The 55,691-nt window shown below is 73.0% G+C and carries 59 protein-coding genes, 1 tRNA gene and 2 pseudogenes (2 of these 62 running past the window's edge); 20 read left to right on the top strand and 42 right to left on the bottom strand.

Annotation, left to right across the window (positions count from 1 at the left end; genetic code table 11):
• Window positions 1-814 carry the 3' portion of an IS1380 family transposase gene (locus tag XF36_RS06165; protein WP_060710764.1) on the top strand. The gene continues 611 nt to the left of window position 1, outside the view, so only the last 814 of its 1,425 coding nucleotides appear in the window; its start codon lies off the left edge, out of view; the stop codon is at window positions 812-814.
• 160 nt (window positions 815-974) lie between these two features.
• Here XF36_RS06165 and XF36_RS06160 read toward each other — a convergent pair whose 3' ends face one another.
• The 4 genes from XF36_RS06160 to XF36_RS06145 are packed head-to-tail and all read right to left on the bottom strand — an operon-like array spanning window position 975 to window position 4,223.
• Window positions 975-1,997, bottom strand: coding sequence for a transketolase C-terminal domain-containing protein (locus XF36_RS06160; protein WP_060714459.1), 1,023 nt, complete (start codon window positions 1,995-1,997; stop codon window positions 975-977).
• Window positions 1,990-2,916 (bottom strand): thiamine pyrophosphate-dependent dehydrogenase E1 component subunit alpha, encoded by a 927-nt coding sequence (locus tag XF36_RS06155; RefSeq protein WP_060711250.1) that lies wholly within the window; start codon window positions 2,914-2,916, stop codon window positions 1,990-1,992. Before XF36_RS06155 ends, XF36_RS06160 begins: the two co-directional genes overlap by 8 nt.
• A gap of 1 nt (window position 2,917) precedes the next feature.
• Window positions 2,918-3,127 (bottom strand): acyl carrier protein, encoded by a 210-nt coding sequence (locus tag XF36_RS06150; RefSeq protein WP_168169463.1) that lies wholly within the window; start codon window positions 3,125-3,127, stop codon window positions 2,918-2,920.
• Window positions 3,128-3,146: 19 nt separating this feature from the next.
• On the bottom strand, window positions 3,147-4,223 hold the full coding sequence (locus XF36_RS06145) for a hypothetical protein (protein ID WP_060711248.1): 1,077 nt from the start codon (window positions 4,221-4,223) through the stop codon (window positions 3,147-3,149).
• A gap of 186 nt (window positions 4,224-4,409) precedes the next feature.
• Here XF36_RS06145 and XF36_RS06140 point away from each other — a divergent pair, with 186 nt between their 5' ends.
• Window positions 4,410-4,700 (top strand): transposase, encoded by a 291-nt coding sequence (locus tag XF36_RS06140; protein WP_060710840.1) that lies wholly within the window; start codon window positions 4,410-4,412, stop codon window positions 4,698-4,700.
• The gene (locus XF36_RS06135) at window positions 4,697-5,605 is read left to right on the top strand and encodes an IS3 family transposase (RefSeq protein ID WP_060711247.1); all 909 of its coding nucleotides are present in this window, start codon (window positions 4,697-4,699) and stop codon (window positions 5,603-5,605) included. Before XF36_RS06140 ends, XF36_RS06135 begins: the two co-directional genes overlap by 4 nt.
• A gap of 202 nt (window positions 5,606-5,807) precedes the next feature.
• Here the strand turns inward: XF36_RS06135 and mobF are convergent, their stop codons facing one another.
• The 11 genes and pseudogenes from mobF to XF36_RS06080 all read right to left on the bottom strand — a co-directional run bounded on the left by mobF (window position 5,808) and on the right by XF36_RS06080 (window position 17,148).
• The gene (mobF, locus tag XF36_RS06130; protein WP_060711246.1) at window positions 5,808-10,118 is read right to left on the bottom strand and encodes a MobF family relaxase; all 4,311 of its coding nucleotides are present in this window, start codon (window positions 10,116-10,118) and stop codon (window positions 5,808-5,810) included.
• 202 nt (window positions 10,119-10,320) lie between these two features.
• Window positions 10,321-11,187 (bottom strand): hypothetical protein, encoded by an 867-nt coding sequence (locus XF36_RS06125; protein ID WP_060711245.1) that lies wholly within the window; start codon window positions 11,185-11,187, stop codon window positions 10,321-10,323.
• The gene (locus XF36_RS06120) at window positions 11,184-11,843 is read right to left on the bottom strand and encodes a hypothetical protein (RefSeq protein ID WP_238589146.1); all 660 of its coding nucleotides are present in this window, start codon (window positions 11,841-11,843) and stop codon (window positions 11,184-11,186) included. Before XF36_RS06120 ends, XF36_RS06125 begins: the two co-directional genes overlap by 4 nt.
• Window positions 11,840-12,691, bottom strand: a complete 852-nt coding sequence (locus XF36_RS06115; protein ID WP_145981274.1) for a hypothetical protein — start codon at window positions 12,689-12,691, stop codon at window positions 11,840-11,842. The genes XF36_RS06120 and XF36_RS06115 overlap by 4 nt, the downstream gene beginning before the upstream one ends.
• Window positions 12,688-14,652 carry a type IV secretory system conjugative DNA transfer family protein gene (locus XF36_RS06110; RefSeq protein WP_238589145.1) on the bottom strand — a complete coding sequence of 655 codons (1,965 nt, stop codon included), beginning with the start codon at window positions 14,650-14,652 and terminating at the stop codon, window positions 12,688-12,690. Before XF36_RS06110 ends, XF36_RS06115 begins: the two co-directional genes overlap by 4 nt.
• A complete protein-coding gene (locus XF36_RS06105) occupies window positions 14,628-15,161 on the bottom strand; it encodes a hypothetical protein (RefSeq protein ID WP_145981273.1) in 534 nt (177 codons plus the stop codon). The genes XF36_RS06110 and XF36_RS06105 overlap by 25 nt, the downstream gene beginning before the upstream one ends.
• Window positions 15,162-15,355: 194 nt before the next feature.
• A pseudogene (locus tag XF36_RS33760) lies at window positions 15,356-15,592 on the bottom strand (WhiB family transcriptional regulator); the annotation flags it as partial.
• A gap of 137 nt (window positions 15,593-15,729) precedes the next feature.
• Window positions 15,730-16,116 carry a hypothetical protein gene (locus XF36_RS06095; RefSeq protein WP_145981272.1) on the bottom strand — a complete coding sequence of 129 codons (387 nt, stop codon included), beginning with the start codon at window positions 16,114-16,116 and terminating at the stop codon, window positions 15,730-15,732.
• Window positions 16,113-16,415 carry a hypothetical protein gene (locus XF36_RS06090; RefSeq protein WP_145981271.1) on the bottom strand — a complete coding sequence of 101 codons (303 nt, stop codon included), beginning with the start codon at window positions 16,413-16,415 and terminating at the stop codon, window positions 16,113-16,115. Before XF36_RS06090 ends, XF36_RS06095 begins: the two co-directional genes overlap by 4 nt.
• Window positions 16,416-16,708: 293 nt before the next feature.
• Window positions 16,709-16,942, bottom strand: a complete 234-nt coding sequence (locus tag XF36_RS06085) for a hypothetical protein (RefSeq protein ID WP_060711238.1) — start codon at window positions 16,940-16,942, stop codon at window positions 16,709-16,711.
• A complete protein-coding gene (locus XF36_RS06080; RefSeq protein ID WP_238589144.1) occupies window positions 16,942-17,148 on the bottom strand; it encodes a helix-turn-helix domain-containing protein in 207 nt (68 codons plus the stop codon). Before XF36_RS06080 ends, XF36_RS06085 begins: the two co-directional genes overlap by 1 nt.
• 275 nt (window positions 17,149-17,423) lie before the next feature.
• Here XF36_RS06080 and XF36_RS06075 point away from each other — a divergent pair, with 275 nt between their 5' ends.
• Window positions 17,424-18,545: a hypothetical protein gene (locus XF36_RS06075; RefSeq protein WP_060711236.1), complete on the top strand. Its 1,122-nt coding sequence runs from the start codon at window positions 17,424-17,426 to the stop codon at window positions 18,543-18,545.
• Here XF36_RS06075 and XF36_RS06070 read toward each other — a convergent pair.
• The 9 genes from XF36_RS06070 to XF36_RS06030 form a co-directional block, all read right to left on the bottom strand.
• Window positions 18,531-19,109: an NUDIX hydrolase gene (locus XF36_RS06070; RefSeq protein ID WP_060711235.1), complete on the bottom strand. Its 579-nt coding sequence runs from the start codon at window positions 19,107-19,109 to the stop codon at window positions 18,531-18,533. The two genes, XF36_RS06075 and XF36_RS06070, sit on opposite strands and share 15 nt — an antisense overlap.
• 22 nt (window positions 19,110-19,131) lie before the next feature.
• A complete protein-coding gene (locus XF36_RS06065) occupies window positions 19,132-19,509 on the bottom strand; it encodes a winged helix-turn-helix domain-containing protein (protein WP_238589143.1) in 378 nt (125 codons plus the stop codon).
• 176 nt (window positions 19,510-19,685) lie between these two features.
• Window positions 19,686-20,210 (bottom strand): hypothetical protein, encoded by a 525-nt coding sequence (locus tag XF36_RS06060; protein ID WP_060711233.1) that lies wholly within the window; start codon window positions 20,208-20,210, stop codon window positions 19,686-19,688.
• 3 nt (window positions 20,211-20,213) lie between these two features.
• Window positions 20,214-20,630, bottom strand: coding sequence for a MerR family transcriptional regulator (locus tag XF36_RS06055; protein WP_060711232.1), 417 nt, complete (start codon window positions 20,628-20,630; stop codon window positions 20,214-20,216).
• 4 nt (window positions 20,631-20,634) lie between these two features.
• Window positions 20,635-21,426 carry an alpha/beta fold hydrolase gene (locus XF36_RS06050; RefSeq protein WP_060711231.1) on the bottom strand — a complete coding sequence of 264 codons (792 nt, stop codon included), beginning with the start codon at window positions 21,424-21,426 and terminating at the stop codon, window positions 20,635-20,637.
• Between the two features lie 135 nt (window positions 21,427-21,561).
• Window positions 21,562-23,367 carry a tyrosine-type recombinase/integrase gene (locus tag XF36_RS06045; protein WP_060711230.1) on the bottom strand — a complete coding sequence of 602 codons (1,806 nt, stop codon included), beginning with the start codon at window positions 23,365-23,367 and terminating at the stop codon, window positions 21,562-21,564.
• Between the two features lie 90 nt (window positions 23,368-23,457).
• Window positions 23,458-23,529 (bottom strand) — tRNA-Val (locus tag XF36_RS06040).
• Window positions 23,530-23,542: 13 nt separating this feature from the next.
• A complete protein-coding gene (locus XF36_RS06035; protein WP_304437854.1) occupies window positions 23,543-23,941 on the bottom strand; it encodes a redoxin domain-containing protein in 399 nt (132 codons plus the stop codon).
• A gap of 62 nt (window positions 23,942-24,003) precedes the next feature.
• The gene (locus XF36_RS06030) at window positions 24,004-24,435 is read right to left on the bottom strand and encodes a DUF3052 domain-containing protein (RefSeq protein ID WP_020624178.1); all 432 of its coding nucleotides are present in this window, start codon (window positions 24,433-24,435) and stop codon (window positions 24,004-24,006) included.
• 372 nt (window positions 24,436-24,807) lie between these two features.
• Between XF36_RS06030 and aceE the strand changes: the two genes are divergently transcribed.
• Together aceE and XF36_RS06020 are read left to right on the top strand one after the other, a co-directional pair.
• Window positions 24,808-27,600, top strand: coding sequence for a pyruvate dehydrogenase (acetyl-transferring), homodimeric type (gene aceE, locus XF36_RS06025; RefSeq protein ID WP_060711228.1), 2,793 nt, complete (start codon window positions 24,808-24,810; stop codon window positions 27,598-27,600).
• A gap of 224 nt (window positions 27,601-27,824) precedes the next feature.
• Window positions 27,825-28,028: a cold-shock protein gene (locus XF36_RS06020; protein WP_020624180.1), complete on the top strand. Its 204-nt coding sequence runs from the start codon at window positions 27,825-27,827 to the stop codon at window positions 28,026-28,028.
• A 90-nt stretch (window positions 28,029-28,118) separates the two neighbouring features.
• On the opposite strand, the gene XF36_RS06015 is transcribed toward XF36_RS06020, so the two are convergent.
• On the bottom strand, window positions 28,119-28,865 hold the full coding sequence (locus XF36_RS06015) for a pirin family protein (protein WP_060714458.1): 747 nt from the start codon (window positions 28,863-28,865) through the stop codon (window positions 28,119-28,121).
• Window positions 28,866-28,970: 105 nt separating this feature from the next.
• Between XF36_RS06015 and XF36_RS35480 the strand changes: the two are divergent.
• From XF36_RS35480 to XF36_RS05990, 6 genes and pseudogenes are all read left to right on the top strand, one after another.
• Window positions 28,971-29,600, top strand: a pseudogene (locus XF36_RS35480) (PucR family transcriptional regulator); the annotation flags it as partial.
• Between the two features lie 190 nt (window positions 29,601-29,790).
• The gene (locus tag XF36_RS35475) at window positions 29,791-30,255 is read left to right on the top strand and encodes a PucR family transcriptional regulator (protein WP_414706232.1); all 465 of its coding nucleotides are present in this window, start codon (window positions 29,791-29,793) and stop codon (window positions 30,253-30,255) included.
• A 141-nt stretch (window positions 30,256-30,396) separates the two neighbouring features.
• The gene (locus tag XF36_RS06005) at window positions 30,397-31,320 is read left to right on the top strand and encodes an ACP S-malonyltransferase (protein ID WP_060711227.1); all 924 of its coding nucleotides are present in this window, start codon (window positions 30,397-30,399) and stop codon (window positions 31,318-31,320) included.
• 5 nt (window positions 31,321-31,325) lie between these two features.
• Window positions 31,326-32,306 carry a beta-ketoacyl-ACP synthase III gene (locus XF36_RS06000; protein WP_060711226.1) on the top strand — a complete coding sequence of 327 codons (981 nt, stop codon included), beginning with the start codon at window positions 31,326-31,328 and terminating at the stop codon, window positions 32,304-32,306.
• A 53-nt stretch (window positions 32,307-32,359) separates the two neighbouring features.
• Window positions 32,360-32,602, top strand: a complete 243-nt coding sequence (locus XF36_RS05995) for an acyl carrier protein (RefSeq protein WP_020623056.1) — start codon at window positions 32,360-32,362, stop codon at window positions 32,600-32,602.
• Between the two features lie 43 nt (window positions 32,603-32,645).
• On the top strand, window positions 32,646-33,893 hold the full coding sequence (locus tag XF36_RS05990) for a beta-ketoacyl-[acyl-carrier-protein] synthase family protein (protein ID WP_060711225.1): 1,248 nt from the start codon (window positions 32,646-32,648) through the stop codon (window positions 33,891-33,893).
• Between the two features lie 43 nt (window positions 33,894-33,936).
• Here the strand turns inward: XF36_RS05990 and XF36_RS05985 are convergent, their stop codons facing one another.
• From XF36_RS05985 to XF36_RS05975, 3 genes are all read right to left on the bottom strand, one after another.
• Window positions 33,937-34,482, bottom strand: a complete 546-nt coding sequence (locus XF36_RS05985) for a hypothetical protein (RefSeq protein ID WP_060711224.1) — start codon at window positions 34,480-34,482, stop codon at window positions 33,937-33,939.
• A gap of 44 nt (window positions 34,483-34,526) precedes the next feature.
• Window positions 34,527-35,018 (bottom strand): DUF3145 domain-containing protein, encoded by a 492-nt coding sequence (locus XF36_RS05980; protein ID WP_060711223.1) that lies wholly within the window; start codon window positions 35,016-35,018, stop codon window positions 34,527-34,529.
• A gap of 225 nt (window positions 35,019-35,243) precedes the next feature.
• Entirely contained in the window at window positions 35,244-36,320 is a 1,077-nt protein-coding gene (locus XF36_RS05975) for an MBL fold metallo-hydrolase (protein WP_060711222.1), read from the bottom strand.
• Window positions 36,321-36,542: 222 nt separating this feature from the next.
• Here XF36_RS05975 and XF36_RS05970 point away from each other — a divergent pair, with 222 nt between their 5' ends.
• From XF36_RS05970 to XF36_RS05960, 3 genes are all read left to right on the top strand, one after another.
• A complete protein-coding gene (locus XF36_RS05970; RefSeq protein ID WP_020623051.1) occupies window positions 36,543-36,755 on the top strand; it encodes a helix-turn-helix domain-containing protein in 213 nt (70 codons plus the stop codon).
• Between the two features lie 14 nt (window positions 36,756-36,769).
• A complete protein-coding gene (locus tag XF36_RS05965) occupies window positions 36,770-37,522 on the top strand; it encodes a methyltransferase domain-containing protein (RefSeq protein ID WP_060711221.1) in 753 nt (250 codons plus the stop codon).
• 94 nt (window positions 37,523-37,616) lie between these two features.
• Window positions 37,617-37,814 (top strand): hypothetical protein, encoded by a 198-nt coding sequence (locus tag XF36_RS05960; RefSeq protein ID WP_145981270.1) that lies wholly within the window; start codon window positions 37,617-37,619, stop codon window positions 37,812-37,814.
• Between the two features lie 4 nt (window positions 37,815-37,818).
• On the opposite strand, the gene XF36_RS05955 is transcribed toward XF36_RS05960, so the two are convergent.
• Window positions 37,819-38,289 (bottom strand): NUDIX domain-containing protein, encoded by a 471-nt coding sequence (locus XF36_RS05955; RefSeq protein WP_060711220.1) that lies wholly within the window; start codon window positions 38,287-38,289, stop codon window positions 37,819-37,821.
• A 10-nt stretch (window positions 38,290-38,299) separates the two neighbouring features.
• The gene (locus XF36_RS05950) at window positions 38,300-39,295 is read right to left on the bottom strand and encodes an IS481 family transposase (RefSeq protein ID WP_082375204.1); all 996 of its coding nucleotides are present in this window, start codon (window positions 39,293-39,295) and stop codon (window positions 38,300-38,302) included.
• A gap of 171 nt (window positions 39,296-39,466) precedes the next feature.
• On the opposite strand from XF36_RS05950, the gene XF36_RS35470 reads away from it, so the two are divergent.
• The 3 genes from XF36_RS35470 (at window position 39,467) to XF36_RS05935 (ending at window position 41,429) form a co-directional block, all read left to right on the top strand.
• A complete protein-coding gene (locus XF36_RS35470) occupies window positions 39,467-39,919 on the top strand; it encodes an IS5 family transposase (protein ID WP_060710991.1) in 453 nt (150 codons plus the stop codon).
• Window positions 39,843-40,364 (top strand): IS5 family transposase, encoded by a 522-nt coding sequence (locus XF36_RS35465; protein WP_414706231.1) that lies wholly within the window; start codon window positions 39,843-39,845, stop codon window positions 40,362-40,364. Before XF36_RS35470 ends, XF36_RS35465 begins: the two co-directional genes overlap by 77 nt.
• A gap of 63 nt (window positions 40,365-40,427) precedes the next feature.
• The gene (locus XF36_RS05935) at window positions 40,428-41,429 is read left to right on the top strand and encodes an alpha/beta fold hydrolase (protein ID WP_193394000.1); all 1,002 of its coding nucleotides are present in this window, start codon (window positions 40,428-40,430) and stop codon (window positions 41,427-41,429) included.
• Between the two features lie 12 nt (window positions 41,430-41,441).
• On the opposite strand, the gene XF36_RS05930 is transcribed toward XF36_RS05935, so the two are convergent.
• From XF36_RS05930 to XF36_RS31345, 5 genes are all read right to left on the bottom strand, one after another.
• Entirely contained in the window at window positions 41,442-42,083 is a 642-nt protein-coding gene (locus tag XF36_RS05930; protein WP_060711218.1) for a hypothetical protein, read from the bottom strand.
• Window positions 42,084-42,177: 94 nt separating this feature from the next.
• Window positions 42,178-45,048, bottom strand: coding sequence for a vitamin B12-dependent ribonucleotide reductase (locus XF36_RS05925; RefSeq protein WP_060711217.1), 2,871 nt, complete (start codon window positions 45,046-45,048; stop codon window positions 42,178-42,180).
• Window positions 45,049-45,190: 142 nt separating this feature from the next.
• Entirely contained in the window at window positions 45,191-45,682 is a 492-nt protein-coding gene (gene nrdR, locus XF36_RS05920; RefSeq protein ID WP_020623044.1) for a transcriptional regulator NrdR, read from the bottom strand.
• A gap of 625 nt (window positions 45,683-46,307) precedes the next feature.
• Entirely contained in the window at window positions 46,308-47,024 is a 717-nt protein-coding gene (locus XF36_RS05915; protein ID WP_060711216.1) for a hypothetical protein, read from the bottom strand.
• 163 nt (window positions 47,025-47,187) lie between these two features.
• Window positions 47,188-47,412, bottom strand: coding sequence for a hypothetical protein (locus XF36_RS31345; protein ID WP_145981269.1), 225 nt, complete (start codon window positions 47,410-47,412; stop codon window positions 47,188-47,190).
• A 241-nt stretch (window positions 47,413-47,653) separates the two neighbouring features.
• Between XF36_RS31345 and lexA the strand changes: the two genes are divergently transcribed.
• Complete coding sequence (lexA, locus tag XF36_RS05905) at window positions 47,654-48,412, top strand: transcriptional repressor LexA (RefSeq protein ID WP_060711214.1); 759 nt, start codon at window positions 47,654-47,656, stop codon at window positions 48,410-48,412.
• Window positions 48,413-48,441: 29 nt separating this feature from the next.
• On the opposite strand, the gene XF36_RS05900 is transcribed toward lexA, so the two are convergent.
• Genes XF36_RS05900 through XF36_RS05880 form a run of 5 tightly spaced genes read right to left on the bottom strand, consistent with a single transcriptional unit; the run spans window position 48,442 to window position 53,607 of the window.
• On the bottom strand, window positions 48,442-49,506 hold the full coding sequence (locus tag XF36_RS05900) for a hypothetical protein (protein WP_060711213.1): 1,065 nt from the start codon (window positions 49,504-49,506) through the stop codon (window positions 48,442-48,444).
• A gap of 35 nt (window positions 49,507-49,541) precedes the next feature.
• The gene (gene hflX / locus XF36_RS05895; RefSeq protein WP_051050199.1) at window positions 49,542-51,032 is read right to left on the bottom strand and encodes a GTPase HflX; all 1,491 of its coding nucleotides are present in this window, start codon (window positions 51,030-51,032) and stop codon (window positions 49,542-49,544) included.
• Between the two features lie 54 nt (window positions 51,033-51,086).
• Entirely contained in the window at window positions 51,087-51,956 is an 870-nt protein-coding gene (gene dapF, locus XF36_RS05890; protein ID WP_202968483.1) for a diaminopimelate epimerase, read from the bottom strand.
• A complete protein-coding gene (miaA, locus tag XF36_RS05885; protein ID WP_060714456.1) occupies window positions 51,953-52,912 on the bottom strand; it encodes a tRNA (adenosine(37)-N6)-dimethylallyltransferase MiaA in 960 nt (319 codons plus the stop codon). The genes dapF and miaA overlap by 4 nt, the downstream gene beginning before the upstream one ends.
• Window positions 52,909-53,607: a hypothetical protein gene (locus XF36_RS05880; RefSeq protein ID WP_060711212.1), complete on the bottom strand. Its 699-nt coding sequence runs from the start codon at window positions 53,605-53,607 to the stop codon at window positions 52,909-52,911. Before XF36_RS05880 ends, miaA begins: the two co-directional genes overlap by 4 nt.
• 201 nt (window positions 53,608-53,808) lie before the next feature.
• On the opposite strand from XF36_RS05880, the gene XF36_RS05875 reads away from it, so the two are divergent.
• Complete coding sequence (locus tag XF36_RS05875; RefSeq protein WP_082375762.1) at window positions 53,809-55,200, top strand: DUF349 domain-containing protein; 1,392 nt, start codon at window positions 53,809-53,811, stop codon at window positions 55,198-55,200.
• A 3-nt stretch (window positions 55,201-55,203) separates the two neighbouring features.
• Here XF36_RS05875 and XF36_RS05870 read toward each other — a convergent pair whose 3' ends face one another.
• Both XF36_RS05870 and miaB read right to left on the bottom strand, forming a co-directional pair.
• Entirely contained in the window at window positions 55,204-55,650 is a 447-nt protein-coding gene (locus XF36_RS05870; RefSeq protein WP_060711211.1) for a hypothetical protein, read from the bottom strand.
• On the bottom strand, window positions 55,647-55,691 hold the 3' end of the coding sequence (gene miaB / locus XF36_RS05865) for a tRNA (N6-isopentenyl adenosine(37)-C2)-methylthiotransferase MiaB (protein ID WP_075311123.1). 1,452 nt of this gene lie beyond the right edge of the window; the window shows 45 of its 1,497 coding nt (coding positions 1,453-1,497); its start codon lies beyond the right edge, outside the window — the gene reads right to left on this strand; the stop codon is at window positions 55,647-55,649. The genes XF36_RS05870 and miaB overlap by 4 nt, the downstream gene beginning before the upstream one ends.

The following is a 55,691-nucleotide window of genomic DNA, read 5'->3' as shown; positions in this document are numbered from 1 at the left end:
CGGTGCGAACACCGCCGCGGATCACATCAACGTGCTCGACGACGCGCTCGCCCAGATCCCTGACGCGTTCCGTCACGGGCACCCGATCCTGGTCCGCACCGACACCGCGGGCGCCACGAAAGCCTTCCTCGCCCACATCCGAGCGCAACAAGACACAGCGGTGAGCTGTGAGTTCTCCGTCGGCTGGGCCGTCACCGACCGCGAACGCACCGTGATCAGCCTGGTCCCGAAGACGGTGTGGGCCGAGGCGGTCGACGCTGACGGCGGGCACCGTGACGGCGCCGGGCTGGCCGAGATCACCGGCTTGCTCCCCGCCTCCGCGTTGGTCGACTACCCGGCCGGGACCCGCGTTGTCGTCCGTCGCGAACGGCCGCATCCCGGCGCGCAGCTCGATGCGTTCGAGGAGCGTGACGGCTGGCGCTACACCGCGTTCGCCACCGACACCCGCGTCGGGCAGCTCGCCTTCCTCGACGCCCGCCACCGCGCCCACGCCCGGGTCGAGGACCGGATCCGCTGCGGCAAGGACACCGGCCTCAACCACTTCCCGTCCCGGTCCTTCGCCGTCAACGCGGCGTGGTTGACCGTGGTCATGCTCGCGGTCGACCTGATCACCTGGACCCAGCGCCTGCTTCTCGACGGCGACCTGGCGAAGGTCGAGCCGAAGGCGTTGCGCTACCGGTTGTTGCACACCGCCGCGCGGATCACCCGCGGGCAACGCCGAGTCTGGGTCCGTATCCAACGGTCCTGGCCCTGGGCGGTCGATCTCGCCCGCGCGTTCGCGCGGCTGTGCGCGTTGCCTGTTCCTGCTGGTTGATCTCCGAAGCCCGACACGACGAGCGGCGGGAGCTCCCGGCAGAACGCGCAGGCCGGCCCCTTCGCCATGCCCACCCATCGAACGAACCGGACCGGATCCGCCGCCAGCCGATCACGCGGTCAATCCGCAGCTCCGTGAATCACCAGGGTTAGGATGTCGGTCATCTCAGTGCCTTCCGAACGGCGTCGCGGATGTTGTCCTCTCCGAGGAGGACCTCACGCTCCAGTCCTGTGTCCGCCGGAATCGTGCTGGGCCGGGAGCAGACCGACCACACTGGACCTGGCAGGCAACCCCACAGCCGGTCATGCAGGTGGCTGGCCACTTCAGTGCCCCACGAACCGCCTGCGGTCCCCTCCTCCACGACCACCACCGGCACCCCATCAATGTGCTCGCGCTCCACTACGGCCGCCTCGACCGGATAGAGCTGCGAGGGCACCAGTAGCCGGCAGTCGATCTCGTCCTCGAGCACCAGTTCCCGCATCGCCCGCACCGCCCGCAGTGCTGCCCCTCCGGGGGCGATCAGCAGACAGTCGTAGGAGTCCTCGGGGGCGCCGTCGGCAAGTGCGACCCGCGCCCAGTCGCCGGCCCCATCGAGGGGTTCGACCGCGAACAGTTCGTCGATCGCACCGCTGGTGCACATCGCCGCCGGGTACAACGACTTATCCTCGAAGAACACACAGGGCTCGCCCCGTTCCAGGATCCGAGTCAGCACATCGAGGTTGCCGTGGAACGGGGACATCTCGTGCAACCACAGATGTGGTATGCCGATGAAGTGCTTCTGCAGGCTCTGACTGTGAGTGGGTCCGTAGCCCCGATGCCCGCCGACGAGACACCGCACCACCAGCCGCATTGGGATTGTCCGCCCGTACATCGACACCGACTTGCTGGCGAAGTTGACGAGCTGGTCGAAGCACAGGGTCGCGAAGTCACCGAACATGATCTCGACGACGGCAGCGTCCCCGGCGAGGGCAAGCCCGCTGGCGACCCCGACGAACCCGCTCTCGCTGATCGGAGTCGGCAACACCTGGTCCGGGTAGACATCGCTGAGCCCTCGGGTGATCTTGAACGCGCCGCCGTATGGGTCGGCGATGTCCTCGCCAAGCAGGTATAGGTCGTCCCGCCGGGCGAACAGCTCGTGCAGGGCGTAATTTAGATCCTCGGCGACGCGGGTGGTCCTAGACATGCAGGACTTCCCCGGAAACCCGTGGGCGGGCACGAACGTCTTCGACGATCCCAGCGACCTTCCGCTTCTGCTCGGCATCCCAGTGGTCGAACCACTCGGGCTGGGCGAGCCGGTAGTATGGGGCCCAGTCGGCGGCCCGTAACGCCTCCAGCTCAACCTCTGACCGTCCGTCATCTCCCTTGCTGTGGGGCCCGAGCCGTCGGGTGGCGAACTCGACGACTAGCGGCCGTTGCCGGTCAACCACATCTCGGAACGGGTCCTCGAGCCGCGTGCGGATCCTGAGCACGTCCACGTCGTCGACCATCACGTGCTCGATCCCGAAGCCGGCGGCCCGACCGCACACCGTGCCAGCCATCTGAGTCGAGGTCCGGGTGGACTGCGCGATCCCGTTGTTCTCCACGACCAGCACGACCGGCAGGCCCCACAGAGCCGCCATGTTCAGCGCTTCGTAGACCGAACCCTCGCCCCAAGTCCCGTCCCCGATATAGATGACGACTAGACGCGGGGAGCCGCGGCGCTTGGCGCCGAGCGCGATCCCGCACCCCACCGGTACGCTTTCGCCCTGCACACCAGTGGACAGGAATCGGTCGCGGTAGATGTGCTGACTTCCACCGCGCCCGCCGCATACCGCTCCCCGACGACCCAAGACCTCGGCGAGAAGGCCGACCGGATCTTCGTAATGCGCCAGGTAGTGGCCGTGACCACGGTGGTTGCTGAGCACGAACGCATCGGAGAGGAACGGGCGCAGGGCGACCGGGACATATTCCTGCCCCAAGCAGGTGTGCAAGGTGCCCCCTACAGCGCCTTCTGCGAAGAGATCGAGCAGGGCGTACTCCACGTGCCGAATCAGCAGCAGGAGCTTGAGGTCCTCGTCAGGCACGGTCGCGGCGATCGGTGTTCCGGTCAGCGATGTCGTCATATCAGGCCACGGCCCCCTTCTCTCGCAGGACGGTGTACATCGCCGGCACCGAGGACATGCGCTTCATCTCCGCGACGCTGAAGGACACGTGGAACACCTCCTGGAGTCGTACGATGATTTGGATGTGTCGAGAGCTATCCCAGTTCTCGAGCCGGTCGAGGCCTGTTTCGGCGACGACTTCCCAACGACCGACGCCCAGTACGTCACTCACAACTTCCTCTATGTCCACGTCAGGCCACTCCACCTCGGATTTCGATGTCCGGTGTCGCGTCGATCTCTCCGACGTCCGCCAGGGCAACGGCCAGAATTGCGGGATCTGCTCCGCTCACTAGGACGCCGGGCAGGTTCTCGATCAGCATCCGCAGCGACGCGAATGCGTGGTGGGCGAGATTGCCCGCCGGCGTCAGTTCTGCGGGACGTTCGGGCAGCACGAGCAGTAGCCGGGCCGCGCATTCCGCCCGGTATGCGCGGACGGAACGAGAGAGATCAGTGACAAGCGCGTCCCAGGTCCGCGAGCCAGGCGCAAGACCAGCGTCGGCGTTCGCTAGTGGATCGAGGCCGACGGCCAGCAACCCGAGGCTCGCTCCATTGTGCAATGGTCCGGCACGGTCAGCGAGGAGCTCGAAGATGCGTCCCGGAGGCTGCTTCAGCACGGAGCACTTTGCGAGAGTCGGCGTGTTTGCGACAGCTGCATCTAACGACCCGCAAGTGGTCACGACATCGGCTGAACCGGCCGCGAGCGCCCTACCGTCGATCCAGCTCACGATCCGGTCGGCCAGTACTTCGAAGAACTCGTCAGTATACGGGACGTGTGCGATGCGATCCGAGAACCGATCTCGGACATCGTCGTCACATCCTGGGCTCACCCAGTTGCGAGCCCAGGCGATCTCTACCCCGGAGACTATTGGGGCGGTCCGAGCGATACGCTCGTCAAGCCCGGCCAGATCGGTGGGGTCCGGCGCGTCCGTGGACGGGGGACAGACCACGATCAGTAGTCGGCTCACTCGGTGGTGCCGAATCGCTCGGAGCAACTCCTCCGGTACAGCATCCAGGTCGGCGCGCCTGACCCCGCCCGTACGGTAACGGAACCAGTCCTCCCAACGGATCAGCGCTACGAGGCGCCCGGCCGTCGCGGGCCCGAGCAACTCCCGCACGAGCTGGCCGTAGGGGGCGAAGGAGAGCGTCGTCCACGACCCCGGCCCGGCACAGAGCCTCCGTTCGAGGGGCTCGACCAGTGGGTCGAGGGCGAAAGTCGCGGCTACTCGGACCCCGATCGAGCCGGTCCCGTCTATCCGTCCAGCGTCCACCAAAGCAGCCCCTGCCGTCTAGCTCGTCGCTGTCAGTGGGTGGCAGCCCCAACCCACGACGACCACTGTCCGTCGCGCTGCTACGCGCCTTCTACTGGCGCTCTATCGGCAAGCCCCCGGGGGGAGGTCGTGGCAGGTTGTGCGGTTCCCCCATGATCGGGGAGGCATCAGCTATAAGGGGTAGCGATGCCAGAGGTACGGAAGCGCTACGACCGGGAGTTCCGTGACGGAGCGGTCCGGGTCGTGGAGGAGACGGGCAAGCCGATCGCCCAGGTCGCCCGTGACCTGGGGGTCAACGAGGGCACGCTGGGCAACTGGGTGGCCCGTGCACGAGAGGCCCGCGAGGACACCGAGGGCCTGTCTCGCGGCGGCGTCGAGGAGCTCAAGCGGCTGCGCGCGGAGAACGCCGAGCTGCGGATGGAGCGTGATGTCCTCAAGCGATCCGTGGTCCTGTGGGTCAAGGAGGCGACGAAGTGAGCGTGGCCCGTTTCATCGCCGACCAGAGGACCTTCCACCGGGTGCCGCACACGCTGGCCTGCGCCCTGTTGGGGGTGTCGATCTCCTGGCTGTACAAGTGGCTCGACCGCGCCGCGCGTTCCGACGGTGGTGCCACCGCGACCGAGAAGCGCCGCTGCGCGTGGGACGCCGCCGTGGCCGTGGCGTTCGACGACGCCCAGCGGCTACACGGCTCACCCCGTCTGCACGCCGACCTGTGTGAGGCCGGATGGCGGGTGTCGGAGAAGACCGTGGCGGACTCGATGCGCCGCCAGGGCCTGGTCGCCCGCCGGATCAAGCGGCACAACGGACTGACCCGCCAGGACCGCACGGCGCCGAAGTTCCCGGACCTGCTTCGTCGGGGTTTCACTGCGGCCGAGCCGAACCGCAGATGGGTCGGGGACATGACCGAGATCCCCACCGCGGCCGGGAAGTTGTATCTGGCCACGGTGATCGACCTGTACTCGCGGCGGCTGCTCGGCGCGGCCACGGGGCTGCACCCGAACCCCGAGCTGGCGTGTGCGGCGATCCGGATGGCGGTGGCGGCCCGCGGCGGGGCGGACCGAATCGCCGGGGTGATCTTCCACACCGACCGCGGGTCGACCTACACCGCGGGCGCGTTCACCGCTCTGTGTCGGCGGCTCGACATCCGTCAGTCGATGGGCCGGGTCGGGTCGTGTTTCGACAATGCCGCGGCGGAGGCGTTCTTCTCCAGCCTGGAGTGGGAAGTGCTGTCCCGCAACGACTTCGACACCATCAGTAGGGCGCGGGCGGCGGTCATCGACTGGTGTTACGGCTTCTACAACCACCGGCGGCGACACAGTGCCGCCGCCGGGCTCTCACCGATCAACTACGAGAACGCCGCCCTCACCCGAGACGCGGCATAAGAACCCTCCACGATCTCGGGGGAACCGCATTGGGACGAGGACGAATCGGGTGTGAACACGGTGGCCGGTCGGTAGGAAGCCCGCTGACGGCGCTATCACGCCGACCTCCGCGAGCTCAGTGCCTCAGCCGCCAAGCTCTCGCCCGCAGGTCTCGCGGTGCACGCCTCGACGACGAGCGGGGTAAAGCGCGGGACGGAGTGCATCACGGCATCGCGTCGTCTCCCCATGAGTCAGCGGTGTCGTCGGTGTGCCAGCGGGTGAGGTGGGCGGCTCGTTCGTCGTTGTCGGGCTCGTCGGCGGAGTCGCGGTAGGCGATCTCGTCGAGCACCCGTCGGGCGTGCTGGACCGCCTGTTCGGTCTGCTCGGCCTCCGGGACCCGCACGACGTCCTCCCCGATCTGGGCGGGCGGGACCTCGCGCACGTCCTCCCGCCGCGTCTCGGCGGCGGCCGGGTCGTCGGGGCGGTCGTCGTTCAGGTGGTCGGTGATGTCGTCTTCGGTGATCTGACGGTGCTGTTCCTCGTCGGCCAGGGCGGTGTCGTGGGCGGTCTTCCATTCGGCGGCGGTGACCCGGTCGTCGGGATCGTCGTCGGCGTCGCGGGCCGACAGCTCAGCCTTGGACAGCTCCGCCTGGGCGCGGGTCTCGGCGGTGTGGGCGAGCCACCGGCTGCGGGCCTGGTCGACCTCGGCCAGCTCCGCCGCGCGCTGTTCAAGGACCGCGGCCAGGGCGGCGGCTTGGGTGGCTTCGTCGGTGAGGCGCTGTCGTTCGGTCGGGTCGGTCGCGGTGTCGGCTTCAGCGCGGTGTAGGGCGGCGTCCTGCTGGTGGCGGGTAGCGGTTTGGCGGGTGGCGGCGAGCTCGTTGGCGACGTAGCGGGGCGCGGCGGCGAGCTCACGCTCGTAGGCACGCACGCGCATCCGGAGTTGCCCGTTGGACAGCTCCAGGTGTTCGCGGTCGATCTCGGGGCGTCCGAGGTCGCGCCACGCGGCCCGGTAGGCGGCGAACTGCTCGACCTGCCCGGGCAGCGGGGCCGGGCCGAGGGCGTCGTCGGGGTCGTCGTGCCCGCGCGCCTCCCGGTAGGCGGCGACCCTCCCGACGGCGTCGGCCCACGCAGCGCGGGCCGGGGCCTCGACGGGGACCTCGCCGAACGCGGCGACGGCCCACGGCTGGGGTTCGTCGGCATGCTCGGCGCCAAGCGCGTGGGCGCGGTCGTCGGCGGCCTCGGCGAGCGCACGGAGGTAGGTGTCCCACTCCTTGTCGTAGGTGCGCGGGGTCCAGTCGGCCCAGGATTTGCCGGTCGGGTCGAACCTGTGGGCGGCGCGGATGCGGGAGTAGACGACGTTGGACACGTTCCGTGCGCCGGTGAGCGGGCCCCGTTCGACGGCGTCGGTCAGCACGGTGTCGGGGTCGTGACCGGCGAGTTCGGCGCGGCGCAAGATCCGCGTCAGGGCGCCCGTGCCGTCCTCGGCCGCGATGCGGGTGCGCTGGGCGACGGTGAGGGCTCCGGTCGCGGTGAGGCGGTCGAGGGCGTCGTGGGTGCGTTCGGTCGCGGCGAGCTGGGCGGCGTCGGCGAGCAGGTCGGCGGCGGTGCGGGTGCTGCCCGCTTCGGCAGCGGAGTCAGCAGCGAGAGTGAGCGAGGAGCGGGTCACGGCCTGCTCGCTGGTGTCGAGGATCGCCGCGAGGACGGCGACGGGGTCGCGGTGCAGGCTGTGCCCGGTGGTGGTGCCGCGGGCCGGGTCGTCGGGCCCGGTCCGAGTGGCGACGTGCGCGGTGTTCGCCTGCCGGCCGCGGGACATGCCCACGTAGAACGCGGCGGGGGTGGTGGTCTGAGTGGCCACGGTGTGGGTGGTGTCGACGGTGGAGCCCTGGGCGGCGTGAACGGTGGAGGCGTAGCCGAGGGCCAGGTGGGCGTCGACGTAGTCGGCGGGCAGCACCAGCCGCTCGTCGGCGCCGGTGCTGCTGTCGGGGTCGGTGGTGACTTCGAGTGCGCCGTCCTCGCGGACGGCGGTGACGCGGTAGGTCTCGCGGTTGATCGGTCCGCGCCGGTTGCCCTCGACGCCGATGAAGTTCCAGCCGTTGCTGCGGGCCTGGACCAGGTCCCCGACCCCGGCGAAAGTGCCCTGCAGCCCGAGCGGGACACCGTGCTCGGCGACGTGTCCGAGCCGGACCAGCTCGTTGCGCAGCTGCGCGGACAGGCGCGCGGCCTGGTCGTTGGTGTCGACCAACAGCAGCGACCGGCGCCCGTCGAGGGTGTCGGCCAGCCACGCCCGCGCAGCCGAGGTCTCGGCGTCGTCGCATGTCCCGCCGTCGATCAGCCGGCCCTGCTGGTGGTACTCGCGCAGCACCGTCTCGTCCCCTGCCCGCAGGCGCAGCGACGCGGCGCGTTCCCACCCGCCGGTGAAGCGGCGGGCGTCGGTCAGCTCGTAGCGCGACCCTGCCGCGGCGAGCATGTCCATCCCGCCACCGGCACCGACGGCGGCGAGCTGCTTGTGGTCCCCGACCAGCAGCAGCTTCGCCCCCGCCGTGTGGACGTGGTCGTGGATCGCGGCGAGCGCGGCGGTGTCGGTCATCGCGGACTCGTCGACGACGACAAGATCGCCGTCGCGCAGCCGCCACGCCTCGTCCCCGTCGACGGTGCGGCGCTCCGACTGGGCGGCGGCGAGCCGGTCCTGGGTCGCGAGCCACTGGGTCACGTTCCGCGCGGTCAGGCCTTCGCCGGTCAGGACGTCGGTGGCGACCTGGCTGGTCGCCAACCCGAACACTCGACGTGCCGAGTCAGGGTCGGTCCAGGCCCGGGCGAGAGTGCCGACGACGAATGACTTCCCGGTCCCGGCCGGCCCGATGAGGGTCTCGACCCGGGCGCCGGAGGTGAGGATGCCGCGCACCGCGGCGGCCTGGTCGGCGCCGAGACGCACCCCGTCGCCGTCGAGCCGGGCCAGGAACTCGGCCGCAGCCTGATCGGTGAGCGCGGCGCCGTCGCGGGACCCGGTCGCGGCCAGCAGGACCCGCTCGGAGCGGACCTGATCAGGGGTGGAGTAGATCCGCCCGCCCGGAGCTCGCATCACGGACTCGCCGTTGTCGAGACGCAGCTCGGGCGGCAGCAGACCCTCACCGGGACGTTCGGCATCCATCGCGACCGCGTACTGCAGGGCCTCATCGGTGAGCTGGTCGAGCAGCTCCCCGACGTCGGCGCCCTCAGGAACGCCGAGGTAGTCCGGCAAGGCGGCGTTGATGGCACGGGTCAGGTCCGCGCGGGTCCACCCCGCCTTGCGTGACGCGACATCGGCCAGCGCCAGCTCGATCACCGCGTGGGGGTTGAACGCCTGCGGGGTGACGCCGTCGCGGCGGGCGGCCAGCGCGGCGTCGGCGACCGCGGCCAGGCCGCCGTCGATGTCGGCGCGCATCCGGTTGTTGATCCGGTCGAGGAACTCCTCGCGGGTCTCGCCGTCGTGGGACTTCGACGCCCTCGTGGCGAACGTGGCCTGCCGCGAGATCCGGTCGCGCTCGGCGGAGTTCGGGGCCCGGCCGTAACGAGCCTCGAAGAACTCGAACAGCTCCGCGGTCTTGGCCGCGACCGCGCGGCGGCGCGAGGAGAACAGGGCGAGGGTCTCCTCGGCGATGCCGACGACCTCGCGGGACTTGCCGTCCGGGCGGGTCGCCAGCCCCATCCCCAGCGCGTGGGTGATCCGCTCCTCGGTCGTGCGCTCGGCCACCGCCGCGGCCGCGGGCCGCCACCGGAACAGGCTGCGCCCGTCCAGAGTGCGCCACGCCCCGTCCGGGCCCTCGACGCGGTTGAGGATCGTGTTGTGGATGTGCAGCTGCGGGTCCCGATCCCGGGAGTCGTGCTGGAAGAACGACGCGACGACGAAGGCGTCCGAGTCCACCCACCGCCCGGCCGCGCCACCGTGGTGCCCGATCCTCGAGTACCCGGCCTTGTCCTGCAGGTAGGCCAGGGCGGCGTTGTTACCGGCCCAGATCGCGTCCTCGACCGCCTGACGGAACTCGCCCCACGCGGCCGCCGTCTGTTCGTCACCGGCGTTGCGGGCGGCGACCTCGCGAGCCTCGAACGCGGTGTGCAGCAGCGTCACCGACTTCTGCACGGAGAACGTCGCGTCCAGGAACGCCACATTGTGCCGGGCCGCCTTCCCGGCCTCGGTCCGGAGCTCCGCGCGGCGTTCCGCCGAAGCGTCCGGTTCGCGTTCCAGCGCGGCGGCGTAGAGGTCGTCCTCGGACAGGAACTTGCGTCCCGCGTGTCCCAGCGTCCCGACCTCGTCCCACCGGGACCGGTCACCGAACCCCTCGTCCCGCGGATCGAGGAACCGCTCGTAGACCGCACGCATGTCCTGGGCATCGACCAGACCGGTGAGCCCCAGTTTGTCCGCCCCGGCCCCCCACCAACGCCCCGGCGGCTCGCCCTCGGCGACCGCACCGGTGTAGTAGTTCTCCCGCCCTGCCGCGACCTCCTTCAACAAGTACTCAGGGCTGTAGCCCGAGGCGATACTCAGCACCCCGACCACCCCGAAACGATCGTGAAACGGACCAGATCAAGATCGACAGCGCGCGGGGTGCCGCGTGGCCGGCCGGAGGCCGGCCCGCCCCTTCGGATCGTGATGCATCGGTGTGATGGCTTTGATCTTGGGCTCTTGTTGCTCTGTTCGGGGTAGTCGCTCTGGGTTCTCGTCGCGTGCTCGGTCGCGGTGGTGTTCTGGCTGCTGGTGGTCATCGGGTGGTCCTGTTCTGGGGCTCGTCAGGGACGAGGTGCAGGGCGTTCGGGGCCTGCTGCGGGGTGTTGCGGAGCTGCTGGAGTGCTCGGGCGGCGGTGCCGCGGCCGACGTCGGCGAGGTCCTGTAGGTCGCGCACGGTCGGGAGGTCGCCGTGGTGCTGACGGTGGGCCTGGGCGGTGGTGCGGGCGCGTTCCTGAGCGCCCGCACCGGTTCCGGGCTCCGGCCGGACCGCCGGGCGGGGTGCCGGGTGGGACACCGGCCGCGGCGGGGCCGGGATCACCGGCCCGTCCAGCGCGGGCGGGACACCCGGGCCGCGTCCCACCGGGTCGGGGCGTTCCACTGGTGTCCGACCGGACGGCGGGACGGTGATGGTCGCCCGGACACGCGGCCCGGACACGCCGTCGGACTCGGGCCGATCCCGGTCCGCAGGTCTCGGCTCGGGGCGGGTCTCGGCGAGGAGGTAGAGCAGGTGCGCGACGACGGCCGCGGCGATCGCGGGCCACGCCCCGACCCCGAACCGCAACACCGCATCCGCCTCGACCGGCGGGGCCCCGGGAGCCTGGGCGGGCCCGGCGAGGAACACCGCCTGCGCCAGACCCGACAGCCCGGCGGCGACGATCACCACGCTCCACGCGTAGCGGGCGGCGCCACCGGACAGCCGCGCGGTCGCGGTGTAGGCGACCAGGGCCAGGCCGTCGGTGATCAGCGGGTAGATCCACGCCACCGCGACCGGGACCCGCGCGGCGACCGCGACCTCGAACAGGCCGTGCGCGGTCGCCACCGCGGCGCCGATCGCGACGGCCAGGCCCGGGAGCCACACCGACGCCCGACCCCAGCGCGCCCCGCTTCCCGCGGCCGTCATCGCAGAGCCGTCCCGATCGGGCCGGCGTCGACCGCCGGGGCGGGCTCGGGCGGGGCCTGGTCGCGCTGCCCGGCCCACCACCGGGCGATCTCCTCGACGTGATCGGTGCCCGGAACCGGCAGCGCCGCGCCGCCGGGGGCGCTCCAGCCGGGGCGGGTCTGGTGTCGCTCGATCGAGCACGACCCGGCCTCCTTCCGGATCCGGTTGACCACCCCGGGCCGCTGCCGGTCGTGCCAGTCCCCCGCCGCGCCGACCGACGCGGCCGGGCCCTGGTAGGCGGCGAGCCAGGCGTGCATGAGCCAGAGCAGCTCCTCGACGACCTCGGGGTGCCACAGCCAGCACTCGGGAAGCACCTTCGCCGCGTCGGGGTAGCGCAGGAACACCGCCTGCGCCCACCCGCGCAGCTCGTCGAGCAATCGCCGGGTCTCGGCGGTGTCGATCGGGGCCAGCAGCCACGACGGCGCCGCCGGGATCCGCCGGCGTGCGGTCACCGCGGCCAGCGCCTCGGAGAGCTGCCCGACGAGCCGCCCCAGCTCGCCGACCTGGTCCGGGATCGGCTCCAGCTCCGCGACCTGGCGGCGCAGCGTGTCGACCTGTCCGGCCAGCCGGGCCAGCGCTCCGCCGTCGCCCGGCTCGGGGTGCGACGGCGGGTTCACCGCTCCCACCCCGTCCCCTCACCGTCGACCGACGGGGCCCGGTCCGGAGCCGGTGCGTCGTCGAGCTGGTCGGCGACGGCCTCGGCCTGCGAGGCGCGCACCAGGTCGGAGAAGCGGCGGACCTCGACCTCGGTCAGCGGCCGGACCCCGCCCTCGGCGGTCTCATCCGGCGTGAACCACATCCCGCCGACGAACGCACCGTGCCCCTCGGCGAGAACCCGCTCACGATCTCCGGGCTCCTCGATCTCCGCCGGGGGGCGGTCGTTCGGGGTGTGCACGTCGTCCTCCTGGTCGTGGTCGTTCTGGTCCTGGTGGTGCTGCTCGGTGAGGGCGGTGGCGGTTGCGGCGGCCTCTGCTGCGGCGACGCGGACGTCGTGAGCCGCGACGGCTTCGCGGTGCGAGCGCTCCCGGCCCTCTCGGGCGACCGTCACGAGCCGCGGCTGCGGATCACACGCCGCGGTGTCGGTCAGCTCGTCCAGCCCGACCCGATGGGCGCGGTAGCCCCACATCTCCGCGTCGGAGTGCAGCGCGAACAGCCGGGTCGGGTCGGTGATCGCCGACGTCCCCCGGGCCTCGCGTAGCGCCGCGACCGCGGCGGCGTCCGCCCGGGCGCGGGCAGCGGCGACGGTCTCCCCACCCGCGAAGTCGACCCACCCGAACCGGGCACGGGCGTCGTCGACGTCGAACTCATCCATCCGCCACCCCGACGACGGCCGGCCATGCACGCCGGTCGCGTCGCGCAGGTAGGAGGCGACGACCTGCTCGGCGTCCGCCCGGCCGCCGGGGAGGTCGGCGGCGAGCCGGTCGACGGCCTGGGCCGGGGTCAGAAGCTCGTAGCGCTCGCTCATCGGGTCCACCGCCCGTCACCCGCGCCATCGGCCGGGCCGGCCGGACGACCGCCCTCACCGTCCGGGCCCGGTTCGAGCAGCGCCGTCGCCTCGACGGCCCGGTCCTGCTCTCCGCCGCGGCGGATCGCGCGCAGCTCCGCGAACATCCGGTTCGACGACCGCACCCGCTCCGCCGCCTCCCCGTAGCGCTCCGGCCACCGTGCGGCGAGCGCGGTCAGGGCGTATTCGAGCTGGAGGTCGGCCCACGTCCGGACCGCCTCGCCGCGGCGGTGCCAGCGGGACTCGGCCTCGATCCGCCGCAGCAGCCGAGCCCGACGGCGCACGTCACGGCGCTTCCACGCCATCTGCGCGCGCCCGATCACCGGGGCGATCCCGCGCCGGATCACCACCACCCGCCCCGCCGGCAGGTTCGCGATCTGCGCCGGCGCCAGCACCGGCACCTTCCGCACACTGCGCGAGGCGACCCGGCCGTGGTCGTCGGTCGTGGTGACTCGCTCGTCGCGCTCCCCGGCCAGGGTGGACCAGAACTCCAGGTCCGCCTTGTCCCGCGTCCCACCGAAGATCATCACCGCGGCGGTGTTGTTCAGGATCGTCGCCGCCTTGTGCTCCCCCCAGCGGGCCAGGAGCTGGGCGCGGGACTGGAACGCACACAGGATCGTCACACCACGACCGCCCATGTCCGCCGTCCACGACTCCAGCGGGACCGGGCTGATCAGGGCGGCCTCGTCCAGGAACAACCCGAGCGGCGGGTCGAGCCGGCCCTTCGGCTGTCCGGCGGCCAGGCGTCGGGCCTCGCGGGCGATGTGCCCGGTCAGCGCGCACACCAGGGGTGCGGTCTGGGCCTCCTCGGCGCCGAGCAGGAACACCGTCGCGCGGTCGTCCAGGAGGCGGGCGACGTCAAACCCCTCCCCCGGCTCCGCCGCCGCAGCCGCCGCCGGATGCGTCAGCCAGCCCAGAGCGGGCATCACGCTGGAGGTGATCGAGGACCGGGTGCGCTCGTTGGTGGTCAGGAACTGCATGACGTCCTGCTCGAACGCCGTCACCCCCGACCGACGCAACAGAGCCGGGGCCTCGCGGCCGGCGGTGTCGGGGTCGGCGACCCAGCCGAGGACGTCGGCCATCCGCTTCCCGCCGAGGGCGGCGGCGTGCAGCAGCGCGGCGAGGACGCGGCGGGCCTGACCGTCCCAGAACTCGCGGTCCCCACCGGATCCGGAGGCGACGGCGGCGAGCATGTCCGTGGCCCGTTCGGTCGCGGTCACCGGATCCGTGCAGCCGGTCAGTGGATCGAACGTGATCGTCGAGGTGCGGTCGCCGAGGCCGGCCGGATTGAAGACGAACACCTCGCCCCGTTCCTGGCGGCGCAGCGGCCCGCACAGGTCCAGCAGGTCGGTGCGGGTCGAGGTGACCAGGGCGGCGCCCGGGGCATCGAGGACGCGGCCGGCGAGCCACCCGGTCTTTCCCGTGCGGGGCCCGCCGACGACGATCACCACGTCCTCGACCAACGCCCACACCCGAAGTGCCCCGGTGCGGCACAACTCCACGGCGGCCTCGCTGGTCGCGAGCCGGGCCCGCTGCCACCGCGACAGAGCGGTCAGAGACGGGCGGACGGTGCCGGTCCGTCGGCGGACGGCGAGGGTTCCAGCGTGGCGGACGATGTCCAGCGACGAGGCCACGCCGACCTTGCGGCGGGACCGCGCGGCCCAGCGGGACACGGTCGCTGAGGAGCGCGACCAGCGGTGCCACACGATCACCCCGGCCAGCCCGGTCACAGCGATGAGGGCGGGCCACGAGAGGGCGGTGACGATCGTCGCGGCCGGGAGCAGCGCGACCAGGGCGAGGCCGGCAGCCAGAGCGCGGGCCCCGCGCGCCCAGGCGAGCAGGGCGCCCGCGGCGAACATCGCCAGGACGAGGGCGGTGGAGCTGAACAGGATCTCCATCAGTGCTCCCACCCCTCGTTCCACGCCTGCACCTCGGCGCGGTGGCGGGTGCAGCCCTTGGCGTGGCCGTCCTCGCTGTTGGCGGGGTTTCCCTCGAACGGGCCGTGGTCGGTGACCAGGCCGTCGCAGGTCGAGCAGCGCCAGTACGCGCACGGCGTCCGGAACGAGCGGACCCCGTCGCGCTCGGGGTCCGGGGCACGGCCGCAGACCAGCCAGTCGAACGCCGCCTCCCCCACGACCGCGACCTCGTCGGTGGTGATGTCGAGCGCGTCGGCGATCTGGTCCCAGGACCGGCCCGCCGCGCGGGCGGCTCGGGCGTACTCGGTGAGCTGGGACTCCGCCACCGTGTGCACGAGCAGCGCGGCTCGGATTCCGGTCAGGGGGTCGTCGAGGTGGCGGTCGGTGAACACGGTGAATCCCGGGATCGGGACCTCGGTCTCGGTCGCGCCGAACGCCTCGACGGCGATCCGGCGCACCAGCTCACGGACCCGACCGGACACTGCGGTCCTCGGGGACGCGTCGAACACACTCATCACCGACCACCGCCCGCGGTGACCACGAGGGCAGCGGCCCACCGGTCGACGGTCCGACGGGTCACGCCCAGCGTGCGGGCGACGTCGCCGCGGTCGGCTCCCGCGGTGAGCGCGGCGCAGCCCGCGGCGATGACCGGCGCCCGATCGGTCCGCGGCGACGGCACGGGCACGACGGCCGGCCGCCGCTCGACGCGACGACTGCGGGGCGCGGCTCGGCGGGCACGGCGGCGCTCGTCCTCGGTCAGCCCACCGGCGATGCCGTGCGGCTGCTCCGCGACCGCCCAGATCCGGCACGCGGCCAGGACCGGGCACTCCGCGCACACCGACAGCGCTCGCCGCTCCTCGGCTGCCAGGGCCGCACCGGCGGTCGCGGTCGGGAATAACAGCTCCGGGTCGACGTCGCGGCAGGCCGCGCGGGCCCGCCAGTCCAGCTCCTCGCCCCGCCCGCGGCTCGGGTCTACGGTGAACATCTCTCCTACCTCCTGTTGGTTGGTGAGAGCGGCCCGGCGGTGTGCTTCCGCCAAGAACCCGTCGCCGGGCCGTCCCATCTGCTGCGTGCTCGTCTCGGTCACGACGTGTCCCCTCGCTCCGGGGACCGGGCCGGGGCGGCGAACAGCCCCGGCAACGCGTCCAGCTCCGCCCGCTCCCGGTGCCGGTCGGCCGCCGAGTCCCGGCCCGCTCGGGCTCCGGGGACGACGTCGACCAGGTGCGCGAGCCGGTCCGGCAGCGGCCGGTTGTCCAGCAGGCACACCGCGACCTGACGCGACGGGCACTCCTCCCGGCGCGCCACCGGCCACCCACACCTCGGGCACCGACCCGCCCCGACGACGTAGTGCTCGACCACGACCTGCAGCCGGTCCGTCCGCCCGGTCGGGCGCAGCAACCGCGGGTCCAGGTCCTCGGGCTGCGCGACCCGCTCGCGCACCGCCCACTCCGACGCGGGGCGGGCGCTCACGCCGACCACCCCGTGCCCTCGTCCAGCGACGCCCCAGCACCGGCGGCGGTGAGCCCGTACCGCAGCTCGGCCGCCTCGACCGGCTCCGGTACCCGGCCCATGCCGTCCGGGCAGAGCACCGAGCCGTCGAGGTGGGAGAACTCCGGCGACCGGCCGGCGCGGGCGGGCCACCCCGACGGCGGCGCGTCCACGACGGGGCCGGCGCAGCCCGGGCACACCAGGTCCGTCACGTCGATCAGGTCGGTCGGGTCGTCGTCCAGGTCCACGACGGGCGGGCCGGGCAGGAAGATCACGCTCACGCTGGCCTCCAGAAGAGTTGAGGAGGGTCGGCCGGTCCGGCCCCCCGGTGGCGGCGTCCCGTCCGCCACCGCGCCGTCAGGCGCGCACGGCCTCCGAGGCTCGGACTCAAGGGCCGGCCGAAGGTCGGTCGCGCAGCGACGCGTAGCGCCAGCGGAGCGCCCTTGAATCTGAGTGAGGCCGGGCCAAACTCGGGCCGGACGGCCCTCCGCCCCGCCGCAGGCGGGACCCTCCGGGTTCTCGGCCCGCCCGGCCGTGAGGGCGAGGTCTCCCCTACCGGAACCGGCGGCCGGGTTCACTGCCCGCTCCCGGCCGACGCACCCGCGCCGTTGAGGGCGGGCGTGGCCGCCTGGTCGAACGCCGACACGAACGTCGAGATCGCGTCCGGCAGACCCGAGCCGACCGGTGTGGCGATGAACAGCACGAGCGCGATCAGCGAGAACACCACCGCGCCCATCGCGACCCGCGCCTTCGCGCAGATCACCGCACCGAGAACCATGAACAGGATCAGCACCCCGACGCTGCCCATCAGCCCGCGCTCCCGTGCTGCACCGGCGCCCAGCCCGACGCGTCGACGACGGTCTGCTCGGCGACGGCGAGGTCGGCGATGGCCTCGATCGCCTTCGCCGGGATGATCAGCCGCCCGCGGATCCGGACCGCCGGGAACTCCCCCGCCGCGATCGCCCGGTAGACGGTCATCGGCGACATCCCGAGCAGCGCCGCGACCTGCGCCACGCTGTAGAACCTCGGCGCCGGCGGCGCCGTCTCCGACCCTCGAAGAACACTCATCACGACCCCAATCTGTACATGTTAGGTACATGTACTGAACAAGTAAGGCACGAGTGGCGATCGGAGTCAATCGCCGTGGCCTTCCGTGAACCGAGATTGCAGTCGCGAACGGTGTTGTCGGGAGATGACGCGGGATGACGTGAGGTGATGCGACCATCCGCATCAGGGTTGATTTCCCCAGGTCAGCGAGTCACCGTTGATCTCGGGACGAGGGGGCGTCGATGGGCAACCGGCTCGCGCTGGTCCGCGCTGAGCGCGGCTGGAAGAAGGCTCGGCTGCTGCACGAGCTGCGGGCGGCAGCGACCCGGCGGGGCGAGCAGCTCCCGAAGGACGAGAGCCTCGGGCGCCGCGTCGCCGTCTGGGAGAACCAGGACGGCGTCGTCGGTGACTTCTACCGCGAGCTGCTGTGCGAGGTGTACCGCTGCTCCGCCGCCGAGCTGGGCCTCGTCGAACCACCGCGCAGCGAGCCCGCGGCCGCGGACCTCGTCACCGAGTCGTTCGAGCTGCCGGAGTTCACCCGCGTCGACCCCGGCCTGGTCGACCTCCTGCGGTCGCAGACCCAGACGCTCCGGCTGCTGGACCGCCGGCTCGGCGGGACCGCGGTGCACGGCCAAGCGGTCGCGCACGTCGAGACCGTGCAGAACCTGGTCCGCAACGCGCTACCGGGAACCGCGCGCGAGCACGCCGCAGATGAGCTCGGCCAGGCCGCCGCACTCGCCGGGTGGCAGGCACTCGACATGGGGCGACTGCCGGAGGCGTGGCGGCTGCACGAGATCGCGACCGCCGCCGCACGCGAGAGCGGGCACGCCGCCGGGCTCGGCTACGCCCGCGCGCAGCAGGCGTTCATCCTGCTCGACGCCGGGCGGACCGCCGACGCACTCGACCTGATCACCTCGGCGCAGGACACGGCCCGCGGACCGATCCCGAGCGAGCTGGTGGCCTGGCTGCACGCCGCACGGGGCGAAGCCCTCGCGGCCCTCGGCGAGCGGGACGCCGCGCTGCGGGCACTCGACGCGGCCACCGCGGCGCTTCCGCCCCGGCCGGAGCACGCGCTGCCGTACCTGATGCTCGACGCCGGACACCTCGCCCGTTGGCGCGGGCACTGCCTGGCCCGCCTCGGCGAGGCGTCGGCGATCGACGACCTCGGCGTCGCCCTGGCCGCGATGCCCGAGGGTCAGTACGCCCGCGCGGAGGTCGGCCTGCGCGTCGACCTGGCCCTGGCGTTGCGAGCCCGCGGCGAGGTCGCCGAGGCCCGCACCCAGGCCGAACAGGCCGGCCGACTCGCCGGGCGGACCGGGTCCGAGCGCCAGCGACGCCGCATCCGGCAGCTACTCGGCCAGTGACCGCGCCGTCGGACCCGACAGCGCCAGGACGTGCAGCAGCCCCACCAGCGCGCCGGAGTTGCCGACCTGCCCCGCTGCGATGAGACCCGGCACGTCGGCGAGCGGGACCCACCGGAACGTGCCCTCGTTCAGCTCGGTCGGGTCCGCGACCCGCTCCGCGCCGCGCGCGAGGAACACATGATGAGCACTGCGCACGGTCCCGGCCATCGGCTCGAACGTCACCAGGTGCTCGACCGTCCGGGGCCGGTAACCGGTCTCCTCCTCGACCTCCCGGGCCGCGGTCTCGGCGGGCGACTCGCCGTCGTCGAGCAGGCCGCCGGGGAGTTCCCAGTTCCACAGGTCCGGCACGAACCGGTGGCGCCAGGACAGCAGGATGTTGCTGCCGTCGTCGTCCAGCACGACCGTCATCGCCGCAGCGGGCAGCGTGACAGTGTGGTGCTCGAAGCGCATTCCCGACGGCTGGGAGATGTCAGCCAAGCCGACCGTGACCCACTCGCTGTCGTAGATCACGCGCTCGCCGTGCACGTGCCAGACATCCGGCGAGACGCCCTCCGGGCTCGTCATGGAGCGACCGTAGCGCTCCTGCTCAGGACTCGGCCGATTGCACGAAGGCACCGACCCCGTGCCGCACGACGACGACCCCGGATTCTGCGAGGACCTTGAACGCTCGTCGCGCCGTGTTGCGGGAGACGCCGTACTGCTCCGTCACGGCCGCCTCGCTCGGGAGCGCGGTGCCCGGGGCCAGCGTCCCGGCGCGGATCTGCTCCGCGAGGTCCTCGGCGATGCGGCCGTACGCCGTCGTCCGGTCCGTCCCGGTGCCTCCGACGACCCGACGCCCGACGCCCGGGACGACCTCGGCGACGCCATCGCCCACGAGCACAGCCAGCGCTGCCCGGACCGTTCCCCGGGCGACGCCGTGTTGCTCGCAGAGCTGCGCTTCTGAGGGCAGGAAAGAACCGGGCATCAGCTCGCCGTCGCGGATGCGATGGCGCAGATCCTCCGCGATGCGGTGAGAGGTCCCACGAGGAGCCAAGGCGGTGACGCTCCCGAGTCGACGACAGGCCGGCTCAGCGTATCTGCCGAGCGCGGTAGCCGGAGCCGGAGCAGTAGTAGGGCGGCCCGCAGGGCGGCGACGGGACCTCATTGCGTCGGCATTCTGAGACCTGCTGCCCGGAGCCGGGCTTCGATCAGCTCGTTGAGGCGGGCGACGGTCGGCAACTCATCGGCCCGATGGTTGCTGATCACGCGATACCGCACACCCGCATCACGCGTCACGAAGGCCGCGCCCTGGACCTCCATCAGCTCGCGGTCCTTGAGCAGGTTGTCGGCGATCACACCGGCGAGGTCGTCGAGACGCGGATCGTCGGGCCTCCACGATGCCGCCGTCCAGCCGCGCTTCTGCAGCTCGACATACCCCGGATCCGCGAGCCGTCGATCGAGCAAGGTCAGGTACCCGGCGAAGAACTCGGGCCCCAACGACTTCGCCAGAATCATTCCGTCGCGTTGCTCGGCAACGAAGTCCGGCGGGAACCCGACCTCGGCGTGTCGCTCCAGAAGAAGACAGGCGCGGTCGGACAACAGTGAGCCTTTTTCAACCTGACCAGCGAGCTTCTGCGTCAGGAGATCGCGAAGGTTGCAGCGCAACTGCTCTGACCACAGCTGCACAGGTCACCGGCTCGCCAGCTCGGCGTCTGCACCCACACAACCAGGCCCCTGAGCTGCCGGAACGGCAGGTTGAAAAAGGCTCAGTGCCCGGTCTCCGTCGCCGAGACGACGCAGCCTTTCGCGTCGCCCGATCAGCTCGGCGATCTGCTCATCGAGTCTGCGCTCGACGCCGGACAGGGCCGCAGCCGACACCACGGTGTCGCTGCCGAGGATGTCGCCGATTTCCGCCAGAGCGACTCCGGCCTCGGCCAAGGTCCGTACCTGAACCAGCCGCAGCAGCTGTGTCGAGGTGTACCGGCGATATCCGGAGGTGTCACGGCGCGGCTCCTCCACCAGACCGACACGGTGGTAGTGCCGCACGGTTTTGATCGTCACGCCGCAGAACGCGGCCGCCTGGCCGATCGTCAGTCCGTCGACCATCAACTCAGCGTGTCACCGGATCATCGGCCGCAGCAACATCACGCACGACCTGAGCGATGGCCCGGTAGTCGTTGCGTAAGATCTTGCCGTGGTCGCTCGCGACCTTGGCACCGATCTGCAGGTTTGCGTTCCGGCTCAGGTGGAGGCTCAGTGCGGCACGAGCATCGTCGTGCTCGCCGTCGCTGCCCCCGAAGCTGTCACCGCTGCCCACGACGTAGCGCACCGGGCAGCCGATCCGGTCCAGAACCGGACCGCAGGACGCGGCCAGCTCGTTCAACTCGATGTTCACCGCGGCATGCTCGCCGGCCGACATGCGGGCGGCAAGCCCGAACGGCGCGACCAGCGGTAGCAGCATCCGGAGGCGGCGGAACGTCTTCTCGATCCGCTCGCGATTCGCCTCGCCGGTCAGGCCATAGGGAAGTGCCCCGTCCACATTCACCACGCCCGCGACGCGGTCGGGGTTCTGCTCGGCCCAGAACGTTCCGATGAAGGCCCCGTAAGACCAACCGACCAGGATCGGCCGACGGACCTCCCGCGCCCGGAGAACGGCGTCGAGATCCCGCAGGCAGGCCGCGAACGAGTAGTCGGCCGAGCGCTTCGAGCGGCCGCGGGCGCGCTCGTCGAAAGTGACGTGCCGGAACCCGTCACCGAGGTCGGCGATGGTCGGATTCCAGTGCCGCCGACTGGCGAAGCAGCCGTTCAGATAGACGACCGGTCTGCCCGCACCTCCGCTGTCCGAGACCGCCAGTGCCGTGTCCTCGACGGGAACCACGCCCGTCCACTCAGGGTTCGTCATGCCCTTCACGGTCCGCCTTGACCTTGGGTCAAGGTCAAGTTGCCGCTCTTCGGCGACGAGTCCGCTCAGGGTGAGGACGATCGAGCTGTGGCCGCCGGCGGGTCGCGGTAGGTCCAGGTGAAGACGAAGTGAGAGCTACCAGCGAAAGACCATCGCGGTCTGGTCCGGGGAGGCGAGGGGAACAACCTCGATCTCGAAGTCCCCGATCCACGCCTCTCCGTCGCCTGCGGTCTCCGGATCCTCCATCCGCGCAATGCCGAGCAGATGGGCCCGGAACGTCGACGGATCGGCGAGGCTGCCCGTCACGACCCGGGCCGGGTACCGGCGACCACCCGACCCACGGACGACCACCGAGAAGTAGCTCTCGGCCGTCGCCGCGTCAGGGATCGGCTGCTCGCGCGCCTCCGGACCCGGCGCAGTCGGACGCTCGTCCTCGGTCGGCGGCGCGACGACGGTCGGCCGATCCCCCGGGGCCCCGACGAGCACACCCCACTCCCGCAACAGCTCGAACGCCCGGTGCACCGTGCTCGGCGCGAGCCCCTGCTCAGCAGCAAGCACCTTGACCCCCGGGAGATTCCCACCCACCGGCACGGCCCCGGACTCGACCAGCTCCAGCAGCTCGACCGCCAGCCGCTCGCGAGCCGACCGCGGATCTCGCCGTACCCGCTCGATCTCCGACCCCGGCCCCGCCGGCCGCTCCGGCATCCGCGACCCGAGCCCACTCGCCGCCCGCTGGTCCGCCTCAGACACCCACGCCGCGTAGACCCGCAGCGTGGTCACCCCACCCCCGGAGTGCCCCAGCCGCCCGGCGACCGTGCGCACGTCCACCCCGGCCGCGATCAGCTCCGTCGCCGAGTAGTGCCGCAGGTTGTGCAGGTGCGTCTCCAACCCCAGCCGCGCCGCCATCCGCGAGTACCGCTGCGTCACCGACCCCGGCACCAGGCTCGCCGAACCGTCTGGCGCCAGCGAGAACACGAACGCCTCCGGCCGCAGCTCGATCCCGAGCGCTCGGGCGCGCTCCTCACACCGCTCCCGGTGGTCGCACAGCACCTCGACCGTCTCGCTGTCGAGCGCGAGGCGGCGCTGCTGGTGGGTCTTGGTGTCCTTCTCCTGCAACGCCCGGCCGTCCTGGGCGATCGCCCGGCGGATCGTCAGCGTCCCCGATTCCAGGTCGACGTTCGACCAGCGCAGCGCACACAGCTCACCCCGGCGGGCACCGGTGGTCATGAACAACCAGACCAACGCACCCCAGTCCAGGTCCCGCCACGCCTCGTTCAACAACCGCGCAGCCTCCGCCGCGGACGGCGGCTGCGGGTCCGGCGGCGGCTTCGCCGGGGGTGAGACGAACTCGACCGGGTTGACCGACACCCACCGCCACCGCACGCCCCGCGAGTACGCCCCGTTCAGCACGAAGTGGATGTGCCGGATCGTCGCCGGCGCGAGCGGACGGCAGCGGTGCGGACGACACCGGTCGTCGCACTCGTGCTCGCGCGGCGTCCGGTGGTCGACGCGCTTCGCCGACCCGGAGCAGTGGTCGCGGCAGCGACGCAGCTCGGCGTAGAGCGAGTCCAACGCCTCGGCACCGACCGCGCCGGCCTTCGTCCGCCCGAGGAACGGGCGGACGTGCAGCTCCAGATACCGGGTGTACGCGCGGTGCGTGGTCGCTCCGACGTCGAGGGTCTCCAGGTACCGGTCGAGCAGCTGATCCAGCGTCGCGCTCGTGCGGGGGCTGCGCTGCTCGTCGACGGCGTTGAGGAGCCGCGTCCGCGCGGCCTCGGCACGTGCCTCCTGGCGCGGGCCAGGCTCGACCACCTCGACGAGGGTGTTCCGCTTCCCGGACACCGGGTCCTGGCCGCCGTACACGCGGACGCGCAGGGCACCGCTCGGGAGCCTGTCGATCGTCCCGCGCTGCCTCCGGCGACCGGCCTTCGCCCGTGTCATGGGCCAAGGATACGAGCCCGTCGTGTCACGAAACGTGTCACGCGGGCCGACCGATGATCTTGCCGGAGGTGAAACCGCTGGTCAGATGAGTGGGCGCGGCAGGGTTCGAACCTGCGACCGCTCGGGTGTAAACCGAGTGCTCTCCCGCTGAGCTACGCGCCCGGGACAGACATCTTCACACGGCCGCCAGCGCCCGCCGCCACCCGTCCTGGTCACGCGGCTCCCCCGGCCGGTTCACCTCGGTGAACGAGACGGTGCCGTCCGGTCTGACCAGGAACGTCCCCCGCAACGCCATCCCCTTCGCGGTGTCGAACACCCCGTAGGACGACGCCACGGCCCCGTGCGGCCAGAAGTCCGACAGCAGCGGGAACCCGAACCCCGCGGACGTGACCCACGCCGCCAGCGAGAACGTCGGGTCGCAGGAGATCGCCAGCACCTGGACCGAGGAGTTCTGGAAGTCCCCGAGCGTCGACTGCACGGCCTCGAGTTCCCCACCACAGATCCCGGAGAACGCGAACGGGTAGAAGACGAGCAGGGCCGAGCGCCCCGACCCGAGCACCGACGCCAGCGAGATCGGCTGCCGGTTCTGGTCGGGGAGCTCGAAGTCCGGGGCGACCGCACCCTCGACGACTGGGCTCAGCGCTTGCCCTTCCCCTGCTTCGGCGGCACGAGCTTCGACCCCACCCAGTCGTCCCCGAGCGTCGCGTTGGACGTCTGCGACAGCCCGGCGGTCGGAGCCGCCTCGGCGATCTCGGAGGGCTGGATGTGGCCGTCACGGCCGGTCTTGGGTGTCAGGACCCACACGAATCCCTCGTCCGAGAGGGGCGTTCGGGCGTCGACCAGGGTGTCGATCAGGTCGCCGTCCCCGTCGCGGAACCACAGGAGCACGACGTCGATGACCTCCTGGGCGTCCTCGTCGAGGAGCTCCTCACCGGTCGTGTCCTCGACGGCCTCTCTGACCTGGTCGTCGATGTCGGTGTCGTACCCGAGTTCCTGGACGATCATGCCCGGCTCGATGCCGAGCTTTGCCGCGATGTCGGACGCACCGGCATCTGCCGCGGTCACCACTCGTTCCCCTTTCACGCTGCTCACGCAGTCCATCGTCTTCGGTTCCGCGTGCGGGCGCCACCCTTCGCGCGAAATCGGATGGGGCATCCGATCACGGGGGCCCGACCGGATGCAACCGGCCCGGGGTTCGCGCCCCGGTGACGCGCAGGTCACCCCGCCCTCCGTTCAGTTACGTACGAGTAGTACCTATCCTCGCGGCAAGAGCCCGACTTCGTGAACGACGAGTTTCGGGACCGCGCCGGAACAGGCACGATGGACCGAGCCACGGCCACGACTGCCGAGTCCGGCCGACGACGTCGCCCCACATGCCGGCGGCGGGTACGACAGGGCCGGGCGATCCCGGCCACCGACGGAATCAGGCAGGGAGAACCCTTGACCGCGCAGAGCAGCAGGGCCGGCAACACCGACAACGGGGAGCCGCGCCGCGTCAACGTCATCCGGGACGGGTTGGCAGCCCACCTCCCGGACATCGACCCGGAGGAGACGGCCGAGTGGCTGGAGTCCTTCGACGCGGTCCTCGACAACGCCGGCCGCCAGCGCGCCCGCTACCTAATGCTGACGATGCTGCAGCGCGCCCGCGAGAAGCACGTGGGCGTCCCGTCGCTGACCGCGACGGACTACGTCAACACCATCCCGACCGACCGTGAGCCGTGGTTCCCCGGCGACGAGGACGTCGAGCGCACCTACCGGCGCTGGGTGCGCTGGAACGCCGCGATGACCGTGCACCGCGCGCAGCGGCCGGGCATCGGCGTCGGTGGGCACATCTCGTCCTACGCCTCGTCGGCGACCCTCTACGAGGTCGGCTTCAACCACTTCTTCCGCGGCAAGGAGCACCCGGGCGGCGGCGACCAGATCTACATCCAGGGTCACGCCTCCCCCGGCATCTACGCCCGCGCCTTCCTCGAGGGGCGCCTGTCCGAGGACCGCCTCGACGGCTTCCGCCAGGAGCTCAGCCACGCCGGCCCGGGCGGCGGCCTGCCGTCGTACCCGCACCCGCGCCTGATGCCGGACTTCTGGGAGTTCCCCACGGTCTCGATGGGCATCGGCCCGATGAACGCGATCATGCAGGCGCGGTTCAACCGCTACCTGAGCGGCCGCGGCATCAAGGACACATCGCAGCAGCAGGTGTGGGCCTTCCTCGGCGACGGCGAGATGGACGAGCCCGAGTCGCGCGGCCTGATCCACGTCGCGGCCAACGAGGGTCTGGACAACCTGAACTTCGTCGTCAACTGCAACCTGCAGCGGCTCGACGGCCCGGTCCGCGGCAACGGCAAGATCATCCAGGAGCTGGAGGCGTTCTTCCGGGGCGCCGGCTGGAACGTCATCAAGGTCATCTGGGGCCGTGAGTGGGACGCCCTGCTGCACGGCGACCGGGACGGCGCCCTGATCAACCTGATGAACACCACGCCGGACGGCGACTTCCAGACCTACAAGGCCAACGACGGAGCCTACGTCCGCGACCACTTCTTCGGCCGCGACCCGCGCACCAAGTCCCTCGTCGAGCCGATGAGCGACGCCGAGATCTGGAAGCTCAAGCGCGGCGGCCACGACTACCGCAAGGTGCACGCTGCCTACGCCGCGGCGACCGCGCACCACGGCCAGCCGACCGTCATCCTGGCCAAGACCATCAAGGGCTACGGCCTGGGCACGCACTTCGCGGGCCGCAACGCCACCCACCAGATGAAGAAGCTCACGCTCGACGACCTCAAGCAGTTCCGCGACGAGCAGCGCATCCCGATCTCGGACAAGCAGCTCGAGGCCGACCCGTACCTGCCGCCGTACTACCACCCCGGCGAGTCCGACGAGGCGATCCAGTACCTGCGGGAGCGCCGTCGCCAGCTGGGCGGGCCGCTGCCGTCGCGCCGGACCGTCAGCAAGCCGCTGGTGCTCCCCGGCGACAAGGTCTACGACTTCGTCAAGAAGGGGTCCGGCAAGCAGGAGGTCGCCACGACGATGGCGTTCGTCCGGCTGCTGCGCGAGCTCATCAAGGACAAGGAGATCGGCGCGCGCTTCGTGCCGATCATCCCGGACGAGGCCCGTACCTTCGGTATGGACTCGATGTTCCCGAGCCAGAAGATCTACAACCCGAACGGCCAGAACTACACCTCGGTTGACGCCGACCTGATGCTCGCCTACAAGGAGTCCGAGCAGGGCCAGATCCTGCACGAGGGCATCAACGAGGCCGGTTCGGTCGGGTCGCTCACCGCGGCGGGCACGTCCTACGCCACGCACGACGAGCCGATGATCCCGGTCTACGTCTTCTACTCGATGTTCGGGTTCCAGCGGACCGGCGACTCGATCTGGGCCGCCTCGGACCAGATGGCCCGCGGCTTCCTCGTCGGCGCCACGGCCGGTCGCACCACGCTGACCGGCGAGGGCCTGCAGCACAACGACGGCCACTCGCTGCTGCTCGCCGCGACCAACCCGGCCGTCGTCGCCTACGACCCGGCGTTCTCCTTCGAGGTCGCGTACATCGTCCAGGACGGGCTGCGCCGGATGGTCGGCGAGAAGCCCGAGAACGTCATCTACTACCTGACGGTCTACAACGAGCCCTACCGCCAGCCGGCCGAGCCGGAGAACGTGGACCGCGAGGGCATCCTGCGGGGCATGTACCGCTTCGCCCCGGCTCCCGAGGGCACCGGCCCGGTGGTGCGGCTGCTCGCCTCCGGCGTCTCGCTGCCGTGGGCGCTGACCGCACAGAAGATGCTCTCCGACGAGTGGGACGTCCGTGCCGAGGTCTGGTCGGTGACGTCGTGGGGCGAGCTGCGCCGCGACGGCGTCGACGCCGAGCACGCCAACCTGCTCAAGCCCGGCGACGAGCCGGTCGTGCCCTACGTGACCCAGAAGCTGGCCGAGGGCGACAACGGCGAGGCCCCGGTCGTGGCGGTCTCGGACTGGATGCGTGCGGTCCCCGACCAGATCCGCCAGTGGTCCCCGGCGCCGTTCCTGTCGCTGGGCACCGACGGGTTCGGGCTGTCCGACACCCGTCCGGCCGTGCGCCGGCACTTCGCGGTCGACGCCGAGTCCATCGTCGTCGGCGCGCTGTCGCTGCTGGCGAAGCAGGGCCTGGTCAAGACCGAGACCGCGGCCGAGGCCGCGGCCGGCTACAAGATCGACGACCCGCAGGCCGCCGGCCCGCAGATCGGCGACGGCGGGGCCGCCTGACCCCACCCGGCCCGCGACGGCCCGCCTCCCCCACCGGAGGCGGGCCGTCGTCCGTTTTCGCCCCTCCCAGGGCGGCGCAGATCACGATAGGCTCCGCGCGACGGCGGTGGCGGTGATCACTCGTCCTCGCGACTCGCCGTCCTGACCAGGGCGTCGACCGTGTGCGCCGCTGGCCCGCGGTCCGGGGCGGAGTGCTCCGGGCCGATGATCTCCAGGGAGCGGTAATGGCAGAAGGCACCGTCAAGTGGTTCAACAGCGAGAAGGGCTACGGCTTCCTCGCCCCCGACGGTGGTGGTGCGGACGTGTTCGTGCACTACTCGGCGATCCAGACGAACGGCTACAAGAGCCTCGACGAGGGCCAGCGCGTCTCGTTCGACATCGAGCAGGGGCAGAAGGGGCCGCAGGCCAGCGCGGTCACGCCGCTCTGAGCCGCCCGGTCACCCGCCCGGCGCGGTGACCGGCAGCAGGCCGCACCGGCCGAGGCCCGCGCCCCGGCCGCGTTCCGCGGTGCCCGGGTGTCACCACCCCAGCGCCGCGTGCATCTCCCACACCAGGAGCTCGGCCCCGGCCGGTCCGGCGGTGACCCGCCGGCCGCCGTCGTCGACGACCCTGGCCGCGTCGCCCGTGGCGAGTGCGTCACCGGGCACGTCCTCCAGCGTCGCGTTCCCGCGCGCCACGAACGCGTGCACGAACGGGGCGGTCGGCAGCACCGTGGCCGACCCCGGCGCGAGCCGTGCCACCGATAGCGCCGCCGCGCGCTGACGCAGCGGGAGCAGGGTCGCGTCGCGGTGCCGTTCCAGCCCCGAGGCCAGGACGACCGTCTCACCGTGCGTCCAGCCGTCCGCCTCCCGCACGAGGTGGCGCGGGTCGCCGCCGGGCTCCTCGGGCACCACCCACATCTGCACGAACCGCACGCCGCCGTCCGGCGTCGCATGCTCGGAGTGGCGCACACCCGACCCGGCACCCAGGTACTGCACTCCGCCCGGCCCGACCCGCGCGGTCCGCCCGGTGGCGCTGTCGCGGTGTTCCAGCTCGCCGTCGAGAACCCAGGTGAGGATCTCGGTGTCGCGGTGCGGGTGCTCGTCGTAGCCGCACCCCGGGACGAGCCGGTCCTCGTTGTGCAGCAGGAGCAGCCCGAAGTGGGTGTTGGCCGGGTCGTAGTGCGCGCCGGAGGAGAAGCCGTGCCGCGAGTCGAGCCAGCCGGTCCGCGTGCGCGCCCGCGAATCCGCGCGCCGGAGCGTGACGTGTCCTGTGGGTGCGTCCATCGTCGTGTCGTGCTGCCCGACGTGCACCGCCACCCGGTCGCGGACGCGACGTTGCGCCGCCTCGAGCTCGCCTCTTCCAGGCTGGCCGCGGCCTGTCTGGCGGAGATGGAGCGGCGCTGCTCGTGGTTCGCCGGGCTGCCCGCCGACCAGCGCGCCGGCGTGGCCCTGGTGACCCAGACCGGCGTGGCGAACTTCGTGTCCTGGCTGCGCGAGCCGGACCGCACCACCCCGCTGACCGCCGAGGCGTTCCGGATCGCGCCGCGCGACCTGGCCCGGCGGATCAGCCTGCGCCAGACCGTCGAGCTCGTGCGCATCGCCGCGGACGTGTTCGAGGAGCACCTGCCCCCGCTCGCCGACGACGCCGAGCGCCACGAGCTGACCGAGGCCGTGCTGCGCTTCGGCCGTGAGATCGCCTTCGCCGCCGCCACCGTGTACGCCGGTGCCGCGGAGTCCCGCGGCGCCTGGGACGCCCGGCTGGAGGCACTCGTCGTCGACGCCGTGCTGCGCGGCGACACCGACGGCGCGCTCGTCTCCCGGGCCGCCGCGCTCGGCTGGGACCCGGCCGCCCCGGTGCACTGCCTGGTCGGCCCCGCACCCGGGTCCGGGCCGGAGTCCCCGCAGCTGATCGTGGAGCTGCGTCGGGTCGCCGCGCGGCTCGGCCACGACGTGCTCGTCGGCGTCCAGGGACGCCGGCTGGTGGTCCTGCTGCACCTGACCGGGCGGCCCGCGCGCCGGGTCGCCGACCGGCTCGCCGAGACCACCTCCGCGCGCCGGCCGCCGGCCGGTCGCGGGCCGGCACCGGGGACGAGCGCGGTCACCGCGCGGGTGCTCGCCGAGGCCGCCAGGCACTTCGGGCCCGGACCCGTCGTCTCCGGCCCGCCCAGTACCGACCTGGCCACCGCGGGCGGCGCCGTCGCCGACGGCGCTGGCCGGACTGGCCGCGGCCCCGGGGCACCCCGACGCACCCCGCCCGGTCGACGCCGCCGACCTGCTGCCGGAGCGGGCCCTGCACGGCGATCCGGCGGCGCGGCGCCGGCTCGCCGAGGACGTCCTGGCCCCGCTGTACGACACCGGCGGCGAGCTGCTGCGCACCCTGGCCGCCTACCTGGAGGGTGGGGCGAGCCTGGAGGGCTGCGCCCGCGCGCTGTACGTGCACCCCAACACGGTGCGCTACCGGCTGCGGCGCATCGGCGAGCTCGTCGGACGCTCCCCCACCGACCCGCGGGAGGCGTTCGTGCTGCGTGCCGCGCTCGTCGCGGACCGCACCGCCCGCGCGTCCGACGGGCCGGCCGTCGCCGCGCACACCCCGCTGACTCCCCTGGACCCGACAGGGGAGCATGATCCGGAGGTCGACGGCGTCCGTGTCCCGGCGGGCGGGGCGTTGTCGTGAACCCTACAAACACCGGCCCCTACGGATCGGTAACGAGGCCCCGGTCACACCTGCGTGTCGTAGGTTTCCTACAACTTCGGTGGTCCGACTTCGTCGTAACCGGTATCCCGGCCCCGACCCCGAGAGGTGTGTGATGTCCTCGTGATCGCCCTGCTCGCACCCGGCCAGGGGGCCCAGACCCCCGGCATGCTCGCTCCGTGGCTGGAGGACCCGGCCGCGGCAGAGGCCGTCGCCGGCTGGTCCGACGCCGTGGGGCTCGACCTGACGCGCCTCGGCACCGCCGCCGATGCGGAGGAGATCACCAACACCGCGGTCACCCAGCCGTTGATCGTCACGCTGGGGCTGCTGGCCGCGCGCCGCCTGCGCGAGCGGGTCGAGCTGCCGTCCGGGACCGTCGTCGCCGGGCACTCGATCGGCGAGATCACCGCCTGCGCGATCGCGGGCGTGCTGACCGAGGACGCCGCGGTCGCCCTCGCCGGGGTCCGCGGCCGCGAGATGGCCGCCGCCTGCGCCGTCGCGCCGACCTCGATGGCCGCCGTGCTCGGCGGCGAGGAGGAGGTCGTGCTGGCCCGCCTCGCCGAGCTGGGTCTCGACCCGGCCAACCGCAACGGGGCGGGCCAGATCGTCGCCGCCGGGACGAAGGAGGCCATCACCGAGCTCGTCGCGTCGCCGCCGGAGAAGGCGCGGGTGAAGGCGCTCCCGGTCGCCGGGGCGTTCCACACCGCGCACATGGAGCCCGCGCGCGCCGCGCTGGAGAGCCACGCGTCGTCGGTGCCGGTGTCGGACCCGACGCTCACCCTGCTCTCCAACGCCGACGGAGCGACCGTCGACACCGGCGCCGAGGCACTGCGCCGGCTCGTCGCACAGGTCACCCGACCGGTCCGCTGGGACGCCTGCATGCAGACCCTCGCCGACCACGGCACCGGCGCGACCCTCGAGCTGCCCCCGGGCGCGACGCTGACCGGGCTCGTCAAGCGCGCGGTCAAGGGCACCCCGACGCTGGCCCTCAAGACCCCCGAGCAGCTCGACGCCGCCGTCGACCTGATCGCCGAGCACGGGAAGTGAGCCGCATGCGACTGGCCGACACCGTCGCCGGAGCCCGCATCCTGGGCGTCGGCAGCTTCCAGCCGGAGCACGTCGTCACCAACGCCGACCTGGCGAAGCGGGTGGAGACCGACGACGCGTGGATCCGCAGCCGCGTCGGCATCGCCGAGCGGCGCATCGCCGACGCCGAGACCCTGCTGCCGGACATGGCGGTCGAGGCCGGGACGGCGGCGCTGAAGGACACGGGGTTCGACCCGGCCGGGCTCGACGCCGTCGTCGTCGCGACCTGCACCATGCCGAACCCGATCCCGAACGCCGCGGCCCAGGTCGCCACCGGGGTCGGCGCGAACGGCGTCGCCGCGTTCGACCTCAACGCCGCGTGCGCGGGCTTCAGCTACGGCATCGGTGTCGCCTCGGACATGATCCGCGCCGGCTCCGCCCGGCACGTGCTGGTCATCGGCGCGGAGAAGCTGTCGGACTGGGTCGACTGGGACGACCGGTCGACCTGCATCATCTTCGCCGACGGCGCGGGCGCCGCCCTGCTGGGCCCGGCGGAGAGCCCCGACGAGGTGGGTGTCGGTCCGGTCGTCTGGGGCAGCGCGGGTGACATCGCGTCGACGATCCGGATCCTCGGCGAGAGCACGAACAAGCTGCACCAGGAGGGCCAGGCGGTCTTCCGCTGGGCGACGACGGCGATCGCGCCGGTCGCGCTGGGGGCGATCGAGCGCGCCGGGCTCACCCCCGCCGACATCGACGTGCTGATCCCGCACCAGGCGAACCTCCGCATCGTCGAGGCCGTCGCCAAGAAGCTGCGCCAGAAGGGCGCCCGGGAGGACATGGTCGTCGCCGACGACATCGTGCACTCCGGCAACACCTCGTCCGCGTCCATCCCGATGGCGCTGGACCACATGCGCACGGCCGGCCGGGTACGGTCCGGCGACGTGCTGCTCCTCGTAGGCTTCGGCGCAGGACTGTCCTACGCCGGACAGGTCGTCGTCTGCCCCTGACCGGGCACGCCGACCTGGCACCCGCACCCAACCATCGCGCAAGGAGAACCATCGTGGCTGACAACGCCGAGATCCTCACCGGGCTGGCCGAGATCGTCGAGGAGGTCGCCGGCATCGACACCGCCGAGGTGACCCCCGAGAAGTCCTTCGTGGACGACCTGGACATCGACTCGCTGTCGATGGTGGAGATCGCCGTGCAGGCCGAGGACAAGTTCGGCGCCAAGATCCCGGACGACCAGCTCGCCGAGCTGAAGACCGTCGGCGACGCCGTCGACTTCATCGCCAAGCACCAGTGATCGGTACCGGCGTGCAGCTGCCCGCCGGGGAGAAGGAGACGTCATGACCGACGGAGTGGTCGTCACCGGTTTCGGGGCCACCACCCCGCTCGGCGGGGACGCCGCCTCCACCTGGGAGGCGCTGCTCGCCGGGAAGTCCGGGGTCGGAGCCACCCGGGCCGACTGGGTCGAGCGATTCGACCTGCCGGTGTCCATCTCGGCCCAGCTCGCCGTGGAGCCCACCGAGATCCTGCCCCGTGTGCAGGCCCGACGGATGGACCGGTGCGAGCAGGTCGCGGTGGTCGCGGCCAAGGAGGCCTGGGCGCACGCCGGACTCGGCCCGGTCCCCGGTGGGGACGGGGCCGCGGTCGAGGCCGAGCGGCTCGCCGTCGTCATCGGCGCGGGCATCGGCGGCGCACCGACGCTGCTCGCGCAGGACGACCTGCTCGAGGAGCACGGGCTGCGCAAGGTCTCGCCGCTGACCGTGCCGATGCTCATGCCCAACGGGCCGGCCGCGCTCGTGAGCCTGGAGTACAAGGCCAAGGGCGGGGTGCACTCCCCCGCCTCGGCGTGCGCCACCGGCGCCGAGGCCCTGGCCTGGGCCTACAAGCTGCTGCGCGACGGGGAGGTCGACGTCGTCCTCGCGGGCGGCGCCGAGTCCTGCATCGTCCCGATCACCGTGGCCGGGTTCGTGCAGTCACGGACGCTGTCCACCCGCAACGACGACCCGGAGGGCGCCTCCCGGCCGTTCGACACCGGGCGGGACGGCTTCGTCCTCGGTGAGGGCTCGGGCGTGCTCGTGCTCGAACGCGAGGAGTTCGCGAAGGCCCGCGGTGCCACCGTGCACGGCCGCCTCGCCGGTGTCGGCATGACGTCCGACGCCTACCACATCACCGGGCCCGACCCCGAGGGCGAAGGCCAGATCCGGGCGATGCAGAAGGCGGTGGCCGGGGCCGGTCTGACCGCCTCGGACATCGTCCACGTCAACTGCCATGCCACCTCCACGGTGGTCGGCGACGTGGGCGAGGCGACGGCCGTGCGGCGGGCGTTCGGCGACCACCCGGTGCTGACCGCGCCGAAGTCGGCGCTCGGGCACCTCGTGGGCGGGGCCGGGGCCGTCGAGGGGATCATCGCGCTGCTCAGCGTGCGTGACGACATCATCCCCGCGACGCTCAACCTCACCGACAAGGACCCGAAGGTCGAGCTGGACGTCGTCGCCGGCGAGCCGCGGAAGATGACCGTGGACGCCGCGGTCAACAACTCGTTCGGCTTCGGCGGGCACAACGCCTCGCTGGTGTTCACCAAGGCCTGACGCCTGGCGTGCGGGTCCCCGGCCGGGGACCCGCACGGCCCTCTCAGCAGGGGGCGCGCAGGATCCCGTCGGGGTCGCCGACGTCCATCCGCGGCGGCGAGCCCGCCATCGGGAACGCGACCTGCCAGCAGATCCGGCCGACGTGCAGACCGGGCGGTCCGTCGTTCGGGTCCTGGACGCTGATGAAGCGGACCAGGGCGAGCACACCGCCGCCGGTCGTGGAGTCGATCCGGTCGATGCGGATGGTGCCGTCGACGGTGGAGCCGATCCCCTCCAGCCACGCCTCGCGGGGCTGCCGGTCGGCGGTCTCGGGGTTCACCACGCGGGTCCAGGTCGCGTGGTCGCGGCCGTTGACCGCGTTGAAGTAGAGCTGCACCTGCTGCATCACCAGCTGGGCGGCCGGGTGCTCGGCGGCGCCCGCGCTGATGGTCACCTCGCTGCTGCCCGCGCCGTCGTCGGGCACCGTCTGCGGCGCGGACGCGGGGGCGACGCCGGAGCGGGTCGACCCGGACACCGTCCACGCGACACCGCCGACGACCACCAGCGCCACCAGCAGGACGCCGACCGTGATCGCGGCCCGGCCGTTCACTCCTCGCCCCCCATGGAACGACAGTCTGCCCGGCCCGGGCCTGCTCAGCCGACCCGGTGGGTCAGCAGCGTCACCGCCGCGCCGTCGCCGGCGAAGCGGAAGGACTCCAGCTCGTCGTCCCAGGCGGTGCCCAGGAGCTGGTCCAGACGCCGGGACAGCCCGGCGCCGCCGTGCTCGGCCATGACCGTGCGCAGCTGGTCCTCGGGCAGTACGACGTCGCCGTTGGCGCTGGTGCGGCCGTGCCACATGCCGAGGCCGGGGACGTGCATGAACCGCTCCCCGTCCACGCCGGGACTCGGTTCCTCGGTCACCTCGAACCGCAGCATCGACCAGGCCCTCAGCGCCCCCGCGAGCGCCCCACCGCTACCGGCGGGACCGCTCCAGGTGCACTCGGCCCGCATCTGACCGGACGCCACCGGCTGCGCGGACCACTCGAGGGAGACCCGCGTTCCGAGAACGCCCGAGAGCGTCCACTCGACGTGCGGACAGACCGCAGTCGGCGACGAGTGGACGAACACCACTCCGCGTGTGCTCACTGCCAACCTCCGCTGTCGTCGACGAGGATCGTCTTCCCCTACGTCCTCGGCGCAGCGCGGTCGGTGCTGGGACCCGCGGTACAGATGTGCTGGGTGTGGGTGTGGTGACCTCCGTGGCGTGAGTGGACTCCGGTGACCTCACTCTGCCCGATTCCGCTCCGGGGAGCCACCCCGACACGACTACCGGGTGAACGGTGCGCGGCGTGTCGCGGCCCGGCGCGCGGGTCAGGCCGTGTAGGTGGCGACGGCGACCCCGGTGGCGGCGTCGGGAACCTCGGTCCGGCGCAGCTCACCGAGGTCGGCGAGCACGTCGAGGTGCGCCCCGGTCTCCAGGACCGCGAGGGTCCGGTTGAACAGGTCCATGTCCTCCAGCCGGCGTTCCCGCCGGGTCCAGCGCAGGACCCGGGCGACCGCGTCGGCGGTCGGATGGCCCGCGGCGACGGCGTCGCGGCACTGGGCGAGCCGGACCTCGTGGTGGGCCAGCAGCGCGTCGACGCGGGCGTGCGCGCCGCCACCGACCGGGCCGTGCGCGGGCAGCAGGGTCGCGTCCGGCCGGGACCGGACCAGGCGCAGCGAGTCGAGGAACTGCCCGAGCGGGCTCGCCACCGGCGACGGCTGCAGGCCGATCGACGGGGTGATCCGGGGCAGCACGTGGTCCCCGGCGAACAGCAGCTCGTGGGCCTCGTCGGCGAACACGAGGTGCCCACGGGTGTGCCCCGGGGTCTCCACCGCGGTCAGGGTGCGCGTGCCGGCCGGGTCGGCGACGGCGATGGCGGCGCGGTCGGCGATCCACTCGTCGGGGGCCTCCCACTCCTCGGGGATCGGACGCGGCCACGGCCCGGCCCGGCCGAGCTCGTCGACGATGCCGGCGGCACCGGCACGCAGCAGCCGGGACCGGTCGGGTTCGCCCGGTGGCCGGGCCGGGTCGGTGATGACCTCCAGGTTCGGGCGCTCCCCCGCCCCGAGCAGCACCCGGGTGCCGTACTCGCGGCGCAGCACCGAGGCCAGCGTGTAGTGGTCGCGGTGGGCGTGGGTGACCAGGAAGCGGCGGACGTCGCCGAAACCGGAGCCCAGCGCCGCCAGCGCCTTGCCCAGCAGGTCGCGGGCCTCGTCGATCGCCCAGCCGGAGTCGATCAGGGTCCAGCCGGTGTCGTCGGCGAGTGCGTAGACGTTCACCGCCCGCAGCCCGTCCTGCGGCAGCGGCAGCGGGATCCGGTACACCCCCGGGGCGCTGCGGAACACTCCCGGCGCGGTCCAGTCGCCGTCCGGGTCGTCATCGGTCACGGTGGAAGCGGCGGTCACCGCCCGACGATAGATGACCGGATCCGGGGGCGCCGCACCCTCCTACGGGGCACATCATCACCCCACGTGTCGGACCGAACACCGAAAGTCGACGTTCTCCGGACAGTCCACCCGAGGGTGGTACACGATCGCACCGGGAGGGTGGCCCGATCCGCGCTACCGTCCCTGCGTTCGGTGATCAGAGGTCGGCCTGGGGGCGGGTCGGCGAAGGAGGGACGCAGCATGGCCGCAGGGATCCCGGAGCAACGGTCCGGGCAGGACGCGCCGTTCCTCACCGTGGCAGAGGTGGCGGACCGGATGCGGGTCTCCCGGATGACGGTGTACCGGCTGGTGCACTCCGGGGAGCTCCCCGCGGTGCGGTTCGGGCGCTCGTTCCGAGTGCCACCGGAGTCGGTGGAGGCGCTGATCGAGTCGGCGCGCTACACCGGCGGTTGAGACAAGGAGCCGGAATGCTGCCGGTCGACGCCGCGAGCGCACGGAGGGTCGCGGACACCTACGACACCCCCGAGGCCCGGACCGAACGGGAACGGACCCTGGAGCTGCTGGGCCCGCGGGCCGGCGAGCAGATCCTGGTCGTCGGGACCGGACCGGGGCAGCTGCTCGACGACGTCGCCCGGGCCGTCGGTCCGGGTGCCACGGGGGTCGACCCGGACCCGGTGATGGTGACGCTGGCGCGACGCCGGTGCGGCACCCGTGCCGTCGTCACCCAGCGCGCGCTGGCCGGTCCGGGCTCGCTGCCCGGCGGTCCGTACGTCGCCGTGGCCTGCCTGCAGGTCCTGGAGTTCGTCGACGACCTCCCGGCCGCCGTCACCGAGCTGTACCGGGTCCTGCGCCCGGGTGGGCGGCTGCTCGTGCTGGACACGGACTGGACCTCGCTGCACTGGCCCGGTCCGGGGCAGGACCGGCACCGCCGCATCCGCGACGCGTGGTGCAGCACGGTGCCGCGGTCGCGGCTGCCCTACGAGCTGGGCCCGCTGCTGCAGCGCGCCGGGTTCGACGGGGAGTGGACGCGCCGGATGCCGATGCGCGGGCCGGCCTCCACCGGCTACGGCGCCGCGCTGCGGGAGATGGTCGCCGAGGCCGCGCCGGGCCGGTGCGGGCTCACCCGGGCCGAGGTCGACGCGTGGGCGTCGGGCGTCGCGTCCTGCGGCGACGAGCCGTTCTCGGTGGACCGCTGGTTCTTGGGCGCCGTCCGGCCCTGAACGCGTGCGGACGGGGCGTGGCGCGCGGGCCGTCGGTCGGGCAGCATCTCGGGCCGTGGGCTCCCCGTCGTCGCAGACACCGATCACCGCGCGGGTGAGGATCGGGCAGCAGCCCGACTTCGTCCGGCTGTTCCAGACGCTCCCCCGGGCCGGGGAGTGGGTCAACTTCGCCCCGCCCGGCCGGCGACGCGACGACTACGAGGTCGACTGGGTGCTGCACTGGGCGATCGACCCCGACGACAGCGACAGCCCGGACGTCACCGTCGAGATCCAGCTCGTCGACCCGGAGTAGGCCGCTACCGGAAGCCGTGGCTGCGGACCGCGGCCACGTCGCCGTCGCGCAGGGCGTCGAGCACCGCGCGTTCGTGCGGGACCGTGTCGGCAGGCAGGTCGGCGAGGGCGAACCAGTCCAGGCCCGCGGTCTTCCCGTCCTCGGCGCGGCGTGGCTCGCCGGTCCAGCGACGGCAGGTGAAGAAGAAGTCGACGCGTTCGTCGACCGGGTCCCCGGTGCGCCCGGTGCGGTGCACGGCCGTGAGCGGGACCAGGTCTGCGGGGTCGACGGTGACGCCGAGCTCCTCCCGGGCCTCGCGCACCGCGGCGGCTGCCGCGTCCTCGCCCGCCTCGACGTGCCCGGCCGCGGCGGCGGCCCAGTGGCCGTCCATGAACCCGGTGCCGGCACGCAGCTGGAGCAGCACCTCGGTGCGCTCACCGGTGCCGCGCAACAGCAGGACGTAGGACGCCGGGACGACCCGGTAGCGCTCGCTCACGCCGCCGACCCTAGGTGTGATGTCCAGGCAGGTTGGTCAGGCGACTGATCGGCGGTAGGCCGTTGGTTGCGCTGTGGGGCCGGTGGTGATTGTAGAAGTGCAGCCAGCCGGGGAGCGCGTCTCGCCGAGCCGTTTCGCAGGGGTGGAAGCGGGCGTATGCCCACCCGTCGGCGAGGGTGCGGTGGAAACGTTCGATCTTGCCGTTGGTCTGAGGCCGGTAGGGCCGGGTTCGCTTGTGGGTGATGCCCAGTTCGCTGCAGGTGTCACGCCAGGCGTGTGAGCGGTAGCAGCTGCCGTTGTCGGACAGGACCCGTTCGACGGTCACGCCGCGGGCGTTCAACCAGTCCACGGCCCGGCGTAGCACACCGGTGGCGGTGTCGGCTTTCTCGTCGCTGTGGATCTCGGCGTAGGCGACGCGGGAGTGGTCGTCGATGACGGTGTGGACGAACGCTCTGCCGGTGCGCGGCTTGTAGTCGGTTCCCCTGGGCAGTCCGGGAGTGGACCGCTTGTTCAGGGCGCCTTGTCGGCGTCCGACGAAGCGGTGTCCGCCTCCGTCGGGGATGTTGCCGAACTTGGTGACGTCGACGTGGATCAACGAGCCGGGGTGTGGGTGTTCGTAGCGGCGTAGGGGCTCGCCGGTGACCCGGTCGATGTGGGAGAGCCGGTTGATCCGGCAGCGGCGCAGGACCGCGTGCACGGTCGAGGCGGCGAGAGCGAGTCGGCCGCCGATCTGTACTGGTCCGAGTCGGTGGTGCCACCGCAGTCGCACGATCTGCTTCACCAGCCTCGGCGGGGTCTTGGCCGGCATCGACCGTGGTCGGGAGAAGCTGCGGTCGACCATCCCGGGCGGGCCCTCGGCGCGGTAGCGGTCAGCCCACTTTCGGGCGGTGCGAGGGGCGACCATGAACATTCTGGCCGCGGTGGAGCAGGTCCAGTCCTGGTCGACGATCAGACGGGCCAGCCGTAGCCGGGCACGCGGAGTCAGCGCAGCGTTAGCGTGGGTCACAAGGGCCTCCGGTTGGTGAAGCGGTTCCTAGACAGCTCCACTTCACAACCGGGGGTCCTCGCCTGTCTCAGCGACAGGCCGTCATCAGCTCAACCTGGAACAACGTCCATGGACATCACACCTAGGGTGTGTCTCCCAAATAGGCGGACCGGGGTGCGCGATGCTTGATCGGTGCCGCGCACCGCTGTCCTGACTGATGCCCAGTGGGCCCGTCTGGCGCCGCTGTTGCCCTCCTCCGAGGGTCGTCGCGGGCGCCCGTTCCGCGATGACCGCCGGGTGCTCGAGGGGATCATCTACCGGTATCGGTGCGGGCTTCCCTGGCGCGACGTCCCAGCCGAGTTCGGGCCGTGGCAGACGTTGTGGAAGCGGCACCGCCGCTACAGCGGCGACGGCACCTGGGACCACATCCTGGCTGCTCTTCTGGTCGAGGCCGACGCCGCCGAGGTGCTCGGGTGGGCGGTCAGCGTGGACTCCACGATCATCCGTGCCCACCAGCACGCCGCGACCCTCAAGCGCGACACAGGGGGCCGGATCGAACTACACGAATCTGCTCGCCGAACCAGCAGATCACGCGCTGGGACGGTCCCGCGGAGGGCTGTCGACGAAGATCCACCAGCTCGTTGACGGGCACGGCCGCCCGCTGGTGGTCCTCCTCGGCCCCGGCCAGGGCGGCGACTCGCCAATGTTTCCGCACCTGATGGCGCACCTGAGCATCGCCCGACCGGGCCCGGGACGACCCCGGACCCGGCCCGAACGCGTGCGCGCGGACAAGGCCTACTCCTCACGCGCGATCCGCCGGCACCTGCGCGAGCGCCGGATCATCGCTGTCATTCCGGAGCCCTCTGACCAGCAGGGACACCGCAAACGACGCGGCTCACGCGGCGGCCGACCGCCCGCATTCGATCCGGTCGACTACCGAAACCGCAACGTCGTCGAGCGCGGATTCTGCCACGTCAAGCAGTGGCGCGGGCTGGCCACCCGTTACGACAAGCTCGCCCTGACCTTCCGCGGCGGCGCCGTCCTGAAGGCAATCGTCACCTGGCTCCGCGCATTGGGAGACACACCCTAGGTGCCGTGGCGCCGTTCGCCGACGGCAACACCGGGGTAACGCGGCGGTCCTACCGTCGGTCCGATGGCGGCCCCCACCTCGCGCCCGGCACCGGTCGGCGACCGGCTCGGCGTCGTGCCGCCGCGGGACTCGGAGCTGCGGTTCCGCACCGTGCACGGCTACCGGCGGGCGTTCCGGGTGGCCGGGTCCGGGCCGGCGGTGGTGCTCGTGCACGGCATCGGGGACAGCTCGGCGACGTGGGAGGCGGTCTTCCCCGCGCTGGCCCGGCGGCACCTGGTGATCGCCCCCGACCTGCTGGGGCACGGGCACTCGGACAAGCCGCGCGCGGACTACTCGGTCGCCGCCTACGCCAACGGCGTGCGGGACCTCCTCGGCGTCCTCGGTATCCCGCGCGCGACGCTGGTGGGGCACTCGCTGGGCGGTGGCGTCGCCATGCAGTTCGCCTACCAGTACCCCGACCGGACCGAGCGCCTGGTGCTGGTCGGCACCGGCGGGGCGGGCCCGGACGTGACGCCGCTGCTGCGCGCGGTCAGCCTGCCCGGTGCGCAGGCGGTGCTGGCGGCCTCGCAGCTGCCGCCGTTGCGGTGGCAGATCGGGTGGGCCCTCGACGCGCTGCGACTGGTCGGCGCCGACCTCGGTCGTGACGCCGCCGACCTGCTCCGGCTGGTCGACGCGCTGCCCGACGCGACGTCGCGGGCGGCGTTCATCCGGACGCTACGGGCCGTCGTCGACTGGCGCGGGCAGGTCGTGACCATGCTGGACCGCTGCTACCTGACCCGCGGGATGCCGACGATGCTGGTGTGGGGCGCCCGGGACGCGGTGGTGCCGCTCGCGCACGCCCACACCGCGCACGCGGCGATGCCGGGCAGCCGGCTGGAGGTGTTCGACGACGCCGGGCACTTCCCGCACCACAGCGACCCGGCCCGGTTCGTCGGGGTGCTGGAGGAGTTCCTCGACTCCACCGACCCGGCACGGTGGAGCCCGGAGCAGTGGCGTCAGCTGCTGCGCTGCCCTCCCCCGCCCGCCGGTGCCGGGGTGCGGCCGGGTCCGGTGTCGGCGACCTGACCCGGGCCGGCGTCAGAGGACGAGGCCGAGCCAGCTGCCGGCGCAGCCGTGGCAGGCGCCGTGCACCGTCGCGGCCCGGTGCACTGGGCGCAGGCAGATCACGCAGTGGGTGAGCCGGCGCCGTGCCCGGCGCAGCAGCCCGTCACGCACCTGGCGGACGGCGAGCCCGGCGTCGCCGTCCGGGTCGTCGCAGCCGGGCAGGACCGGCACCTCGACGGCGTCGGCCGGGTCGAGCACCGGGAGGTGGCCGTCCCAGCGGGGCTCCGGTCGGGCGAGCAGCACCGGCCCCGACGGGTCGAACCCGAGCATCAGCTGCGGCGGCTCCCCCGCGACGAACCAGGCCACCGGGTCCGGCTCCGCGCCGGGTGGGAGGAGCCCCGCCGAACGCAGGTCCGCATCGGTCCAGCCGCCGCGTCGCAGGTCGGCCGGGGTGAGCCCGAAGTGCCGCAGCCCGTCGGTCGGCAGGTCGAGCTCACGCAGCTCCGCCGGGGACGGGACGCCCACGTAGACGGTGCCGCGCTCCCCCGGCCGCTCGGCGACGGGCGCGGTGTCGTGGCCGCCCGCGACGCGCCACGGGGCGGCGACGAGCACGGCGAGCACCCGCGCGTCGACGCGCAGGCGCCCGGCCACCTCCGCGGTGCGGTCCTCGGTCACCCGGTCTCCGATCCCTGCACCGACGATCCATGCTCCGCCACGCGCGCCGGGGCGGCCCCGATGTCGGAGCCGCCCCGGTGTGGTGCGGTGTCGCTCAGCTGCAGCCGCTGGTGGAGCCGCAGCCCTCGCAGAGGTAGCAGGACCCGGCGGGGCGCATCTTCGTCCCGCAGGTCATGCACAGCGGGGCGTCGGCGGCCTTGCCCAGCCGCAGCTCGAGCAGCTCGGTGGAGCTGCCGACCTCGACCGGCGCGGGCTCGGCACCGGCCTCCTTGCGCTCCTCGATCGTCGGCACCGAGGAACGGAACTCCTCGATGTCGAGCTTCTCACCGGTGCCGTAGTCGTTCTCGACCTGGGCGGACCGCTCGTCGGAGGAGAAGATGCCCAGCTGGGCGCGCTTCTCGTACGGCAGATGGTCCAGCGCCAGGCGGCGGAACAGGTAGTCGAGCACCGAGGTCGCGATCCGCACGTCCGGGTCGTCGGTCATCCCGGCCGGCTCGAAGCGCAGGTTGGAGAACTTCGAGACGTAGAACTCCAGCGGGATGCCGTACTGCAGGCCCACCGAGATCGACATCGAGAAGGCGTCCATCACACCGGCCAGGGTCGAGCCCTGCTTGCCGAGCTTGACGAAGATCTCGCCGAGGCCGTCGTCGGGGTAGCTGCCGGCGGTGAGGTAGCCCTCGGCGCCGCCGACGGTGAACGACACGGTCTCGCTGGGCCGCTTCTTCGGCAGCCGCTTGCGGACCGGCCGCTGCTCGACGACGGTGACCTTCTCGGCCTCGGCGGTGTCACCGGAGGCCTTCGTGTCCCGACCCTTGCCGGCGGACAGCGGCTGGCCGACCTTGCAGTTGTCGCGGTAGATCGCCAGGGCCTTGAGGCCGAGGCGCCAGCCCTCGAGGTAGATCCGCTCGACGTCGGCGACGGTCGCCCGCTCGGGCATGTTGACCGTCTTGGAGATGGCGCCGGACAGGAACGGCTGCGCGGCGGCCATCATGCGGACGTGGCCCATCGGGGCGATCGTCCGGTCGCCCATGGCGCAGTCGAACACCTCGTAGTGCTCGGGCTTCATGCCCGGGGCGTCGACGACGTGGCCGTGCTCGGCGACGTACTCGACGATCGCCTCGGCCTGCTCGGCCTGGTAGCCGAGGTTGTCCAGGGCCCGGCGCACCGACTGGTTGACGATCTGCATGGAGCCGCCGCCGACCAGCTTCTTGAACTTGACCAGCGCCAGGTCCGGCTCGATGCCTGTCGTGTCGCAGTCCATCATCAGGCCGATCGTGCCGGTCGGGGCCAGCACCGACGCCTGCGCGTTGCGCCAGCCGTTGACCTCACCGATGTCCTGGCACTGCTTCCAGACCTGGGTGGCGAGCTTCTGCACCGGGGTGCTGGAGGCGAAGGTGCGGATGCGGTCGTTCTCCGCGGCGTGCTTGCGGATGACCCGCTGGTGGGCCTCGGCGTTGCGGGAGTAGCCCTCGTACGGGCCGACGACACCGGCGAGCTCGGCGGAGCGCTTGTACGCGGCACCGGTCATCAGCGAGGTGATGGACCCGGCGAGCGCGCGGCCGCCCTCGGAGTCGTACGCGTGGCCGGTCGCCATGAGCAGCGCGCCAAGGTTGGCGTAGCCGATGCCCAGCTGGCGGAACTTCCGGGTGGTGTCGGCGATCGACTCGGTCGGGAAGTCCGCGAAGCAGATCGAGATGTCCATCGCGGTGATGATCAGCTCGACGGCCTTGGCGAAGGTCTCGGCGTCGAACCGGTCGTCGGAGTCGAGGAACTTCAGCAGGTTCAGCGACGCCAGGTTGCAGCTGGAGTTGTCCAGGTGCATGTACTCCGAGCACGGGTTCGACGCGCTGATGCGGCCGGACTCCGGGGTCGTGTGCCAGTCGTTGATCGTGCCGTCGTACTGGATGCCCGGGTCGGCGCAGTTCCAGGCCGCCTCGGCGATGCCGCGGAAGAGCCTGCGGGCGTCGACGCGCTCGATGACCTCACCGGTCATCCGGGCACGCAGACCGAAGTCGGTGCCCTCCTCGACCGCGCGCATGAACTCGTCGGTGACGCGGACGGAGTTGTTGGCGTTCTGGTACTGCACCGAGGTGATGTCGGAGCCGCCCAGGTCCATGTCGAAGCCGGCGTCGCGCAGGACGCGGACCTTGGCCTCCTCCTTGGCCTTGGTCTCGACGAACTCCTCGATGTCGGGGTGGTCGACGTCGAGGACGACCATCTTCGCCGCGCGCCGCGTGGCGCCGCCGGACTTGATGGTGCCCGCGGAGGCGTCGGCACCGCGCATGAACGAGACCGGGCCCGAGGCGGTGCCGCCCGAGGACAGCAGCTCCTTCGACGACCGGATGCGCGAGAGGTTCAGGCCGGCACCGGAGCCGCCCTTGAAGATCAGGCCCTCCTCGCGGTACCAGTTCAGGATCGACTCCATGGTGTCGTCGACCGAGAGGATGAAGCAGGCGCTGACCTGCTGCGGGCTGGCGGTGCCGACGTTGAACCACACCGGCGAGTTGAAGCTGAACACCTGGTGGATCAGCATCCAGGTCAGCTCGTGGTCGAAGATCTCGGCGTCGCCCTCGGTGGCGAAGTAGCCGTGCTCCAGACCGGCCCGCTTGTAGGTGCCGACGACCCGCTCGACGAGCTGCTTCAGGCTCGACTCACGGGTGTCCGAGCCCACCGCACCGCGGAAGTACTTGCTGGTGACGATGTTGGTGGCGTTGACCGACCAGCTGCGCGGGAACTCGACGCCGCGCTGCTCGAAGTTGACCGTGCCGTCGCGCCAGTTGGTCATGACGACGTCGCGGCGCTCCCACTCCACCTCCTCGTAGGGGTGGACCCCTTCGGTGGTGAAGACACGCTGGACGGTCAGGCCGGGCGCGCGCTTGGCGCCGGTCTTCCCGCGGCTGCGCGCCGGCTTGATAGCCGCGCTCTCACCGGTGTCTGTCGTCGGGCCCCCGACGGTCTCGGTCATGCATGCCTCCGCACTTGTCACCGTGTACCACCCGCGCGCTGGGGTGCGCGGACGGTCTTCCCCTCCGGTACGACCTGCGACGACGGCCGGTACCGGTCGCCCCCTCGCGGGGGTGCGCGCCGGATCCGTGCCGCCGAGCGGCTCACCCGTCCCGGTTGTGGCCGGCCTCGTCGTCGGCTGCTTCCCCGGCAGCCGCGGACCGCAGGTCGGCGATCTCCTTCTCGAAGTCCTCGATGGACGAGAAGGAGCGATAAACGCTCGCAAATCTCAGGTACGCGACCTCGTCGAGCTCACGCAGCGGCCCGAGGATCGCCAGTCCGACCTCGTGGCTGGGAAGCTCCGCCGCCCCGCGTGCCCGCACGGTCTCCTCGACCCGGTGGGCGAGCTGCTGCAGGTCGTCCTCGTCGACCGGCCGGCCCTGGCACGCCCGCCGAACCCCGCTGACGACCTTCTGTCGACTGAAGGGCTCGGTCACCCCGCTGCGCTTGACGACGGCGAGCACGGCCTCCTCGACCGTGGTGAACCGTCGTCCGCACGAGGTGCAGGACCGGCGCCGGCGGGTGCAGGTCCCGTCGTCGGCGGTCCGTGAGTCGATCACGCGGGAGTCCGGGTGCCGGCAGAACGGGCAGCGCATGGACGCTCACACCCTCTCCCGTAACGTTCCGGAAACTCTCCGCAGTGATCCATCCCCCCAACCAGTGGCGGAACAACGTCAATGTAACCCCTACATCTAGGGGTCCGCCATCCCGGGGCCCACGCCGCGCCGAGCTTCGCCCGATCGGGATCCGAGCCTTGCACACCACGTTCCGCGACCGGCTCGTCGCCGACGATCATGGAGGGGGACATCGGCGCTGGTGGCGCCGAGGAACGTCACGCGCGGCGCCGTCCGTCGCGCCGCGGGGACCGCGACCGGCGGCACCCGATGCGGGGACACGCCCGGCGGACGCGCCCGGCGGCACGCCGCCGACGATCCGGCGACATCCCGGCGACCGCCGCCCGACGTCCGCGTGCCGGCCCAGCGCACGCCATCACCCGATGCGACGCCGGCACGGCGCCGGATCGCTCCACACCGTCACCGCACCGCCACCGCTGTGACCACGGTTGCCGCGCCGGCACCGCACCACGGCACGCCCGACCGGCTCCGCCCCGGGAGCCCGACACGTCGGCACCGCACCCCTGCACACCCCGGGCCGGGCACGCCGGCACCACTCCGTGCCACGGGCCTGGCCCACCGGGACCGCACCGCGACCCGACCCGCCTCAGCGCACGGCACCGACCGACGGAACGGCGGCCGCGGGGGCGTTCCAGCCCGCCGCCGCGTCGCCCAGCAACCCGAGCGCCACCACCGCGGTCGTGGCGCACAGCAGCACCGCGACCCCGGTCAGGAACCGCTCCAGGCGCCCGCGGACCCGGCTGCGGGCCGGGCGGGGGCGGGCCGGGACCAGGCAACGCCGGTCCAGCGGACGGACCGTGCGCGGCGCCGGCACGGCCACCGACCGCGGACCGGACGGCGCCGCGACCCGGGCGGGCCGCACCAGGGTCGCCGTGGAGCCTGGCGCCGAGGTGGTACAGCGGGGCGTCCGGACCGCGACGTTCGGACCACCGGTGACGCCACGCGGGACCGCCGGATCGGCCGGTGCCGCGGTCCGGGCCGCACGCCCGGGAACTGTCGGACCGGGCGCCGTCGGACCGGACGTCGGAACACCGGGCGCCGTGGCGCGCCGGGAACGGGCAGCGGGGTGCCGTGCAACCGACTTGGTCAGTGCGCGCTCCCGTGCACCGTGGGCGGCCCACCGGTGCGCGGCGCGCGCGACGGCCGACGAGCCGGCACCGGCCGGACCGGCCACACCCTCCGCGGCCCGCACCCGCTCCCGGGCGGCGCGCCGGGCGCGCGAGGTGGGAGTGCCGGGCGCGGGGGCACCGGTCAGGCAGCCGACCGGGCCGTGGTCGCGGATCCGCTCGTCGAACTCTCGCATGGCTCCTCCTGCCGTCGGACCACCCGGCCCCCGGGCGGTCTCGTCTCCCCCGCTCCCGACCGGCCCTTCCCTGAGCCCGGTCGAACGGGCGTACGAGCGGTGTAGCACCCGACACCGACAACAACCGCGTCTCCGCAGTTCACCGCCCGTGCCGGAGACGCTCTCAGCGTGGCGCGCCGACCGCGGGCGGCACGGCCGGGCCGTGGGCGGCGACGTCGGCGACCACCCCGAGCGCGACGACCGCGGCCGCCGAGGCGAGCAGGACACTCACCGCCGCCACCACGCGGCGCACGGGACCCGGTGCCGGGACCGCCCGCACCACGTCGGCCGCGGGGCCGACCGCAGCCCGTCCGATGACCGTCATGCCCCCGATGACCGCTGCGTCCACGATCGCCACCCCCACTGCCGCTCCCGCTGCCGGTCGCCCCGCGCGGCCGGACGGCGACGCGGACGGCATCCGATCGAACCAGAACGATCGAACCGGTGTTCGATCGAACGCCTGTGCGATGTTCTACCACCACGACCCGACGGAATCCACGACACGCCCGGGCGACTTCGAACGCATGTTTGGCGAACGGGCCCGCGACGGCTAGGGTCGTCGCCGTAAGTACCCCGAGGAGGCGAATGCGATGGCAGCGGACGACACCGGACACGGTGGTCCCGGCGTGACCGGCACCGCCGCGGACCGGGGATCCGCGACGGTCCGGGAGTTCCCCGACCCCGCGACCGACACCCGCGGCCTGACCCCGCGGCAGAAGAAGGTCCTGGCCGTCATCCGGGACTGGGTGGACCGGTACGGCTACCCGCCCAGCGTCCGCGAGATCGGTGACGCGGTGGGCCTCACGTCCACCTCGTCGGTGCACCACCAGCTCCGGACCCTGGAGCGCAAGGGCTTCCTCCGGCGCGACCCGAACCGCACCCGCGCGGTCGACGTCCGCAGCCCGGAGCAGATCGCCGGCACCGACGGGTCGGACTCCGACGCCGACACGGCCGAGCTGCGTTCCGCGCGGCCGGCGCCGGCGTTCGTGCCGCTCATCGGCGACATCGCCGCCGGTGGCCCGATCCTGGCCGAGCAGGCCGTGCAGGACGTGTTCCCGCTGCCGCGTGAGATCGTCGGCGAGGGCACTCTGTTCCTGCTCAACGTCAAGGGCGACTCGATGGTCGACGCCGCGATCACCGACGGCGACTGGGTCGTCGTGCGCCAGCAGCCGGTGGCCGAGCAGGGCGAGATCGTGGCCGCGATGATCGACGGCGAGGCGACGGTCAAGACGTTCCGCCGCAAGGACGGGCACATCTGGCTGATGCCGGCGAACGCCGCCTACGATCCGATCCCGGGTGACGACGCGTCGATCCTCGGCCGCGTCGTGGCGGTCCTGCGCCGCCTCTGACCTCCTCAAGCGGCGCCCGGTTCCCGCGGTCAGCGGGACCGGCGGCGCCGTCCGTGCAGGGACATCGCGACGGCACCGGTCACCAGCAGCACTGCGAGCACCGCGGCCCCGCCCGCGGCGGGCAGCCACGACGGGTACGTGCGGTACTCCGGCACCTCGGCGGGCTGGGCCACGACGGGTGCCTGCGGGCCGGTCGCCGCGGGCACCGCGCCCGGGACGACGGTGATCGCCGCCGCGGTCAGGCCCCGGGCCTCGCTGCCGGAGTGCAGTGCACCCCGGCCGTCCGGGGCGATCGCCTCGCCCTGGGCCTCGTCCGGCAACGGCACCGGCAGCGGTGCCCCGCCCAGCGCCGCGACCAGCACGTCGGCCGTCGCCGGTCCGCCGACGGGCAGCGGGAACACCCAGGCGTCGGTGTAGGTCCGCAGCACGGCGGCGCGTCCGCCGTCGGCCCCGGCCGGTGAGACCCCGCCGCCGGTGATCGTGCGGGACCCGGCGGCCCCGAGCGGCCCGCCGCCGGTGCCCGACCAGGGCAGCACGACCTGTGCCACCCGGCGCAGCGGGACCGGGCCCCCGCCCTCGCGCAGCGGTGCGTCGGGTCGGTACACCCCGGCGGCCCCGGTGGTCTTGTCGACCAGCAGGGGCACGCCGTCGTCGCCGACCAGCAGCGCCTCGACGTCGCGCGGACCGTCGGGGTGGACCAGGTCGTACACGCGTGGGGGCCCGGCCGGGGGCAGCACGACGAGCCTGACCGAGCCACGCTGTGCCCCGTTGTCACCGGTGTCGGCGAGCCAGAGTTCCCCGCCCGGTCCGAGCCCGAGGTCCTCGACGTCGGTGACCGGGACGTCGGCCTGCCGGGTACCGGTGACCGCGCAGCCAGACGGGTCCAGGGTGAACGTCCGCGCGGCCCCCCCGCCGTCGACGATCGCGTGGTAGCGCTGCGGGGCTCCGCCGGGCGCGCCCTCGGCGACCAGCCCGGACAGCTCCGCCAGCCGCGGGTCGTCGACGGTGCAGACCGGGTGCGCCCCGGGCGGCGGCGCGGCCGCACCCGTGAGCGCACCGGTCAGGCAGAGGACCGTGGTCAGGCGACGGGCCACGACCCCCGGACGCGGTGGCCCACCCGGCCGCCCACTCAGTGGCCCGCTGCCGTCGCCGGCAGGTCGGCGCCGGTCCCGGTCGGGACGGCAGAGCCCGCCACCGCGAACGGCAGCACCGCGGTGCCCAGCTCCGGCTTCACCCGCGCCCGGATCCGGGTGCCGTCGGCGGTGTGGGACTCGGCGAGGATCTCGCCGTCGTCGTGCAGCCGCGCGACCAGCGCACCCTCGGTGTAGGGCAGCAGGAGGTCGACCTCGTAGTCCGGGCGCGGCAGGCGCTCGGCGATGTGCTCGCGGAGCCGGTCGATCCCGGTGCCGCTGTGTGCCGAGACGAACACGGCGTCCGGCTGGGCGTGCCGCAGCCGGGCCAGCGCGAGGTCACCGGCCGCGTCGATCTTGTTGATCACGAGCAGCTCGGGGGGCATCGTGTCGCCCGCGGCCTCCCCCACCTCGACGAGCACCTGCCGGACCGCGGCGATCTGGTCGTCGGGCAGCGGGTCGGACCCGTCGACGACGTGCACCAGCAGGTCGGCCCGGGCGGCCTCCTCCAGCGTGGAGCGGAACGCCTCGACGAGCTGGTGCGGCAGGTGCCGCACGAACCCGACGGTGTCGGTGAGGGTGTAGTCGTGCCCGTCGGGCGTCTGTGCCTTGCGGGTGGTCGGGTCCAGCGTCGCGAACAGCGCGTCCTGCACCAGCACCCCGGCGTCGGTGAGCTGGTTGAGCAGGCTCGACTTGCCCGCGTTGGTGTAGCCGACGATCGCGACCGAGGGGATCTCGTTGCGGCGACGGCTGCCGCGCTGGGTCTCGCGGACCTGGCGCATCGCACCGATCTCGCGGCGCAGCTTCGACATCCGCGCACGGATGCGGCGCCGGTCCAGCTCGATCTTCGTCTCACCGGGGCCACGGCCACCGATACCGACACCGCCCGCGGCCCGGCCACCGACCTGCCGGGACAGCGCCTCGCCCCAGCCGCGCAGCCGCGGCAGCAGGTAGGACAGCTGCGCGAGCTCGACCTGGGCCTTGCCGTCCCGGGAGCGGGCGTGCTGGGCGAAGATGTCGAGGATCAGCGCGGTCCGGTCGATGACCTTGACCTTGAGCCGCTCCTCCAGCTGACGGAGCTGGCCGGGTGACAGCTCGCCGTCGCAGATCACGGTGTCGGCGCCGGTGGCGCGGACGACCCCGAGCAGCTCCTCGACCTTGCCGGAGCCGATGAACGTGGCCGGGTCCGGGCTGGAGCGGCGCTGCACGAGGCCGTCCATCACCTCGGAACCGGCGGTCTCGGCGAGGCGGGCCAGCTCGGTCATCGAGTTGTCGGCCTGCTCGGCCGTGCCCTCGGTCCAGACGCCGACGAGCACGACCCGCTCCAGCTGGAGCTTGCGGTACTCGACCTCGGTGATGTCGGTGAGCTCGGTGGACAGCCCGTGGATCCGGCGCAGCGACGTGCGCTCCTCCAGGTCGAGCTCGCCACCCGTCGGAACCGGGTTCGACGTGGAGGGGGTCACGGAGGGGTGCGTGTGGGCATCAGTCATCTTGCCCCCATCCTCCCACGTCGCGCGGCTCGTGTCCGCCCCGATTCGCGAGCCTCAGGCGGGAGCGTCCCACCACGCGCGGTCCAGCTCGCCGGAGGCGAGCAGCACCGCGGGTCCGTGCAGCGTCGTGGGCCCGGTCCGCTCGTCGGTGCCGGCCTCCACCGTCACCCGCAGCAGCCCGCCCGGAACGGCGACCTGCACGTCCCCGGCGGTGTGCCCGGCGTGCCGCAGCGCGGCCACGGCGGCCGCGACGGTCCCGGTGCCGCAGGAGCGGGTCTCCCCCACCCCGCGTTCGTGCACCCGCATCCGGATGCGGCCGCCGTCGGCGGGGCCGTCCAGCGGGGTCAGGAACTCGACGTTCACCCCGTTCGGGAACAGCGCCGGGTCGTAGGAGGGCGCGCGGGTCAGGTCGAGGGTGTCCGGGTCGGCCGCGGTGACGCAGGCCAGGTGCGGGTTCCCGACGTCGAGGGCGATGCCGTCGAAGCGCGCGTCGCCGCTGGTGGCGACCGACGCCGGGCCGACGCCGACCGTCCCGAGACCGACCGAGACCCCGTCCGGCCCGACGGCGGTGTCGAGCACCCCGTTGCGGGTGCCGACCGGGCCACCCGTGGCCCAGCCGCGCTCGTGCAGGTAGCGGGCGAACACACGCAGGCCGTTCCCGCACATCTCGGCGAGCGAGCCGTCGGCGTTGCGGTAGTCCATGAACCACTCGACGCCGTCGACGGGCTCCCCGACGCCGGGCTCACCGGCGAGCTTCGCCCAGCGCACGACCCGCAGCACCCCGTCCGCGCCGAGGCCGCGGCGGCGGTCGCACACCGCCGCGACCCGGGCCGGGGTGAGGTCGAGCGCGGCGTCCGGGTCGGGCAGCACCACGAAGTCGTTCTGCGTGCCGTGCCCCTTGCTGAACGCGATGCCGCCGGTCATGCCACCAGCCTACGAGCGAGCACCGCACGCGCCGAGGCCACCAGGTCCGGGTCGGCGCCGTCGAGCCAGTGGATGCGCCGGTCCCGGCGGAACCAGGAGCGCTGGCGGCGCACGAACCGCCGGGTCGCGCGGACCGTCTCCTCCCGGACGACGGCGAGGTCGGGGTGGTCGGGGTCGCGGTCGAGGGCCTCGATCACCTGCCGGTAGCCCAGCGCGCGGGACGCGGTGCGGCCGTGGGCGAGCCCGCGCGGGAGCAGCGCGCGGGTCTCCTCGACCAGGCCGTCGTCGAACATCCGGTCCACCCGCAGCGCGACCCGCTCGTCGAGCTCGGCGACGTCGCGGTCCACGCCGAGCAGCACGGCGTCGTAGCGGGGGGCCCCGGCGCCGGGCAGGGTCGCGCGGAACGGCCTGCCGGTCAGTGCGATCACCTCCAGCGCGCGGACGATCCGCCGGCCGTTCGAGGGCAGCACCTGCTGGGCGGCGACCGGGTCGGCCGCGGCGAGACGGGCGTGCAGCGCGCCGGACCCGTCACGATCCAGCTCGGCCTCCAGCTCGGCGCGCAGCTCCGGGTCGGTGCCGGGGAACTCCAGCTCGTCGAGCACGGCCTGCACGTAGAGCCCCGAGCCGCCGACCAGCACCGGGGTGCGCCCGGCGGCGCGCAGCTCCTCGATGACCGCGCGGGCCGCCCGCTGGTAGGCCGCGACCGAGGCGGTCTCGGTGACGTCGAGGACGTCCAGCTGGTGGTGGACGACGCCGCGCCGCTCGTGCGGGGCGAGCTTAGCGGTGCCGATGTCCAGGCAGCGGTAGAGCTGCATGGCGTCGGCGTTGACGACGTCGCCGTCCAGCGCCAGTGCCAGCTCCAGCCCCAGGTCCGACTTCCCGGTCGCGGTCGGTCCGACGACGGCGACCAGCGGCGGTGCGGCCGGTGACGGTGTGGACGGTGGTGGCGTGCTCACGCCGGTTCCCACAGCGCCACGTGGTAGGCGACGCCGTAGGGCATCGAGGTGTGCCGGTGTGCCGCCGTCCAGGAGCACCCGCGCGCGGCACCGGCCAGCACCTGCCACGGCGCGCGGCCCGAGGCCCAGAGCGCGGCGGCGCCGTCCGGGTCGAGCCGGGCGAGCGGCTCGGGGTCACCGGCGTCGAACGCGGCGGCGACGACGGCGTCGAACGCCTCGGCCCGGCCGTCGAACCCGCCGGGGGCCTTCGCGGTGTGCTTGGCCGCGCCGTCACCGACGACGAGCAGCCCCACCCCCTCGCCGGCCAGCTCCGCGCCCAGCGCCAGGCAGTCCGCGACCGGGGCGTCCGGTGCGACGAGCTCGCCGCGCGCCGAGCCGACCCCGGCCGGGGCCGCCCAGGCCGCGACCAGCAGCGGCAGCGGCAGCTCGGCGCCCTCGTCCGGACCGGCCGCGCCGGGCAGCGCGACGGGGACGTCGCGGCCGTAGCCGGCGAAGGTGCCGTGGGTGCCCGGGTCCACGGTGCGCCGCCCGCCGGGGTCGGCGCCGACGACGACCCAGCGCTGGGCCGCCGCGGCGAGACCCGTCACCGCGGCGACGACGGCCTCCCGCAGCCCCTCGGTCTCGACCGCCGCGTCGCCGCTCAGGGCGGGGACGAGGAGCGGGGGCTGGGGCAGGACGGCGATCGCGGCGGGCACGGGCTCCGAGGGTAATCAGCGCCCGCGGCCACGACTCCCGTACCCGGCCGGAGGGCATGCGGTTCCCCCGAGGGCGGTGGACCTGCTTGAATCGCCGTTCCGGCCTCCGCACCGCGCGAGGATCCGGTGCGCGCACGGCCCCGGACGGACGTCCGCACGGGGCGCCCGCCCCGCGGCGGGCCGAACGAGGAGGACCTACCGGTGTCCGAGACCCACGCGACCGACGCTGCAGGACAGGGTGCCGAGCCCGCCCGGGCCACCCCGCCGAAGCCGGGGCCGCCCCGGCCCGGACCGCCGCCCGCCGCCCGACCCGTGCCCGCCCCGGCCGCGGTCGCACCGCCCGCACCGCCCGCCGCCCTGCCGTCCCCGGTGCCCTCCGCGGCCGACGACCCGGGCCGCTGGGGCCGCGCCGACGACGACGGCACCATCACCCTGGTCACCGCCGACGGCGAGCGGGTCGTCGGCTCCTACCAGGCCGGGCCGCCCGCCGAGGGCCTGGAGCACTACGCGAAGCGGTTCGACGCGCTGGTCACCGAGACCGAGGTGCTCGCCGCGCGGATCGCCGGCGGCGGGGACGCGAAGGCGTCGCTGACCGCGCTGACCGCGCTGCGCGACGGCCTCGACTCCGCGCACGTGGTCGGGGACGTGCCCGCCCTGCGCACGCGGCTCGACGAGCTGGTCGGCCTCGCCGAGCAGGGCGTCAGCGCGGCGAAGGAGGAGCGCGAGCGCGCCCGGCACGACGCCGTCGCCCGCAAGGAGGCGCTCGCCGTCGAGGCCGAGAAGATGGCCGTGGACTCCACCCAGTGGAAGCAGGCCGGGGACCGGTACAAGGCGATCCTCGACGAGTGGCGCACCATCCGCGGCGTCGACAAGAAGACCGACGAGCAGCTGTGGAAGCGCTTCTCGAAGGCCCGCGAGGCGTTCAACCGGCGGCGCGGCTCGCACTTCGCCGACCTCGACCGCCAGCGGGTCACCGCGAAGGCCCGCAAGGAGGAGCTCGTCGCGCAGGCCGAGGCCCTCGCCGACTCCGACGAGTGGAACGCGACCGCGGCCGCCTACCGCGACCTGATGACCGAGTGGAAGGCGGCGGGCCGCGCCCACCGCGAGGCCGACGACGCGCTGTGGGCCCGCTTCCGCGGCGCGCAGGACCGCTTCTTCGCCCGCCGCGGCGAGCACTTCTCCGCCCGCGACACCGAGTTCGCCGAGAACGCCGAGGCGAAGCGGGCGCTGCTCGCCGAGGCCGAGACGATCGACCTGTCCGACCCGGACGGCGCACGGGCCCGGCTGCGTGAGATCCAGGAGCGCTGGGAGGCCATCGGCAAGGTCCCGCGCGAACAGATCCGCACCCTGGAGGGACGGCTGCGCGGGATCGAGGACAAGGTCGCCGCCGCCGCGGACGCGCAGTGGCGCCGCACCGACCCCGAGACCCAGGCGCGCGTCGAGCAGTTCCGGGCGCGGGTCGAGCAGTTCGAGGCGCAGGCGGAGAAGGCCGAGGCGGCCGGTGACCGCAGGCGCGCCGAGCAGGCCCGCGCGCAGGCGGCACAGTGGCGGGAGTGGCTCACCGCCGCCGAGCAGGCGGTCGACGAGCGGTAGGGGTCAGTCGCGCTGCAGCGCGGCGCCCGCCCACACGAAGGTCAGCAGCACCACGGCGACCACGCCGAGAACCATCCCGAACCCGGGGCCTGCCTCGGCGCCGGTCTGCTGCGACCAGATCGCCCACAGCCCGTTCACCGAGGAGATCCCGCAGCCGAAGGCCGCGAACCACGCGAGTGCCCATAGCCGGGTCAGCAGCGCCGCGGCCGACACCACGACGGCGAACCCGGTCATCGTGAACGAGAACAGCGTCGGGAGCGGCCCGGAGGTACCCGAGGACAGCACCTGCCAGCCCGGAGTGCCCGCCACCCACGGCAGCAGCAGCGCGGCGACCGCGGCGACGATCGCCACCGCGATCAGCATGGCGCGCGCGCCAGGGTCGATCCGGCGGGCGACGCCGCGCCCGGCCCGGTCGATCTCGGCGCGGGTCTGCGGGGACACGTCGCTCATCGGGGACCTCCGGTGGTGGCGGGGACGCCGCAGGACGGCGC

Source organism: Pseudonocardia sp. HH130629-09 (assembly GCF_001294645.1).
Classification (GTDB): domain Bacteria; phylum Actinomycetota; class Actinomycetes; order Mycobacteriales; family Pseudonocardiaceae; genus Pseudonocardia.
This window is presented reverse-complemented; position numbering and strand designations above follow the sequence as displayed.

Excerpts from the sequence above, each read along its gene's own strand:
- XF36_RS06160 (WP_060714459.1), bottom strand. The coding sequence starts at position 1,997 with ATGTCTAGGACCACCCGCGTCGCCGAGGATCTAAATTACGCCCTGCAC.
- XF36_RS06155 (WP_060711250.1), bottom strand. The coding sequence starts at position 2,916 with ATGACGACATCGCTGACCGGAACACCGATCGCCGCGACCGTGCCTGAC.
- XF36_RS06140 (WP_060710840.1), top strand. The coding sequence starts at position 4,410 with ATGCCAGAGGTACGGAAGCGCTACGACCGGGAGTTCCGTGACGGAGCG.
- XF36_RS06125 (WP_060711245.1), bottom strand. The coding sequence starts at position 11,187 with ATGACGGCCGCGGGAAGCGGGGCGCGCTGGGGTCGGGCGTCGGTGTGG.
- XF36_RS06115 (WP_145981274.1), bottom strand. The coding sequence starts at position 12,691 with ATGAGCGAGCGCTACGAGCTTCTGACCCCGGCCCAGGCCGTCGACCGG.
- XF36_RS06105 (WP_145981273.1), bottom strand. The coding sequence starts at position 15,161 with ATGAGTGTGTTCGACGCGTCCCCGAGGACCGCAGTGTCCGGTCGGGTC.
- XF36_RS06085 (WP_060711238.1), bottom strand. The coding sequence starts at position 16,942 with ATGGGCAGCGTCGGGGTGCTGATCCTGTTCATGGTTCTCGGTGCGGTG.
- XF36_RS06075 (WP_060711236.1), top strand. The coding sequence starts at position 17,424 with ATGGGCAACCGGCTCGCGCTGGTCCGCGCTGAGCGCGGCTGGAAGAAG.
- XF36_RS06070 (WP_060711235.1), bottom strand. The coding sequence starts at position 19,109 with ATGACGAGCCCGGAGGGCGTCTCGCCGGATGTCTGGCACGTGCACGGC.
- XF36_RS06065 (WP_238589143.1), bottom strand. The coding sequence starts at position 19,509 with ATGCCCGGTTCTTTCCTGCCCTCAGAAGCGCAGCTCTGCGAGCAACAC.
- XF36_RS06055 (WP_060711232.1), bottom strand. The coding sequence starts at position 20,630 with ATGGTCGACGGACTGACGATCGGCCAGGCGGCCGCGTTCTGCGGCGTG.
- XF36_RS06050 (WP_060711231.1), bottom strand. The coding sequence starts at position 21,426 with ATGACGAACCCTGAGTGGACGGGCGTGGTTCCCGTCGAGGACACGGCA.
- XF36_RS06045 (WP_060711230.1), bottom strand. The coding sequence starts at position 23,367 with ATGACACGGGCGAAGGCCGGTCGCCGGAGGCAGCGCGGGACGATCGAC.
- XF36_RS06020 (WP_020624180.1), top strand. The coding sequence starts at position 27,825 with ATGGCAGAAGGCACCGTCAAGTGGTTCAACAGCGAGAAGGGCTACGGC.
- XF36_RS06015 (WP_060714458.1), bottom strand. The coding sequence starts at position 28,865 with ATGGACGCACCCACAGGACACGTCACGCTCCGGCGCGCGGATTCGCGG.
- XF36_RS06000 (WP_060711226.1), top strand. The coding sequence starts at position 31,326 with ATGCGACTGGCCGACACCGTCGCCGGAGCCCGCATCCTGGGCGTCGGC.
- XF36_RS05990 (WP_060711225.1), top strand. The coding sequence starts at position 32,646 with ATGACCGACGGAGTGGTCGTCACCGGTTTCGGGGCCACCACCCCGCTC.
- XF36_RS05970 (WP_020623051.1), top strand. The coding sequence starts at position 36,543 with ATGGCCGCAGGGATCCCGGAGCAACGGTCCGGGCAGGACGCGCCGTTC.
- XF36_RS05965 (WP_060711221.1), top strand. The coding sequence starts at position 36,770 with ATGCTGCCGGTCGACGCCGCGAGCGCACGGAGGGTCGCGGACACCTAC.
- XF36_RS05935 (WP_193394000.1), top strand. The coding sequence starts at position 40,428 with ATGGCGGCCCCCACCTCGCGCCCGGCACCGGTCGGCGACCGGCTCGGC.
- XF36_RS05925 (WP_060711217.1), bottom strand. The coding sequence starts at position 45,048 with ATGACCGAGACCGTCGGGGGCCCGACGACAGACACCGGTGAGAGCGCG.
- nrdR (WP_020623044.1), bottom strand. The coding sequence starts at position 45,682 with ATGCGCTGCCCGTTCTGCCGGCACCCGGACTCCCGCGTGATCGACTCA.
- XF36_RS05915 (WP_060711216.1), bottom strand. The coding sequence starts at position 47,024 with ATGCGAGAGTTCGACGAGCGGATCCGCGACCACGGCCCGGTCGGCTGC.
- lexA (WP_060711214.1), top strand. The coding sequence starts at position 47,654 with ATGGCAGCGGACGACACCGGACACGGTGGTCCCGGCGTGACCGGCACC.
- hflX (WP_051050199.1), bottom strand. The coding sequence starts at position 51,032 with ATGACTGATGCCCACACGCACCCCTCCGTGACCCCCTCCACGTCGAAC.
- dapF (WP_202968483.1), bottom strand. The coding sequence starts at position 51,956 with ATGACCGGCGGCATCGCGTTCAGCAAGGGGCACGGCACGCAGAACGAC.
- XF36_RS05870 (WP_060711211.1), bottom strand. The coding sequence starts at position 55,650 with ATGAGCGACGTGTCCCCGCAGACCCGCGCCGAGATCGACCGGGCCGGG.